This is a genomic window from Pseudomonas sp. P179, from assembly GCF_000478485.2.
Lineage (GTDB): Bacteria > Pseudomonadota > Gammaproteobacteria > Pseudomonadales > Pseudomonadaceae > Pseudomonas > Pseudomonas aeruginosa.
Window position 1 is genome coordinate 1,110,112 of the sequence record NZ_KI517354.1, and the last position, 55,859, is coordinate 1,165,970.

Below are 55,859 nucleotides of genomic sequence, written 5' to 3' on the forward strand. Positions count from 1 at the left end.
GGAGGGGAAGTGAATGGCGCAGCGGACGGGACTCGAACCCGCGACCCCCGGCGTGACAGGCCGGTATTCTAACCGACTGAACTACCGCTGCGCGTAACTTGCGAGATTGGTGGGTGATGACGGGATCGAACCGCCGACCCTCTGCTTGTAAGGCAGATGCTCTCCCAGCTGAGCTAATCACCCTTCACTCTCGAAGTGGGGCGCATTCTACCGACCGAAAAACCTAAGTCAATGCCCTGATTGAATTTTTTTTGAAATTTCGGCGATCGCCTGTCGGCGCGGTCGGCGCCGGGGCCCATGCCGGCCCCAGCCACGGGCCGCTCACTCGACCCGCAGGCTCAGGCGCGCCGAGACCCGGCCGTCGACCTGGCGGTCCAGGCCGGCCTCCGCCACCTGCACGCCCTGCCCGTTCAACTGCTCCAGCCAGGGCAGCAGCTTGGCGAATGGCGCCGGCTGCAGGGCCACCTGCACGGCGCCCTCGCCTTCGTTGTCGAGGCGCTCGACACTCAGTCCGGCCTGGGCCGCCGAAGCCGTGACCATGCCCTGCAGCGCCGCCGGGTCGATCTGCGCCTGCGGCGCCGCGGCATCAGCCTGGCGCACGTTGGGCGCCTGCTGCTGGATGTAGGCATGCAGCGCGCGCTGTTCGGTGAAGTACTGCCGCGCCGACTGCAAATGGCGCTCGGCCGGGCGCCACAGCGCCAGGTAAAGCACCACCAGCAGGAGGAACGCGCCGAGCCAGAGCAGCGCCAGGCGGTCCCGCGCCGGCAGCCCGCGCCAGCGGATCGCCAGCTGCGAGGTTTCCGCCTGGGCCCTGAGGCGCTCGTGGAATTGCGTCATCACCTTCATCTCAACCTCCTATCACCAGGCGCGCGCTGACCGTCGAGCCATCGCGGCTGGCCGAACCCAGCTGCACCGCCAGCCCGGACTCGCTGAGACGCGAACGCAGCCGTTCCAGCACGTCGAAACCGGGAGCCCGCACCTGGAGGGCGACGTCGCCGCGAGCGGCGCTGAAGTCCAGTTGCTCGACGCTCACCGTCGGCTCGCCGCCGATCACCGTGGCGGCCTGGCCAAGCAGGCCGAGCAACTGGCCCTCGCCGCCGCTGCTGGCGCTGTCGGCCAGGTGCTGGTCGAACTGCGCGCGCAGGTTGATCAGCTTGCGGTCCTCGGGAAACAACTGGCGGTAGAGTTCTGCGCTCTGCGCCGCGTAGCGGTCGCCTTCGCGCTGCAACTGCCAGGCCTGGACCAGGGTGAAGCCCCATTGCAATACCAGCCACAGCCCGACCAACCCCAGCAGCGGCCGCCAGCGGCGCCACTGGCTGCTCTGCTGGCGCGCGGCGAACTCGGCCTGGGCCAGGTCGGTGCCCAGCGGCTGCTCGCTCAGCCAGACGTGCGGATTGCCCGCCAGGGCCTGGACTTCCACCCCCTCCAGGGGCGCCACCTCCTGCGCGGCGAAGGCCCGCTGCGGCGGCGGGCAACTGTCGCGCAGTACCGGCCAATCCTCGCTGCCGCAGGCCAGGCGTACGGCGCCGCTGCCGCCGAGCAACCAGCGCTCTTCCAGCCAGAACAGGCAACTGCCCTCGCCCGGCAGGCAATCGGCATCGACATGCAGCGAAGCCGGTGCCTTGCCCGCGCCCTCGGCCAGCGCCAGCCAGGCGGCGAGCCAGGTGCGCTGCACGGCGAATACCCGGTGGCGGCCGTCGGCCAGCGCCGGACCAAGGGCAAGGTGCATCTGCTCGACATCGTCGGCCAGTTGTTCCTCCACCGCAAACGGCAGCGACTGGCGCAACCAGCGCGCCTTCTGTGTAGGCAGGTTCACCGCGCAGGCGGTCACCGCCTCCACCGGCAGGTACAGCCGCCAGGGCGCGCGGATCTCCGCCAGCGCCTGGGCGAACGGCGCGCGCCGGCACTCGCCATCCTGCACCCACCATACCGCCAGTTCCCCATCGGCCCCCGCCGTGCTGGCGGGCGGCAGGAACAGCGCACTCACTCCACTCATCGCTCGTCCTTCTTCCAATCGTCGCCGCCCGTCGACGGGATGGGCAGGCCGCCCTGCCCCATGTCGCGGGCCATCACGCGTATCTTGCCGTCCTTGCCCCGCTGCAAGGTACTCACCAGCACCTGCCGGCGGTCGCCCAGGCTGACCTCGCTGATCACCTGGAAGTAGCGGGTGCCGACGGCATAACTGACGTTTCCGGTCTTCGAACCCAACTGGGTCAGATGCTTGGTGAAATCGTCCTTGCTCTGGAAACCTTCCCGACCGCGGGCGTCCACGATGTTTTCCGCCTGTCCCGGATCGATCTCGAACATGGCGGCCAGCACCGGCACGCTGGCAGTGTTCACGTTCAGCGGCGCATCTTCGGGCAAGGCGCTGACGAACGGCAGCAGGCGTCGATAGTCGGCTTCCGACAATTTCAGCAGGCGCAGCTCGGACACGTCCTTGAAACTGCGGTTGGCGGCGCGGTACGCCGGCGCTTCCAGCAGGTACTGGTTGTCCTCGGCGCCTTGCTCGCCCTGCGGATTCTGGTCGGCGTCGAGCCAGTCGGCCAGCCGGTCCGGCAAGCCCTGGACGATCTCTTCCTTCATCCCCAGGGTGGCCAGCAGGCGACGGAACTGCTTCACCGAGTCCGGCTTGACCTTGCGCTTGCGCACCAGTCCGTTGAGGTTGAAACGCCCGCTGGGGTCCTCGATCCGCACCCGCAGCTCGCCGCCGTCGTCCAGCTTGAACGGCGTCATCGGTCGCGCCCAGGCCTCGCCCAGGTGGTCCACCGGCTCGCGGGTATTCTCGCCGCCCTGGCGCAGGTCGCGGCGCAGCACCGCTTCCGCCAGGCGTTCGCCGCCCAGCGCATAGTGCCAGGCCTGGCGCACGTGCAACTGGTTGGCGCTGCTGCGTATCGCCAACTGCTGGCGGATGATCAGCCCGGCGCAGACGATGGTCACCACCGCCACCACCAGCAGCACGGTGATCAGCGCGACGCCGTTCTGCCCGCGCCTCATTCCGGCGCCCCCGGCATGCCTTCCGGCGGCTGCGGCACTCCGCCCTCGCCATTCTCGCCGCCCGGCTGGCCCTGCGGCTGGTCCTGCTTGAGCGGCGGATCGAGCAGACGCCAGACGCGCACCAGCTTGCCGTAGTGGCGGTGCTCCAGGGTCATCTCCACCGCCAGCGGCAGGCTTTCCAGGCGCTCCTCCTCGCTGCCTTCGTCGGTCGGCCAGTGGCCCTGCCAGTTGTGCTCCTTGTCGAGGAAGCGCCAGCTCAGCGCGGTAACCCCGTCCAGCACCTGCTGCACCCGTGGCTTGCTGTCCTGGGCGCGGTCCAGAACCAGCCAGTAGCGGCGTTCGAGGGTCTCCCCGGACAGCGACCAGCGCACCCGCTGCAGGCGCGAGCGCGCCTGACCGAGCGGGTTGCGCCAGCCGCCACGGGTGAATTCGACGATCTGGTCGTTCTCGCCCTCGCTGAGGAAGGCGCCACGGTTATCGCCCAGTTCGTCGCGTACCGGACGTTCGACCGCCTGGGTCAGGTCGCGCTCCAGCGCGCCCATCGCCCGCACCAGCTCGCGCATGCGCTGCTCCTGCACGCGAGTCGCCTGGTCGGTCTGCATCACGCTGTCGAACATGCGGTAGGTGGCCAGGGCCAGCAGGGCGAAGATGGCGATGGCGATCAGCAGCTCGAGCAGGGTGAAGCCCCGCTGTAGCCTCATGGCTGGCTCCCGAGGAAACCGACGAGGCGCGCCGCGGCGCGTTCCTCGATGCTGCCACGCTCGCGGCCAAGGGGCTTCGCCGCGACCCAGACGATCACCCGCCGCATATCCTGCTCGGCGGTGCTGTCGACCTGGGTGCGCCACTCCCAGCGGCGCCCGGCGAACTCCAGCTCGCCCTGGTTGCGGCCGCTGGAGGGCGGCGTCTGTTCCAGTTGCAATTCGTTGAGACGGTTGTCGGCGATCCACATCGCCAGGGTCTTGTCTTCCAGCCGCGAGGCGTTCTGCAGGCTGCGCGCGCTGGCACTGAGCACGCTGGCCGCGACCATGGCGAAGATCGCCAGGGCCACCAGCACTTCCAGCAGGGTGAAACCACGCGCGCGCTTCATCGCCGCGCCACCTCGACCCGTGGCAGGCGGAAACCGTCGCTGCTCAGCGACAACGCCCGCCCCTCGGGTCCGCGCTCGGCCAGGCGCAGGCGGAACGGACTGAGTTCGCCACTGGAGAGGATCAGCAATTGCGGCTGGTCGGTGCCTTTCTTCTGCTCCTTCTCGCCCTTGCTGCCAGCCAGCACCAGCGGCTGGCCGTCCAGCTCGAAGGTCAGCTCCGCCCACTCCGGCAGGCGGTGGCTGTCGCGCGCCACCGGCAACCAGCGCGCCTTCGCTTCGTCGTAGCGCAGTACCTGGTAGGCATCGCGCTCCAGGCGCAGGCCGTACTCGCGGTTGTCCAGCACGGCCTCGTCGGTCAGCACGCCGATCAGCCCGGCGAGCCGCTCGGCCTCGCTGTCCAGCTCCCGCGAGGTGCTGGCGAAGCCGGTGCTGAGCACCGCCAGGCCGATCAGTACGCTGATGATGACCATCACCACCATCAGCTCGATGAGGGTGAAGCCGCGCGAAGCCCGCATGTCCGGTCAGTTGTCCCAGTTACCGATGTCGGCGTCGTTGTCGCTGCCGCCTTCCTTGCCGTCGGCGCCCAGCGAATACAGGTCGAACGGGCCCTTGGTGCCCGGCGCCAGGTACTGGTAGGGATTGCCCCACGGATCGACCGGCAGCTTCTTCAGGTAGCCGTCCTTGTTCCAGTTCTTCGGCTGCGGATTGCCGGTGGGCTTCTTCACCAGCGCCTCGAGGCCCTGCTGGGTGCTCGGATAGGCGAAGTTGTCCAGCTTGTACATGTCCAGCGCGGCAGCGATGGCCTTGATGTCGCCCTTGGCCACGGTGACCTTGGCCTGGTCGGGACGGCTCATTACCTGCGGCACCACCAGGGCGGCGAGGATGCCGAGGATGACCACCACGACCATGATTTCGATCAGGGTGAAGCCCGACTGTTGGCGACGCTGCAATGGGCGGCTCTGATTCACGCGATTACCCCACGAGTTGGTTGAGAGAAAGGATCGGAAGAAGAATGGCCAGGACGATGACCAGCACCACCGCGCCCATGAATATCAGCATGAACGGTTCGAACAGGCCGACCATCAGGCCGATCTGCGCCGCCAGGTCGTTCTCCTGGTTGCGCGCGGTGCGCGCCAGCATCTGGTCCAGCTCGCCGGAGCGCTCGCCGCTGGCGATCATGTGCAGCATCATCGGCGGAAACTGCCCGGTGGCTTCCAGCGAGCGGGTCAGGCTGGCGCCCTCGCGGACCTTCTGCGCGGCCTTGACCACTTCGTTGCGGATGATCCGGTTGGCGATCACCTCGGCGGCGATCGCCAGCGCCTCCACCAGCGGCACGCCGCTGCGGGTGAGGATCGCCAGGGTCGAGGCGAAGCGCGCGGTGTCGGTGGAACGCACCAGCCGACCGACCAGCGGCACGCGCAGCAGGAAGCCATGCCAGCGCTCGCGAAAGGCATCCTTGCGCAGCGCGTAGCGGAAGCCGATCACCCCGCCGATCGCCGCGACGAAGGCCAGCGCGCCCCAGGCCTTGACCCAGTCGCTGACGCCGATCAGCACGCGGGTCAACAGCGGCAGGGTCTGCCCGCTGTCGATGAACACCCGGACCACGTCGGGCACCACGTAGCCCAGCAGGAAGCCGACGATGGCCAGCGAAGCGCCCATCAGGATCACCGGATAGAGCAGCGCCAGCTGGATCTTCTGCCGCGACTGCTGGCGCTGCTCGGTGTAGTCGGCAAGTTGCTCCAGCACCGGGCCGAGGTGCCCGGCATGCTCGCCGGCAGCCACAGTCGCCCGGTACAGCTCGGGAAAGGCGGTGGGAAACTCGCGCAGGCTGCCGGCCAGGCTATGGCCTTCGAGGACCTTGGCGCGCACCGCGAGAAGCATCGACTGGATGCGCTGCGAGGTGGACTGCGCCGCGGCGGCGCGCAGCGCCTCCTCGATCGGCAACGCGGCCTGGACCAGGGTCGCCAGTTGCCGGGTCACCAATGCCAGGTCGCGCGCGGACAGTCCGCGGGCGAACGTCAGGCGCCCGCCCTGCCCGCTCTGCTCGCGGGTACGGGTGGGCTTCACGTCGAGCGGCGCCAATTGGCGCTCGCGCAGCAACTGGCGGACCTGGCGCGCGCTGTCCGCCTCCAGCACGCCCTTCTGCTGGCGACCGCTGGGGTCGAGGGCGAGGTATTCGAAGGCGGCCATTATTCTTCCCGGGTCACGCGCAGGACTTCCTCGACCGTGGTGACGCCTTCCAGCACCTTGCGCCGACCGTCGTCGCGGATGCTTGGTCCGCTGGTGCGGGCATGCCGGGTCATTTCCTGCTCGGAGGATTCGTTGTGGATCAGCGAGCGCATGTGGTCGTCGAACACCACCAGTTCATAGATACCGGTACGCCCGCGATAGCCATGCTGGTGGCACTCGCCGCAGCCGCGGGCGCGATGCAGGGTCGGCGGCGCGGCGGGATCGACGCCGAGCAGCGCGCACTCGGCCTCGTCGGCGCGGTAGGGCTCCTTGCACGCCGGGCAGAGCACCCGCACCAGGCGCTGGGCCAGCACGCCAAGCATGGAGGAGGACAGCAGGAACGGCTCGATGCCCATGTCCACCAGGCGGGTGATCGCACCGATGGCGCTGTTGGTGTGCAGGGTCGAGAGCACCAGGTGGCCGGTCAGCGAAGCCTGCACCGCGATCTCGGCGGTCTCCCGGTCGCGGATCTCGCCGACCATCACCACGTCCGGGTCCTGCCGGAGGATCGCCCGCAGGCCGCGGGCGAAGGTCATGTCGACCTTGGCGTTGACCTGGGTCTGGCCGATGCCCTCCAGGTGGTATTCGATCGGATCCTCGACGGTGAGAATGTTCCGCGTGCGGTCGTTGAGCGTGGTCAGGCTGGCGTACAGGGTGGTGGTCTTGCCCGAGCCGGTGGGCCCGGTGACCAGCAGGATGCCGTGCGGCTTGCGCACCGTTTCGTCCATCAGCTTGCGGTCGCGCTCGCTCATGCCCAGGTGTTGCAGGTTCAGGCGCCCGGCCTGCTTGTCGAGCAGACGCAGCACCACCCGTTCGCCGTTGGCCGAGGGCAGGGTCGAGACGCGGATGTCCACCTCGCGCCCGCCGACCCGCAGGGAAATCCGCCCATCCTGGGGAATACGCTTCTCGGCGATGTCCAGCCGCGCCATGACCTTGATCCGCGATACCAGCAGGGCCGCCAGCTCGCGCTTGGGCTCCAGCACCTCGCGCAGCACGCCGTCGACGCGGAAGCGCACCACCAGGCGTTTCTCGAAGGTTTCCAGGTGGATGTCCGAGGCGTTCTCGCGGATCGCCTCGCCGAGGATCGCGTTGATCAGGCGTATGATCGGCGCGTCGTCCTCCTGCTCCATCAGGTCCTCGGTTTCCGGGACCTGGTCGGCCAGCGCGGCGAGGTCCAGGCTGCCGCCGAGGTCCTCGGCGAGCTGCATGGCCGCCGAGGAGTCGTGCTGGTAGGAGGCCGCCAGGGCCTGGTTGAAGGCGTCCTCGCCGAGCGCCTTGAGCGGCAGGCGGCGGCCGGCGAAGCGCTGCGCCTCGGCGATCGCCGCCAGCTCCACCTGCGGCCGGCAGGCCAGCCAGTACTGCTCCTCCAGGCACAGGAACAGCAGGCCCTGGCGCTTGGCGAAGCTGAACGGCAGACGCCGTGGCGGTGCGGCCGGCGCGGCGATGTCGGGTAATGGGGCTGTCATCATGGATGCCTTATAGCGGTAACCTTACAGAAGTATCTTGGTCGTATATGACCACTGAACGGTTACCGTCAGTATTGTTAGTTGTTAGTCGTTTTGTGCGGCCGATCCCGAGTTCCTCTTGCAGAAGTATCCTGGCGAGCCGTTATCTTAAGCACAAGCGTGCCTGGCCCGGCCAGTCACACCTATTGATAGAAGTAGGTAGCCTACTGGCAACGAACTGCTATGATCCCTCGGCGATCTTCAGACATAACGATAAAGACCAGGAGTGATGTATTGCCTTTCTCCGGCGCCTCTTCCCGCTGGCTGCAGCGGTACGCCCCGGCCCTTCTGGCTGTTGCCCTGATCATCGCCATGAGCATCAGCCTCGCCTGGCAGGCGGCCGGCTGGTTGCGCCTGCAACGCAGCCCGGTAGCCGTCGCCGCCTCGCCGGTCAGCCACGAGTCGATCCGCAGCGATCCGACCCGCCTGGCGCGCCTCTTCGGCACCAGCGCCCAGGACCCCAACGCCCCGCCACCGGCCACCAACCTCGACCTGGTGCTCAAGGGCAGCTTCGTCCAGAGCGATCCCAAGCTGTCCAGCGCGATCATCCAGCGCCAGGGCGACAAGCCGCACCGCTACGCGGTCGGCGGCGAGATCAGCGACGGCGTGAAGCTGCACGCGGTCTACCGCGACCGCGTCGAACTGCAGCGCGGCGGGCGCCTGGAAAGCCTGCCCTTCCCGCACCGTTCCGGGGGACTGCTGGCCAGCGCGGACGACATTACAAGCGAGAACGACTCGATCGAACAACTGCAAAGCCTGCAGGATGAGAACGCTGCAGCATTGCGCGAGCGCCTGGACGCCTTGCGCCAGCAGATGGAAGCCACGCCCATCGCAGAACCCGCCGAAGAAGACTCGAGCGAGCCCACGACCACGCCTACGGAAAGCGACTGACCCGATGTCCCAGCCTTTGCTCCGCGCCCTGTTTGCCCCTTCCAGTCGTTCGTACGTTCCCGCCGTCCTTCTCAGCCTGGCCCTCGGCATCCAGGCGGCGCACGCCGAAAACAGCGGCGGGAACGCCTTCGTCCCGGCCGGCAACCAGCAGGAGGCGCACTGGACGATCAACCTCAAGGATGCCGACATCCGCGAATTCATCGACCAGATTTCCGAAATCACCGGCGAGACCTTCGTCGTCGACCCGCGGGTCAAGGGCCAGGTCAGCGTGGTCTCCAAGGCCCAGCTCTCGTTGAGCGAGGTCTACCAGTTGTTCCTCTCGGTGATGAGCACCCACGGCTTCACCGTGGTCGCCCAGGGCGACCAGGCGCGCATCGTGCCCAACGCCGAGGCCAAGACCGAGGCCGGCGGCGGCCAGAGCGCGCCGGATCGCCTGGAGACGCGGGTGATCCAGGTGCAGCAGAGCCCGGTATCGGAACTCATCCCGCTGATCCGTCCGCTGGTCCCACAATATGGCCACCTCGCCGCGGTGCCCTCGGCCAACGCGCTGATCATCAGCGACCGCAGCGCCAATATCGCGCGAATCGAAGACGTGATCCGCCAGCTCGACCAGAAGGGCAGCCACGACTACAGCGTGATCAACCTGCGCTACGGCTGGGTGATGGACGCCGCCGAGGTGCTCAACAACGCCATGAGCCGCGGCCAGGCCAAGGGCGCGACGGGCGCCCAGGTGATCGCCGACGCGCGCACCAACCGCCTGATCATCCTCGGCCCGCCGCAGGCGCGCGCCAAGCTGGTGCAACTGGCGCAATCGCTGGACACCCCGACCGCGCGCTCAGCCAACACCCGGGTGATCCGCCTGCGCCACAACGACGCCAAGACCCTCGCGGAAACCCTCGGCCAGATTTCCGAAGGCATGAAGAACAATGGCGGCCAGGGCGGCGAACAGACCGGCGGCGGCCGACCGAGCAACATCCTCATCCGTGCCGACGAAAGCACCAACGCCCTGGTCCTGCTGGCCGACCCGGACACGGTCAACGCTCTCGAAGACATCGTTCGCCAGCTCGACGTGCCGCGTGCCCAGGTATTGGTGGAGGCGGCCATCGTCGAGATCTCCGGCGACATCCAGGATGCCGTCGGCGTGCAATGGGCGATCAACAAGGGCGGCATGGGCGGAACCAAGACCAACTTCGCCAATACCGGACTGTCCATCGGCACCCTGCTGCAATCGCTCGAGAGCAACAAGGCACCGGAATCCATCCCCGACGGCGCCATCGTCGGCATCGGCAGCAGCAGCTTCGGCGCGCTGGTCACCGCGCTCTCGGCCAACACCAAGAGCAACCTGCTGTCGACCCCGAGCCTGTTGACCCTGGACAACCAGAAAGCGGAGATTCTGGTCGGCCAGAACGTACCGTTCCAGACCGGCTCCTACACCACCAACAGCGAAGGTTCGAGCAACCCGTTCACCACCGTGGAGCGCAAGGATATCGGCGTCAGCCTCAAGGTCACTCCGCACATCAACGACGGCGCGGCCCTGCGCCTGGAGATCGAGCAGGAGATCTCGGCCCTGCTGCCCAACGCCCAGCAGCGCAACAATACCGACCTGATCACCAGCAAGCGCTCGATCAAGAGCACCATCCTCGCCGAGAACGGCCAAGTGATCGTGATCGGCGGCCTGATCCAGGACGACGTTTCCCAAGCCGAGTCGAAGGTTCCCCTGCTCGGGGACATCCCATTGCTCGGTCGCCTGTTCCGTTCCACCAAGGACACCCACACCAAGCGCAACCTGATGGTCTTCCTGCGTCCTACGGTGGTCCGCGACAGCGCCGGTCTCGCCGCGCTCTCGGGCAAGAAATACAGCGACATCCGGGTCATCGACGGCACTCGCGGCCCGGAGGGACGACCCAGCATCCTGCCGACCAACGCCAACCAGTTGTTCGATGGACAGGCCGTCGATCTGCGCGAACTGAAGACGGAATAACGGCGCCATACCGGCAAGGCGGCCTCATACGAAAAAAAGGCGCTGCTCCTTTCGGAACAGCGCCTTTTCCGCATCTCCCCACCAACTCAGTCGAGGTAGATCATTTTCCGGGTCATGCCGCCATCGACCAGGAATTCCTGGCCGGTGACGAAACCGGCGTCCTCGGAGAGCAGCCAAGCCACCAGCGACGCGACATCCTCCACCGTTCCGACCCGGCCGACCAGGTGCTGGTCGTGGTCCAGCTCGGTCAGCGGCGCAGCCTCGCGCTCGGCGGCCTCGCGGGTATCGATCCAGCCGGGGCTGAGCGCATTGACACGGATATCCGGGCCCAGGCTGGCGGCCAGGGCATGGGTCAGCGCCAGCAACCCGCCCTTGCTCGCGGCGTAGGCCTCGGAGTCAGGCTCCGACTGGTGGGCACGAGTCGAGGCGATGTTGACGATGGCGCCATTGTGCGCGCGCAGATAAGGCGTGCAGTACTTGGCCAGCAGCATCGGACCGGTCAGGTTGACCGCCAGGGTCCGGGTCCACTCGCCGAGACTCAGCGCCTCCAGCGGCGTATTGCGCGGATTGGCGATGGCGGCGTTGCAGACCAGGCCGTCGAGGCGGCCGAACTGACCGAGCACCTCGGCCACGCTCATCGCCACCTGGCCCTCCTGGGCCACGTCCATGGCCACGAACCAGGCGTGCTCGCCCAGCGCCTCGGCCACCCTGGCCCCGCGTTCACGGTCGTTGTCGGCAAGCACTACCTGCCAGCCCTCGGCGATCAGCCAGGCACTGATGCCCAGGCCAATGCCCCGGGCCGCCCCGGTGACCAGGGCGACCTTGCCGTTGCCTCGCAGGTTGGGTTCGATCACAGCGCGGCCAGCCCCCGAGCCATGTCGGCCTTGAGGTCGTCGAGGTCTTCCAGGCCGACCGCGACCCGGATCAGGCTGTCGCCGATCCCGGCGCGCGCGCGGTCCTCGGGGGACAGTCGACCGTGGGAGGTGGTCGCCGGGTGGGCGATGGTGGTCTTGGTGTCGCCCAGGTTGGTGGTGATCGAGACCATCCGGGTAGCGTCGATGAAGCGCCAGGCGGCATCGCGCCCGCCCTTCACGTCGAAGCTGACGACCGCGCCGAAGCCGCTCTGCTGGCGCCGGGCCAACTCATGCTGAGGATGGCTCGGCAGGCCCGCGTAGTAGACCCGCTCGATGCCCGGCTGGCGCTCCAGCCATTCGGCCAGGGCCAGGGCACTGGCGCTGTGCGCCTGCATGCGGATACGCAGGGTTTCCAGGCCCTTGAGGAACAGCCAGGCGTTGAACGGGCTGAGGGTCGGTCCGGCGGTGCGGAGGAAGCCGACCACTTCCTTCATCTGCTCGCCGCGACCGGCGACCACCCCGCCCATGCCCCGGCCCTGGCCGTCAATGTACTTGGTCGCGGAGTGGATCACCACGTCCGCACCGAGCTTCAGCGGCTGTTGCAGGGCCGGCGTGCAGAAGCAGTTGTCCACCGCCAGCAGCGCACCCTTGGCGTGGGCGATCTCGGCCAGCGCGGCGATATCCACCAGCTCGGCCAGTGGGTTGGATGGCGACTCGACGAAGAACAGCTTGGTATTCGGCTTGCACGCCGCCTCCCAGGCCGCGAGATCGCTCAACGGCGGATAGTCGACCTGGATACCGAAGCGCTTGAAGTACTTGTCGAACAGGCTGATGGTCGAGCCGAACACGCTGCGCGAGACCAGCACGTGGTCGCCGGAGCTGCACAGGCTCATCACCAGGGCGAGGATCGCCGACATGCCCGACGCCGTGGCCACCGCCTGCTCGGCTCCTTCGAGGGCGGCGATGCGCTCCTCGAAGGTGCGTACCGTGGGGTTGGTGTAGCGCGAATAGACGTTGCCCGGCACTTCGCCGGCGAACCGCGCGGCCGCGTCGGCGGCGGTGCGGAAGACGTAGCTGGAAGTGGTGAACAGCGCCTCGCCGTGCTCGCCCTCCGGCGTCCGCCGTTGCCCGGCGCGAACCGCCAGGGTGTCGAAGGCCGCGCCTTCCAGGTCGCTGTCGAGACGCCCGGCATCCCAGTCCTGAGTCATGCCGCTCTCCCCTTTGTCAGTCGTTGTACAGATCGATGATCGCGCTGACCGCCTGGCTCTTGGCCTTGGTCGCATCGTTGCGCGCCTGTTCGATCCGGTTCAGGTAGGCCTCGTTGACGTCGCCGGTCACGTACTCGCCGTCGAACACGGCGCAGTCGAAGTGATCGATCTTGATCTTGCCGCCGCCGACCGCGTCGATCAGGTCGGGCAGGTCCTGGTAGACCAGCCAGTCGGCGCCGATCAGCTTGCTGACGTCCTCGGTGCTGCGATTGTGCGCGATCAGCTCGTGCGCACTCGGCATGTCGATGCCGTAGACGTTGGGGTAGCGCACGGCCGGCGCGGCGGAGCAGAAGTAGACGTTCTTCGCCCCGGCCTCGCGGGCCATCTGGATGATCTGCTTGCAGGTGGTGCCGCGGACGATGGAGTCATCCACCAGCATCACGTTCTTGCCGCGGAACTCCAGCTCGATGGCGTTGAGCTTCTGCCGCACGGATTTCTTCCGCGCCGCCTGGCCGGGCATGATGAAGGTGCGGCCGATGTAGCGGTTCTTGACGAAGCCCTCGCGGAACTTCACGCCGAGCCGGTTGGCCAGTTCCAGCGCCGCGGTGCGGCTGGTGTCGGGGATCGGGATGACCACGTCGATGTCGTGGTCGGGACGCTCGCGGAGGATCTTGTCGGCAAGCTTCTCGCCCATGCGCAGGCGCGCCTTGTACACCGAGATGCCGTCCATGATCGAATCCGGACGCGCCAGGTAGACGTGCTCGAAGATGCACGGCGCGTACTTCGGCGCCTTGGCGCACTGGCGGGTATAGAGCTTGCCTTCCTCGGTGATGTACACCGCCTCGCCCGGCGCCAGGTCGCGGATCAGGGTGAAGCCGAGTACGTCCAGGGCCACGCTCTCGGAGGCGATCATGTATTCGACGCCGTTCTCGGTATGCCGCTGGCCGAAGACGATCGGACGGATCGCATTGGGGTCGCGGAAACCGACGATGCCATGGCCGGTGATCATCGCCACCACCGCGTAGCCGCCGACGCAACGGTCGTGCACGCAGGAAACCGCGGCGAAGATGTCCTCCTCGGTGGGCTGCAGCTTGTTGCGCACCGCCAGCTCGTGGGCGAACACGTTGAGCAGCACTTCCGAATCGGAGTTGGTGTTCACGTGGCGCAGGTCGGATTCGTAGATTTCCTTGGCCAACTGCTCGACATTGGTCAGGTTGCCGTTGTGCGCCAGGGTGATGCCGTAGGGCGAGTTGACGTAGAACGGCTGCGCCTCCGCCGAGCTGGAGCTGCCGGCGGTCGGGTAACGTACATGGCCGATGCCGACGCTGCCGATCAGGCGCTGCATGTGGCGCTGCTGGAAGACGTCGCGGACCAGGCCGTTGTCCTTGCGCAGGTACAGCTTATCGTCATGGCAGGTGACGATACCGGCAGCGTCCTGGCCGCGATGTTGGAGGACGGTGAGCGCGTCATACAGCGCCTGATTGACGTTCGACTTGCCCACGATACCGACGATGCCACACATGTGACGCAACCCCTACTTGGCTCAAGCTGGAAAGATGGGAAGCGCGATCGGTCCGTCCCGGACCATCGAGCTGACCAGGGCCTGTGGGCCGCTGGCTCCCGCGAATCGGCGACCTTCGCCGCCGACTGGCTCGCGGCACGTCCTGTGCCGCCGGCGCCGCGCCATCGACGCGCCGCCCTGGAAAACCGCGGGACCCGGCCTCGGCCAGTGTCCCGCCAAAATCACTGGCTGGGAAGCAGCCCGCCGATGCCGCTCGGCGGCGTTATCGGCGCGGCCGGCAACCACTGGCCGGCGAAACCGAGAATGAAGTTCTTCGACCAGTCGGCAACCATCAGGAAATGCGGCATCAGCACCGACTGCTGCCACCAAGGGTCCTGCTGTACCGGGGCCAGGCTGAGCAGGCCGACCAGCAGCACGACCAGCAGTACGCCGCGCGCACCGCCGAAGACCATGCCGAGGAAGCGGTCGGTGCCGGAGAGGCCGGTGACCCGGATCAGTTCGCCGATGAGGTAGTTGACCAGCGCCCCGAGCAGCAGGGTCGCGATGAACAGCAGCGCGCAGGCTGCGATGATGCGGGCCGAGGGGGTCTGGATGTACTCGCCCAGGTGCTGCGCCAGCGCCCCGCCGAACATCCAGGCCACCGCGCCGGCGACTATCCAGGTAAGCAGGGACAAGGCTTCCTTGACGAAGCCGCGACTCAGACTGATCAGGCTGGAAACGACGATGATGGCGACCATCGTCCAATCGACCCAGGTAAATGCCACTATGCAGCCCACAAGCAGAAAAGGCGCTGCATTTTAGCAGAGCGCGCCCGCGACGGTAAGCCGCGGGTCGCGGTCAACCGCGTTCCGGCTGGAAGCGCACGACGAAGCCGTTGAGCTTCTGCTGCTTGCTCAACTGGTCGCGCAGGCGATCCGCCTCGGCGCGCTGGATCACCGGCCCGACGAAGACCCGGTTCATCCCGTCGAAGCTGCGGATGTAGGCGTTGTAGCCCTGGGAGCGCAGGGTCTTCTGCAATTCCTCGGCGCGCGCCCGGTTGGACAGGCTGGCAAGCTGTACCGACCAGCTCTGCGGCAGGTTGTTGGCGTCCAGGCGCTTCTCCGCGGGCGGCGGGCTCGGCGGCGCAGCGGGCGGTTGCGGCTGGCTTGGCGGCAGGCTGGCGGCCGGCGCCTGGGCCTGGGCGGGCGGCTGGGTGGCCGGCGGGGTCGCCGGCAGGCCGCCGATCGGCTGGCTGGGCTGGCCGGCGGCGGCCGGGGAGCCTTCCTCGACGATCTCGGGAGCGATGCCTTCCTCGCCGGGCTGCAGTTCCGGCACCTCGGTCGGCTGCACCTCGACACTGGGCATGGCCGGCGATTGCGGGCGCGGCGGCGCTTCCACCACGACCTGGCGCGACTCGTCTTCGCGGGTGAACAGCATCGGCAGGAAGATCACCGCCAGGGCGATCAGCACCAACGCCCCGACGATGCGCTGCTTCAGCCCTCTTTCCAGCAAGGCCATGATTTACTCCCCCTTATCCGTTCTACGGGCCAGCCATTCCAGGCCTTCGGCCACGCTATAGAACGATCCGAACAGCAGAATGACATCATCCGCGGTAGCCTTGGCGCACTGCGCGTCCAGGGCGGCGGCGATATCCGCATGGCTGCTCGCCGGAACCTGGCGCAGGATCAGCGCCGCCTCCAGCTCCGCGGCCGGCCGCGAACGCGGGGTCGGCAACGGTGCAACGGCCCAATCCTGCACCAAGCCGGTCAAGGGTTCCAGTACGCCATCCAGGTCTTTGTCCGCCAGCAGGCCGAAGACCGCCAGGTAGCGCCCTCGTGGCGCTGCGGCACGCAGGCGTTGCGCCAGGTACTGGGCGGCCTGGGGATTGTGCCCGACGTCCAGCAGGAGCTGGCGTGGCTGGCCGTTCCAGGACAGGTCGCGGCGATCGAGGCGACCGGTCACCCGGGTCCGCCGCAGCGCCTCGGCCAGGCGCTCCGCCTGCCAGGGCAACTCGAGCAACGCGTAGGCCTGCAGGGCCAGCGCGGCGTTTTCCATGGGCAACCCGAGCAACGGCAGATCGTGCAGCGCCAGCGCCTGGCCGTCCGCGGCCAGCCCGCGCCAGTGCCAGCCATGATCGGCGAGCGCCAGGTCGTAGTCGCGACCGCGCAGGTAAAGCGGTGCCCCCAGCGCAGCCACCTGCTCCAGCAATGGCTGCGGGGGATCGAGATCGCCGCACAGGGCCGGTTTGCCGGCGCGCAGGATACCGGCTTTCTCGAAAGCCACGCTTTCGCGGGTATCGCCCAGCCAGTCCGCATGGTCCAGGCCGATGCTGGTGATCAGCGCCAGGTCGGCGTCGATCAGGTTGACCGCATCCAGGCGCCCGCCAAGGCCGACTTCCAGCACCGCGAAGTCCAGCCCGGCGCGCTCGAACAGCCAGAAGGCGGCCAGCGTGCCCATTTCGAAATAGGTCAGGGAAATCTCGCCACGTGCGGCCTCCACCGCGGAGAAGGCGTCGCACAGTTGCGCATCGCCGGCCTCGATGCCGTCGATCCGCACCCGCTCGTTGTAGCGCAGCAGGTGCGGCGAGCTGTAGACCCCGACCGACAACCCCTGCTCACGCAGCAGTTCGGCGAGCAGGGCGCAGGTGGAGCCCTTGCCGTTGGTCCCGGTAACGGTGACCACGCGTTTCGCCGGCCTTCCCAGGCCGAGCCGGCGCGCTACCTCGCGGGAACGCTCCAGGCCCATGTCGATGGCCGTCGGATGGAGTTGTTCGAGATAGCTCAGCCAATCGGCCAGGGAACGCTGGGTCATGCGGATACGGGGCTCGGCGAATGAGTGAAGGCCGACAGCAGATTGGCCAGGCGCGGCCGCAACTCGGCACGATGCACGATCATGTCGATGGCGCCATGCTCGAGGAGGAACTCGCTACGCTGGAAGCCTTCCGGCAGCTTCTCGCGGACGGTCTGCTCGATCACGCGGGGACCGGCGAAGCCGATCAGCGCCTTGGGTTCGCCGACGATCACGTCGCCGAGCATCGCCAGGCTGGCGGAAACGCCGCCGTAGACCGGGTCGGTCAATACCGAGACGAACGGGATGCCTTCTTCGCGCAGGCGCGCCAGGACCGCCGAGGTCTTGGCCATCTGCATCAGCGAGATCAGCGCCTCCTGCATGCGCGCGCCGCCGGAGGCGGAGAAGCAGATCAGCGGGCAGCGCTTCTCCAGGGCGACGTTGGCTGCGCGAACGAAGCGCTCGCCGACGATGGCGCCCATCGAACCGCCCATGAAGGAGAACTCGAAGGCGCAGGCGACCACCGGCATACCCTGCAGCTTGCCGCTCATGGCGATCAGCGCGTCCTTCTCGCCGGTGTCCTTCTGTGCCGCGGCGAGGCGATCCTTGTACTTCTTGCTGTCGCGGAATTTCAGGCGGTCCACCGGCTCGAGGTCGGCACCCAGCTCCTCGCGACCGTCCTCATCGAGGAAGATGTCCAGGCGGGTACGCGCGTTGATGCGCATGTGGTGATCGCACTTCGGGCAGACATCCAGGGTCTTTTCCAGCTCCGGACGGTACAGCACGGCTTCGCAGGACGGGCATTTGTGCCACAGGCCTTCCGGTACCGAACTCTTCTGGGACTCGGAACGCATGATGGAAGGGATCAGCTTGTCTACCAGCCAGTTGCTCATGCTCTTTGTTCTCCAGTGCAAGGTCGGGATGGCCGCACCGATCCGGTGACGGCGTCCCTGAGCAAATTCATCTTCGTGACCGCCGGCAGCGGTGGGCCCCACGGCTGCGAAACGTTTCGCGGCCTGTCCCATCCCCCGCCTGCGCGGTCACCTGGGCGATACCCGGCGAGCGGCTATCGCGAAATATCTGGCCTCCCTATCGGCGGCCGGGCGTTGTCGCGGAAACGGCGACACGCTAGTGGACGGCGGCGGGCCGCCCGTCGTCACATCATGTCTCGTCGCGGCGCCGCGAACGCACCGCGTCCACGAACGCGCGGACCCTCGCCGCATCCTTGATTCCCTTGCTCGCCTCGACGCCACCGCTGACGTCCACCGCGTAGGGCTTGACCTGCTCGACTGCCCTGCCGACGTTATCCGGCGTCAGACCGCCGGCCAGCACCAGGGGTTTGCCCAGGTCGGTCGGCACCAGCGACCAGTCGAACGCCGCCCCCGTGCCGCCGGGCACGCCTTCCACATAGGTATCCAGGAGAATCCCGGCAGCTCCCGGATATGCCGCCGCGCGCCCGACGATGTCGTCGCCGGGCTTCACCCGCAGGGCCTTCAGGTAGGGTCGCCGATGTCCCTCGCAGTCCTCGGCGCGCTCGTCGCCATGGAATTGCAGCAGGTCCAGCGGCACCGCATCGAGAATCTCGCCCAGTTCGCAGCGGCTGGCGTTGACGAACAGGCCGACGCTGGTCACGAACGGCGGCAGGGCACGAACGATCTCCCGCGCCCGATGGATATCCACCGCCCGCGGGCTCTTCGCATAGAACACCAGGCCGATGGCATCGGCGCCCGCCGCGGCAGCGGCCAGGGCGTCCTCGACTCGGGTGATACCGCAGATCTTGATGCGAACGGCTGGCAACGACGGAGAATCCTCGGCGAGTGAGCGACGAACCGCCGGACGGCCGGTCCGGCGGGAATTCTCGATGGTAGCAAAAGCCCGATTCGACGTCAGCCGACGATATCGGGCAATCCGGAAAGGAAATGCGGCCCCAGGTAGCGCTCGGGCAACTCGAACTCCCCGGGGTACTCCACCCGCACCAGATAGAGTCCGTAGGGGTGAGCGGTGACCCCACCGGCGCGCCGGTCGCGCGCCTCGAGCACCTCCTTCGCCCATTCGATCGGCCGCTCGCCGGCACCGATGGTCATCAGGACGCCAGCGATGTTGCGCACCATATGGTGAAGGAAAGCGTTACCGCGGATGTCCAGCACGATCAACCGACCATGCTCCAGCAAGCGCACGTGATGCATGGTCTTGACCGGCGACTTGGCCTGGCACTGCACCGCCCGGAACGAGGTGAAGTCATGGGTGCCGACCAGTACCTGGGCCGCCTCGCGCATCCGCCCGATATCCAGCGGCCGATGGTTCCAGGTGACCTCCTCGGCCAGGTGCGCCGGGCGGATCGGATCGTTGTAGATGGCGTAGCGATAGCGCCGGGCCATGGCCGAGAAGCGCGCGTGGAAATGCGCCGGCATCACCCTCGCCCAGGTCACACTGATATCCGCGGGCAGGTTGGCGTTGGTGCCCATCACCCATGCTTTCAACGGGCGCTCCACCGCGGTGTCGAAATGCACCACCTGGCCGCTGGCATGAACGGCAGCGTCGGTACGGCCGGCGCAGATCACCCCGACCGGCTCGGCGGCAACCTTCGACAAGGCGCGCTCCAGCGCTTCCTGCACGGAAGGCACGCCGGCTTCCTGGCGCTGCCAGCCACGATAGCGGGAGCCCTTGTACTCGATGCCGAGGGCGATTCTGGAAACGCCAGCGGCAGCCGATTCGGCTGCCGCTGGCGGAACAACATCGTTCATGAGGGTCGCTTCATTTCCGGATCAGGCCAGGCGCTCCAGCAACTCGCGGGCTTCCGCCTGCTGGCTGTCGTTACCTTCGGCCAGGACTTCGTCGAGGATATCGCGCGCGCCTTCGCTATCGCCCATGTCGATGTAGGCGCGAGCCAGATCCAGCTTGGTCGCCGCTTCGTCGGCACCGGAGAGGAAGTCGAAGTCATCGTCGGCGTCTCCGTCCAGGGCGGAGGCGACCGCTGCATCCTCGGCGGAGAAACTCGGCGTCGCGCTCTTCGGCTCGTCAAGGTTGCTGGCCAACTCGTCCAACTGCGCACTCACCTCGTCCAACTGGGCGGCGAAACTGTCCTCGCCCTTCTCCGGAGCGGCCGGCTCCGTCGGCTCGTCGGCCAGCGACAGGTCGAAGTCGTCCGGCAGGGACAACGCCGGCTCTTCGGCAGCCTCGGTATCGAGGGTGAATTCGTTGTCGGCAGGCGCCGCGGCGGGCACTTCGTCGTTCAGCGAAAGCAGGAAGTCGTCGTCCGAAAGCTTGTCTTCCGGCGCGTCGAGATCCAGGGAGAAATCGCCCAGGTCGTCATGCTTGGGTTGGCTCGGAGTCTCTGCCAACTCCGCGAAATCCAGGCCGAAGTCGAGATCGTCGACAGGCTTATCCGCCGGGGTCGAGGCCGCCAGGTCCAGATCGCTGTCCAGGGTCAGGTCGTCCAGCGCCCCGCTGTCGGACTTGAGGTCGGCCTGCACGTCGTCGCCGCCCAGGTCGTCCAGGCTCAGGTCGAAGGCGTCGTCGAGATCCTGTCCTGCCGCATCCGGCTTGGCCGCGTGACCGCTGTCGTCGAGCGACAGGTCGTCAAGGCTGAAGCTATCCAGCTCGTCCTGCGCCAGCTTGGCGCCGGCCAGGCCGGCAACCGCGGCGACCGCGACCATTGCCGGATAGCGCGACTTGAGCTGCTCGACCTGCGGCTGTGCGCCGCCGATTTCGCGCAGCTCGTTTTCCTGGCGAGCGAAACCTTCGCGATCGCCCATCTCGGCATAGACTTCCATCAGCTTGAGGCGCAGGTCGGTGCGCTGCGGCTCGTCGTAGATGGCGTTCTGCAACAGTTCGGCGGCCTGGTTGAAACGCCCGTAGGCGATATAGATGTCGGCCTCGCCCAGCGCATCGGAAGTCTGCGCGGTGGTCTTCTCGACCTGCGGAGCGACGGCTGCGACCTGCGGCTCAGGCTCGTCGAGGGTCAGGTCGTCGAAGCCGTCCTTTCCCAGGTCCAGCGCATCCTCCTGTTCCTCGCCGGTATCCGCGGCGAAAGCCTGGGCTTCTTCCTTCTCTTTCTGCGCATTGCGCCGCGACAGGATCATCAGCAGCACCAGCAACGCCAGCAGTGCGCTACCGCCGATCACCGCCAACCACAGCGGGTTGGCCAGCAGTTCGTCGAGGAAGCTCGGTGCCGGCTGCTCTGCCGCCTGTACCGGAGCGGGCGCCGGAACGGCAGGTGCCGGAGGCTTCTCGGCAGCTGGCGCGGGCGGCGGCGCCACCGGAGGCTGCGCCGGAGCGGCGGGTGCTTCTCCGGCTGGAGCAGGAGTCGGCGCTGCCGCAGCAGGAGTCCCGGGCTGAGCCGGCGCCTGCGCGGCCGCATTGGGCTGGGACGCATCCGGCAGGGCTGCGTTCGGCTGGGCTGCGCCCTGGCCTTCGGCGCCCAACTGCCCTTGCAGCTTGGCCAACTGGGCGTCCTTCAGCTGGATCAACTTCTGCAGCTTGTCCAACTGGCTCTGCAGATCCTGCATGCGACTCTGCAGTTCTTCGTTCTCGCGGCGAGTGCTGTCGAGGCTTTCCTTGGTCACCGCCAGGGTATCGGCGATCGCCTTGCTGTCGCCCTTTCCGCCCTTGTCGGCACCCTTGCTGGCCTTGCCCTCGCCAGACACCAGGCGCAGATTGTCCGTGGCGTCGACCTTGGATGGCGCCGACCCGGCGGCATTGCGCTGGGTCGCATCCAACTGCCTGGCGCCAGCGCTGCCCGCGGCCGGATTGCGGCTGCCGCGCCAGCTCTGGTTCTGCGCCTGCACCTGGGACAGCGCCTCGCGCGGCGAGCGCTCCAGCATCTGCTGTTCGGTGGGAATGCGCAGGACCTGGCCGCTCTTCAGCCGGTTGATGTTGCCATCGACGAAGGCGCCCGGATTCAGCTCCTGGAACGCGAGCATCGCCTGGGGTACGGAAACGCGATCGGTACGGTTGCGCTGGGCGATCTCCCAGAGCGTGTCGTTGGAAACGGTGCGATAGGTGTCGCTGCCTGCCGGCGCGGTGGTACGCACCGGAGCCGGAGCCTGCGGGGCTCGCGGGGCGCCGGTCGCGCGCGGCGCGCTGACCGGCGCTTGCGGAGCGCTTGCCGCGGCCTGCGGGGAGTACAGCGGCGGATCCAGCAGGACGGTGTACTCGCGCAGCAGGCGGCCGTTCGGCCAGAGCACCTGGACCAGGAAGTTCAGGTAGGGCTCCTGCACCGGCTTCGACGAGGTCACGCGAATGACGCTCTTGCCGTTGGGCTTCACCACCGGCGTGAACTTCAGGTCGGTGAGGTAGTACAGGCGATCGACGCCCGCCTTGCTGAACTCTTCCGGCGACGCCAGGCTCGGGATCACCTCGCCCGAACCCAGGTCACGAACTTCGAGCAGCTCGATCTCGGCATCCAACGGTTGGTTCAACGCCGACTTCAGGGTGATTTCCCCCAGTCCCAATCCATGCGCCATGCCGGAAGTCAGGACCGAGGCCGCCGCGATTGCCCGAACCAGTGTACGAAGCCGAACCATAGTGTAATCCCTTGGTTTTAATATCTTTTCTCGTTTCACGAGAGGGAGTGCGTCGGTGCTTGCTGTCCGCTCGCCCAGCCATGCATGGACGGACGCTCCCCGGCAGCAGCGGATCGAACCAGTATTAACAAGCTCGAATAATTCTACAAATCTGTGGGTAAGTATCTTTTACAGATAGTGTTTTATCAACAACTCACCCAGGAGCACGGCATTCAGCGCGGCACCTTTTCGCACATTATCAGACACAATCCACAAATTGACCTGACAGGGATCAGCCTGCCCCGCCCTCACCCGGCCGACATAGGTCTCGTCCTGGCCGAGGGCATCGCCGACCACCGTCGGATAATCGCCCTCGCCGACCCATTCGATACCTTTCGTCGCATCGAGGACCCGCGTCACCGCGGCCAGGTCCACCGGTTCCGCGCACTGCAGGGTCACGCTGAGGCTATCGCCGAAGAATACCGGCGCCTGGATGCAGGTAACGTTCAACGGTCCGATACGCTCGCCAAGCAAGGCCTGCACCTCCGCGAAGATGCGCCGCTCGATCGCGCTGTGTCCCTCGGCATCCACCGCTCCGACCTGCGCGAGCAGGTTGAAGGCGATCTGGCGGTCGAAGAGACGCGGCTCCAGGGGGCGCGCATTGAGCAGTTCGGCGGTCTGCCGGGCGAGTTCCTTGACCCCTTCGCGCCCCAGGCTGGAGACGGAGAGGCAGGCTGTCAGGTTCAGTTGCCGGCAATCCAGCGTGGCCAGGAGTGGCGCCAGCACTTCGCACAGTTCGGCGGCTACGGCGCAAGGACTGGACAAAAGGAACGGCGCCGCTTGCGAGGCCAGGCGTTCGGCATTCACCGAAACCATGACCGGCGGTGCGACGCTCGGTTCCAGGGCGCCGCTCAGGTCGATCACCGAACAACCCGCCGCGCGGGCGCGCTCGGCATGGGCACGCGACACCTCGGCTGCCGCGGCGAAGAAGGCCAGGCCGACACCGGAAAAATCGAAGCTATCGACATCGCCGACGCGCAGGCTGCTTTCGGCGAAACCCATGCGCTGCCCGGCCGACTCGGCGCTGGCCAGCAGGTGCAGACGATGAAGCGGGAAGTCGCGTTCGTCGAGGAGACCGACCAGAGCCTCGCCAACCGATCCGGTGGCGCCTACGACTGCGACATTGAGGGGCTGGGACATGGGAAAAGCCTCGGCGGTCTGCGAAATAGGCGTGGCACTTTACTTGCCCACCTTCGCCCAGGCAATCGAGGCGCCGCCCATTGCGGACGGCGCCGGATCGATCAGCGCTCCAGCAGGATGCGCAACATGCGCCGCAGCGGCTCGGCAGCGCCCCACAGCAACTGGTCGCCGACGGTGAAGGCGCCGAGATACTGGGAGCCCATGTTCAACTTGCGCAGGCGCCCGACCGGAACGCTCAGGGTGCCGGTGACGGCGGCCGGGGTCAGCTCGCGCACGCTTACCTCGCGGTGGTTCGGCACCAGCTTGACCCAGGGATTGTGCTGGCTGATCAGGCCCTCGATGTCGGTCAGCGGCACATCCTTGTTCAACTTGATGGTCAGCGCCTGGCTGTGGCAACGCATGGCGCCGACGCGCACGCAGATACCGTCGACCGGGATCGGGTTCTTGAAGCGGGCGAGGATCTTGTTGGTCTCCGCCTGGGCCTTCCACTCTTCGCGGCTCTGCCCGTTGGGCAGTTCCTTGTCGATCCAGGGGATCAGACTGCCGCCCAGCGGCGCTCCGAAATGCTCGGTGGGGAAGGCTTCGCTGCGCAGGGTCTCCGCCACCTTGCGGTCGATGTCGAGGATCGCGCTGGCCGGGTTGGCCAGGTCATCCGCCACCGATGCATGGGCGGCGCCCATCTGCTTGAGCAGTTCACGCATGTTCTGCGCGCCGGCGCCGGAGGCGGCCTGGTAGGTCATGGCACTCATCCACTCGACCAGGCCGGCGTCGAACAGCCCGCCCAGGGCCATCAGCATCAGGCTGACGGTGCAGTTGCCGCCGATGTAGTTGCGGGTGCCGGCGTCCAGAGCCTGGTCGATGACCTTGCGGTTGACCGGGTCGAGGACGATCACCGCGTCGTCTTCCATGCGCAGACTGGAGGCGGCATCGATCCAGTAGCCCTGCCAGCCGGCCTCGCGCAGCTTGGGGAATACTTCGCTGGTGTAGTCGCCGCCCTGGCAGGTCAGGATCACGTCGAGGGTCTTCAGCTCGTCGATGCTGTAGGCGTCCTTCAGCGGAGCGATGTCCTTGCCCACTTCCGGGCCCTGGCCACCGACGTTCGACGTGGTGAAGAACACCGGCTCGATCAGGTCGAAGTCCCGCTCTTCCAGCATCCGCTGCATGAGTACGGAACCCACCATCCCGCGCCAACCGATCAGACCTACACGCTTCATCGCAACTACACCTATATGAGAGAAGTGAGCTGGCCGGCAGCCATCATGGCGCCGGCCAAGCCCGTCAGATTACAGATTCTTGAGTGCCGCGACTACGGCATCGCCCATTTCCCGGGTGCCGACCTTGCGGCAGCCTTCGGACCAGATGTCGCCGGTGCGCAGCCCCTGATCGAGGACCTTGCTCACCGCCTGCTCGATGGCGTCGGCGGCGGTCGCCTGGCTGAAGCTGTAGCGCAACATCATCGAGACCGAGAGGATGGTCGCCAACGGGTTGGCGATGCCCTGACCGGCGATGTCCGGGGCGGAACCGTGGCAGGGTTCGTACATGCCCTTGTTGTTCGCGTCGAGCGAGGCAGAAGGCAGCATGCCGATGGAACCGGTCAGCATGGAAGCCTCATCCGACAGGATGTCGCCGAACATGTTGTCGGTGACCATCACGTCGAACTGCTTGGGCGCGCGCACCAGTTGCATGGCGGCGTTATCCACGTACATATGGGAAAGCTCGACGTCCGGGTAGTCCTTCGCCACCTCTTCCACCACTTCCCGCCACAGTTGGCTGGAGGCGAGAACGTTGGCCTTGTCCACCGAGCAGAGCCTGTTGTTGCGTACGCGGGCCATGTCGAAACCGACGCGGGCGATACGACGGATTTCGCTCTCGCTGTACGGCAGGGTGTCGTAGGCCTGGCGCTCGCCGTTCTCCAGCACGCGCTGCTCGCGGGGCTGGCCGAAGTAGATGCCGCCGGTCAGTTCGCGGACGATGAGGATGTCCAGCCCGGCGACCACTTCCGGCTTCAGGCTGGAGGCCGCGGCCAGTTGCGGATAGAGGATGGCCGGACGCAGGTTGGCGAACAGGCCCAGTTGCGAGCGAATCTTCAGCAGACCGCGCTCGGGACGGATATCGCGTTCGATCCTGTCCCATTTCGGCCCCCCTACCGCGCCCAGCAGCACCGCATCGGCCTGGCGCGCGCGCTGCAGGGTCTGGTCGGCCAGCGGCACGCCGTGCTTGTCGATGGCCGCGCCACCGATGACGTCCTCGGCCAGTTCGAAGCCGAGCTGGAACCTGTCGTTGGCCAGTTCCAGCACCTTGACCGCTTCCGCCATGATTTCCGGGCCGATACCGTCACCGGGGAGAACCAGGATCTGCTTGCTCATAACACCCTCTTGTCCTTCATTCATTGAACGGCGGGCATGCGCCGCCGCGATCGAACCGTCACTCCCGACGCAGCCACAGCACCAGCACGTCGGTGCTGAACGAGCCGTCGTCGGCAATCTCGAAATACTCCCTGACTTCCTCGCCCACCGCCAGCTGCAGGCTGCGGATCGCCTGGCGGAACACCTCCGGCGTACGCATCCGCTCGACCCACGACTGGAACTCCAGGCGCAGGCGCTGGCGCCGGCTTCCGGTGACCAGCAACCCCGCCTCGCCGCTCAGGCGCGCCCACTCGGCCGGCGAGTAGTTGCGCACATGGCTGGTGTCGCGGAGCATCTCGACGGTCTGCAGGAAGGTATCCGGCAAGGCCTGCCCGGGCGCCGCCACGTCGACGAAGATCGCCACCCCGCCGGGCTTGAGCACCCGCCGCACCTCGCGCAGGGCCAGGCCGACGTCGCGCCAGTGATGGGTGGAATAGCGACTGAAGACGAAATCGAACTCGCCGTCGGCGAAGGGCAGGCTCTCCGCCTTGCCCTGTTCGGTACGGATGTTCGCCATGCCCCGTTCCGCGGCGCTCTGCGCCACCACGGCGAGCATCTCGGCGGAAAGATCGTAGGCCACCACCTCCCCTGCCAGGGCGGCGACCTGGAAGCTCACGTGGCCGGCGCCGCAGCCCAGGTCGAGGACCCGCGCTTCCGGGCGCCCGGCCAGGGCGTCGCGCAGCAAGGCGAATTCCTCGCCCTGGGCATGCACGGCGCTGCTCAGGTAGGCCGAAGCCTGGGCGCCGAACTGGCGCTGGACAACGTCATCGTGGTCGCTCATGAACCTACTCCGGGAGAAAAACCGGGCGCACCCTACCCAGGATGCGCCCGGCAAGGGGACTCGCGTGGCGCTCAGCGGAACAGCCAGGGCTGCTGCTGGCGGTAGCCGTCCTCGAAGGCACGGATCGTATCGGCGTCCTGCAGCGTCAGGCCGATGTCGTCGAGGCCGTTGAGCAGGCAATGCTTGCGGAACGGGTCGACCTCGAAACCCAGCACCTTGCCATCAGGACGGGTAACGGTCTGCGCCGCCAGGTCGATGGACAACTGGTAGCCTTCGTTCGCCTCGACCTGGCGGAACAGTTCGTCCACCTCGGCCTCGGGCAGGATGATCGGCAGCAAGCCGTTCTTGAAACTGTTGTTGAAGAAGATGTCGGCATAGCTCGGTGCGATCACCGTGCGGAAACCGTACTCGTCCAGCGCCCAGGGCGCGTGCTCGCGGGACGAGCCGCAGCCGAAGTTCTCCCGCGCCAGCAGTACGCTGGCGCCCTGGTAGCGCGGCTGGTTGAGGACGAAGTCCGGGTTCAGCGGACGCTTCGAGTTGTCCTGTCCCGGCTGCCCGACATCCAGGTAGCGCCATTCGTCGAACAGGTTGGGGCCGAAGCCGGTGCGCTTGATCGACTTGAGGAATTGCTTGGGAATGATCTGATCGGTATCGACGTTGGCGCGATCCAGCGGAGCGACGAGACCGGTCGTCTGGGTATAGGGTTTCATCTCGGTTCTCCTCAGGCGAGCAATTCGCGGACATCGATGAAGCGGCCGTTGACGGCCGCGGCGGCGGCCATCGCCGGGCTGACCAGGTGGGTACGGCCACCGGCGCCCTGACGGCCCTCGAAGTTGCGGTTGGAGGTCGAGGCGCAGTGTTCGCCGCTCTCCAGCCGGTCCGGGTTCATCGCCAGGCACATGGAACAGCCCGGCTCGCGCCATTCGAAGCCGGCCTCGATGAAGATCCGGTCCAGGCCTTCCTTCTCGGCCTGCTCCTTGACCAACCCGGAACCCGGCACCACCAGCGCCTGCTTGATGGTCGCGGCGACCTTGCGGCCCCTGGCCACTTCGGCGGCAGCGCGCAGGTCCTCGATCCGCGAGTTGGTGCAGGAACCGATGAATACCCGGTCCAGCTGGATGTCGGTGATCGCCTGGTTCGGCCGCAGGCCCATGTATTTCAAGGCGCGCTCGATCGAACCGCGCTTGATCGGGTCGCTCTCGCGGGCCGGGTCCGGCACGTTCTGGTCCACGGCCAGGACCATTTCCGGCGACGTGCCCCAGCTGACCTGCGGCTTGATCTGCGCGGCGTCCAGCTCGACCACGGTATCGAAGCGGGCATCGGCGTCCGACACCAGCCCCTGCCAGCAGGCGACGGCCTGGTCCCATTGCTCGGCGCTCGGCGCGAAGGGCCGGCCCTTCACGTAGTCGATGGTCTTCTGGTCGACGGCGACCAGGCCGACGCGGGCGCCCGCCTCGATCGACATGTTGCAGATGGTCATCCGCCCTTCGATGGACAGGTCGCGGATGGCGCTGCCGGCGAACTCGATGGCGTGGCCGTTGCCGCCGGCGGTGCCGATCCTGCCGATCACCGCGAGGACGATATCCTTCGCCGTGACGCCGGCCGGCAGCCTGCCTTCGACCTTGACCAGCATGTTCTTCATCTTCTTCGCCACCAGGCACTGGGTCGCCAGCACATGCTCTACCTCGGAAGTGCCGATGCCGTGGGCCAGCGCGCCGAAGGCGCCGTGGGTGGAAGTGTGCGAGTCGCCGCAGACCACGGTCATCCCCGGGAGGGTCGCGCCCTGCTCCGGACCGACCACATGGACGATGCCCTGGCGCACGTCGTTCATCTTGAATTCGGTGATGCCGAAGTCGTCGCAGTTCTCGTCGAGGGTCTGCACCTGCAGGCGCGAGACCTCGTCGGCGATGGCGGCGATGCCGCCCTTGCGCTCGGTGCGGGTGGTCGGCACGTTGTGGTCCGGGGTGGCGATGTTGGCGTCGATCCGCCACGGCTTGCGCCCGGCCAGGCGAAGACCCTCGAAGGCCTGCGGCGAGGTCACTTCGTGCAGGATATGGCGGTCGATGTAGATCAGCGCCGAACCGTCGTCGCGCTGCTTGACCAGGTGCATGTCCCAGAGTTTGTCGTAGAGGGTCTTGCCGGCCATCGGGATTTCCTCATCAGCTCATTTCTATGCCCACAGGGCTTGTGAGGATGATCCTATGGCTTGTCTACGAATAACTCAAATTCATATTTTTCATCCAAAGCATTCCCAACAGGAATCCATTGGCGCTAAGCTCCGGGCAGCCGAAACCAGCGGAGGCCCGCAATGGACCTGAACAGCCTCAACACCTTCATCGCCATTGCCGAGACCGGCAGCTTCTCCGAAGCCGGCGAGCGCCTGCACCTGACCCAACCGGCGGTGAGCAAGCGCATCGCCGCCCTCGAACAGCAGCTCAATGCCCGGCTGTTCGACCGGGTCGGCCGCGAGGTCAACCTCACCGAGGCCGGCCGCGCCCTGCTGCCGCGCGCCTACCAGTTGCTCAACGTGCTCGACGACACCCGCCGGGCGCTGAACAACCTCACCGGCGAGGTCAGCGGCCGGCTGGTCCTGGCCACCAGCCACCACATCGGCCTGCATCGCCTGCCGCCGCTGCTGCGCGCCTTCACCCGGGCGCATCCGCAGGTGGCGCTGGATATCCAGTTCCTGGATTCGGAAGTGGCCTACGAGGAGATCCTTCATGGTCGTGCGGAACTGGCGGTGATCACCCTGGCCCCGGAAACCGCCGAACCGGTGCGCGCAGTCCCGGTGTGGGACGACCCGCTGGACTTCGTCGCCGCCCCGGAGCACCCGCTGGCCCGACAGGGCACGGTGTTCCTCGCCGACGTCGCCAAGCACCCCGCGGTATTCCCCGGCGGCAACACCTTCACCCACCACATCGTGCGGCGCATGTTCGAAGCCGAAGGGCTGACGCCGAACATCGCCATGAGCACCAACTACCTGGAGACCATCAAGATGATGGTCTCCATCGGCCTGGCCTGGAGCGTGCTGCCGCGGACCATGCTCGACGACCAGGTGGTGCGCCTGCCGCTGCAGGACATCCAGCTCAGCCGCCAGCTCGGCTATATCCTGCACACCGAGCGGACCCTGTCGAACGCCGCGCGCGCCTTCATGCGCCTGCTCGACGAACAGGCATTCGGCAACGGCACTCCAGCGGCCTGAAGCGATTCAGGTCGGACGCCACGGGTAGGCCCTCCCCTCTTCGCCGTCCGCGGCCAGCGCTCACCCGACCTGCATGCCAATGCCCTCGCGACTCAGCCCTCGCCGACCCACGCCTGCACCTCGACCTCCACGTCGACCCCCAGCGCCAGCCCGGCGGTCACCGTCGAGCGTACCGGCAAGGCCCCCTGCACATGACGCTGGTAGACCTCGTTGAAACCGGCGAAGTGGGCCATGTCCGACAGCCAGACGGTGACCTTCACCAGTTGGTCGAAACGCGCGCCACAGCTCTCCAGGGTCTCGCCGATGCGTGCCATCACCGCTTCGGTCTGGGTCTGGATATCGCCACGTACCACCTCGCCGGTCGGACTCATCGGCACCTGTCCGGAAAGAAACAGGAAGCCGCCGGCCCGCACCGCGCGGGAAAAGGGAAACGGCAGGCTGCTGGGGTAACGCTGGATGTCATCGCTCATCTGGATTGCCTCCTGTGGATGAAGCGCTAGGAAGAAAAGCTTTCGGCCGCGGAATCGGCGTATTCATGTAGCACTGCGATCAACCCTGGCTCATATCGACGCGCTCCGCCAGAAAGTCCAGGAACGCCCGCACGCGCAGCGGCAGATAGCCGCCCTGGCCGACGTAGACGGCGTGGACTTCCTCCAGGTCGCCTGGGTTGTATGCCTCGAGCACGGGAATCAGGCGCCCGGCGGCTATGTCCTCGCGCACCTGGAACGCGGCCAGCCGCGCCAGGCCCAGGCCGGCCACGGCCAGACGGCGCAGCGCCTCGCCATCGCTGGCCTGGGCGTTGCCCGACAACGGCACCACGAGTTCCTCGCCGGCGTCCCGCAGCGGCCAGCCGGAGCGCGTTCGCACATAGTTGGCGCCGAGGCGGTTGTGCCCCAGCAGCGCCTGCGGCGTGGCCGGCATGCCATGCCGGGCCAGATAGGCCGGCGCACCGACGATCAGCATGCGCGTGCTCCCCAGCTTGCGCGCCACCAGGCTCGAGCTTTTCAGCGGCCCCGCGCGCACGGCCACGTCGGTGCGCTGCTCGAGGATGTCGACGACCTCATCGGTCAGCACGATATCCAGCGTCACCTCGGGATGCTGCGCGAGGAACTCGGGCAGCAGCGGCAGCAGGAAGTGATGCCCGAAAGGCACGTTGGCGTTGACTCGCAAGCGCCCGCGCGGCGCCGCGTTTTCGCTCGCACACCGCTCGGCCTCCTCCAGGTCGGCCAGGATACGCACCCCGCGCTCGTAGAACGCGCATCCCTCGGGTGTCAGTTGCAATTTTCGGGTGGAGCGGTTCAGCAAGCGGGTTCCCAGGCGCTGTTCGAGCCGGGTGATCAGCTTGCTGACTGCCGAGGGCGTCATGCCGCAACGTCGAGCGGCGGCGGAAAAGCCCCCCGACTCGACGACCCGGGCAAACACCTCCAGTTCGCCGGAACGGTTGACTTCAAGCCGGGCCATGGCGCCCTGCCTGATGATTTCGCTTCATAAATGATATTCCCCGCTACGGTCTATTTCCCTTAAATCTTTGAATTCATCATCAGCTACAGGATAACCACTGAATTCAACGACATGAAACGACCCATCGAAAGACTTCCCGCCGCGACCTCCAGCGCAACCCGGGCCTTCGCGCTCGCGACGAGCCTGTTGTACGCCTGCGCCGCGCCGGCCGCTTCCTGGACCGCCAGCTGGCAGGCCAGCCCGCAGCCGGTCTGGGCTGAGGACTTCCTGTTTCCCAGCAACGTGCCGGCCGAACTGCACGACCAGACGGTGCGGCAATTGGCGCGAATCAGCCTGGGAGGAACGCGCGTGCGCATCGTCCTGGCAAATACCTATGGAAGGCGCCCGATCCGGATCGGCCGGGCCACCCTGGCCAAACCGGGTTCCGAGCGCGCCGCGGTCGCCACCGGCAGCCTGCATGACGTGACCTTTGACGGACGCCGGACGGCGACCATCGCGCCCGGCGCCACGCTACTCAGCGATCCGGTGGCGATGCCGGTGGCCGCGCTCTCGCAGGTGCTGGTGAGTCTCTACCTGCCGGCCGCCACGCCCATGGAAACCTTCCACTGGGACGGCCGCCAGACGGGCTGGATCGTCGCCGGCGAGCAGACCCAAAGCCACGCATTGCAGCTGGACGCGGCGGACAGCCAGAGCACCACCGCGCGCCTGCTGTTGACAGGTATCCTGGTTGAAACCGAAGCGGCAACGCGGACGCTGGTGACGCTCGGCGACTCGATCACCGACGGAGCCAGCGCCAGCCTCGACCGGAACAGCCGTTGGCCGGACTTCCTCGCCGAACGCCTGGCCCCGCATGGCGTCGCCGTGGTCAATGCGGGGATTTCCGGCGCCCGCCTGCTGAGCGACGGCATGGGCGCGAGCGCGCTGGCACGTCTGGACCGCGACGTACTGGCCCAGCCAGGCGCAAGCAGCATGGTGGTGATGCTCGGCATCAACGACATTGCCTGGCCCGGTACCGCTTTCGCCCGGAATGCCGCACCGCCCACCCTGGAAGCGCTGATCGCCGGCTACCGGCAATTGATCGAACGGGCGCACAACCGGGGTATCCGGGTCGTCGGCGCGACCCTCACGCCGTTCGAGGGCGCACTGCCCGGCACGCCGTTGAGCGATTATTACCATCCCGCCAAGGAAGCCCTGCGCAGGCAGGTTAACGAGTGGATCCGTCATGCCGGCGCCTTCGATGCGGTGATCGACTTCGACGCGGCATTGCGCGATCCGGAGCAGCCGTCGCGGCTCGCCGCGCGCTACGACTCCGGCGACCATCTGCACCCCAGCGACGAAGGCAACCGGGCGATGGCGGCCGCCGTCGACCTCGACGTCCTGCTGGACGAGGTGCCCGACGGCCTACCGGCGGAGCCCCGGGCCGATAGCGTAACGAAATGAAAAAAGGCGCCCGAAGGCGCCTTTTTTCGATCACCGCTGACGGTTACTGGTTGTCCAGTGCCGGGCGCTGGCCATTGATGGCGATACGCTTCGGCTTGGCTTCTTCCGGAACCAGCCGGACCAGGTCGATGTTCAGCAGGCCGTTGGCCAGCGAAGCCGCCTTGACCTCGATATGGTCGGCGAGGCGGAACGACAGCTTGAAGGCGCGCTGGGCGATGCCCTGGTGCAGGTAGGTCACGTTGTCCGTGGACTTCTCGCGCTTGCCGCCACTGACGGTCAGCACGCCGCGCTCGACCTGCAGGTCCAGGTCTTCTTCCTGGAAGCCGGCGGCGGCGATGACAATGCGATACTCGTCGTCACCGTGCTTTTCGACGTTGTAGGGCGGGTAGGTACTCCCGGCCTCATTGCGCAGGGCCGACTCGAACAGATCGTTGAAGCGATCGAAGCCTACGGAATGACGGAACAGCGGGGCGAGGGAAAAAGCGTTGCTCATTGCGAATCTCCTGAATTATCAGCAAGTACTCTGGTGCGGAACCCGTCTTCGGCATCCCGCACGAACTAGATAGGGATCGTCGGAAGTATTTCAAGAGCCTTGAGAACGACCGTTCGTCGTGCTCAGATCGAAACTCATCCTTTCGAGAACCGTCGCCATGGAACGCGCAATCCCGACCTTCCCCTGCCGCGATCTGGACAGCGCCAGCGCCTTCTACCAGTCCCTCGGCTTCCACCTTGGCGCTCGCTATCCGACCTACGCCATCCTCCAGCGCGGCGCCCTGGAGCTGCACCTGTCGCTGTTCGAGGCGCTCGAACCGAAGACCAATTGCAGCGCTGCCTACCTGCGCCTGGAGGACGCCCAGGCGCTGCATCGCCAGGCCACGGCCCTCGGCCTGGGCGGCCAGGGGATTCCACGCATCACGGTCCTGGAAGACCAGCCCTGGGGCATGCGCGAATTCGCCCTGATCGATCCCGATGGCAACCTGCTGCGGGTCGGCCAGGAGCTCGATGCGACGCCAGAGCAGCACCGGGTTCGCCTGGCCAGCGCCGACGACGTCCCCGCAGTGGCCGCGCTCTGGCAAGCCAATGTCCGCGAAGCCGGGGAAACCCTGGATGCCGGCGACCAACAGGCGATCCAGGCACTGCTCCTGGCCGCCTCGCGCAACCGCTTGCTCTGGCTGGCGGAGGCCCAGCAGCATCCCCGCGGTTTCGTCCTCGCCCACTTGTGGCAGATCGAGGACGGTCAGGCACGGGTCGGAGAGATCGCAGAGCTCTACGTATTGCCGCAGGCCCGCCGCCAGGGCCTGGCCCGGGAACTGGTGGGCAGCGCCGAGGAGGCCCTGCGCTCGCGCGGCGCCGGCCTGATCCGCGCGCAATCGGCCCTTGACGCGCCGCTGTCCAACCTGTTCTGGCAGGGCCTGGGCTGGGACGCCGACTACCTGACCTTCACTCGCTACTGACCTGGGGAGCATCATCATGCGCAACGTCATGCTGATCACCGGAGCCAGCCGCGGCATCGGCGCCGCCACCGCTCTGCTCGCCGCCGAACGCGGCTATGCGGTCGTCCTCAACTATCTGCGCAACCGCGAGGCCGCCGAAGCGCTGCGCCAGCGCATCGAGCGCCAGGGCGGCGAAGCCCTGGCGGTGGCGGCCGACGTAGCCGAGGAAGGCGATGTCGAGCGGCTGTTCGCCGCCATCGACGAACGTTTCGGCCGCCTCGACGTGCTGGTGAACAACGCCGGCATGCTGGAAGCGCAGACGCGCCTGGAAAACATCGACGCGGCGCGCCTGCACAGGGTATTCGCGACCAACGTGACCGGCAGCTTCCTCTGCGCCCGCGAGGCGGTGAAGCGCCTGTCGACCCGCCACGGCGGGCGCGGCGGCAGCATCGTCAACGTGTCCTCGATGGCCTCGCGGCTGGGATCGCCCAACGAATACATCGACTATGCCGCCGCCAAGGGCGCCATCGACAGCATGACCATCGGTCTGGCCAGGGAAGTGGCGGCGGAGGGTATCCGGGTCAACGCGGTGCGGCCCGGACTGATCGATACCGAGATCCACGCCAGCGGCGGCGAGCCAGGCCGTATCGAACGCCTGAAGGGCGGCATACCGCTAGGACGCGGCGGTACGGCGGAGGAAGTCGCGCGGGCGATTCTCTGGCTGGCGTCGGACGAAGCCAGCTACAGCACCGGCACCTTCATCGATGTCAGCGGCGGCCGCTAGGCCTGGTACGCAAGCTAGGCCGCCTGGCTGAACGACACCTGCAACAGCCGGTCGATGGTTTCGCAATCGCTTTCCCGGCGTATCCGTGCGAACAGCTCGACGGCTTCGGGATAGGTGCGGGTGAGCATGCCCAGCCACTGCTTGAGACGGCCCGGGGCATAGCGCGGGGCGAGCTTGCGCCGGGCCTGCAGCCAGAAGTCGCGCAGCAGCGGCAACAGATCGCTCCAGGGCATCTCGCGGATTTCGCCGCCATCGCGCCAGGCGGCGATCTGCCGAGCCAGGCCAGGACGCGAGACCAGGCCGCGACCGAGCATGATGTCCTCCACCCCGCTGACCTCGCGACAACGCAGGTAGTCGTCGAGCGTCCACACTTCGCCATTGGCGAACACCGGCACGCGCACCGCCTCGGCCACCCGCGCCACCCACTCCCAGTGCGCCGGCGGCCTGTAGCCATCGACCTTGGTCCGGGCATGCACCACTACATGGGCCGAGCCGCCGTCGGCCAGGGCCCGCGCGCAATCCAGGGCGCCGTCGGGACTGTCGTAGCCCAGGCGCATCTTCGAGGTCACCGCAATCTCGCTCGGCACCGCGCGACGCACGGCGGCGACGATGTCGTGCATCAGCTCCGGCTCCTTGAGCAATACCGCGCCGCCGCGCGAGCGGTTCACGGTCTTGGCCGGACAACCGAAGTTCAGGTCGATCACCGGGGCACCCAGCTCACAGGCGAACGCGGCGTTATCCGCCAGGCACGCAGGATCGGAGCCGAGCAACTGCACACGCATCGGCGTCCCGGCGCGGGTCCGGCTGCCGTCGCGCAGCTCCGGCGCCAGCTTGTGGAACGCCGTGGCCGGCAGTAGGCGATCGGTGATGCGGATGAATTCGGTGACGCACCAATCGATGCCGCCGACGCGGGTCAGCACGTCGCGGAGGATTTCATCCACCAGACCTTCCATCGGCGCCAGGGCGATTTGCACGAACCACTACCTCGAAAATGACAGGCGGCGGATTCTAGAGAATCCGCCGCCCGGAACAAAGTGCGAATGCCTGCCGGTCGACGCGCGACGGGTCAGGCCCCGGCGAGCAGAGCCTGGCCGTAGCCGTCGATGAACTCCGCCGGCATCCGCTTCGGCTTGCCGCTGGACAGTTCGATGCAGACGAAGGTGGTCTGCGCCCGCAGCAGCGTGGCGCCATCCGCCGGGCGTACCAACTGGAAGCGCCGGTTCATCCGCAGGCGCTGGTCGGACTCGACGATCCAGGTCGCCAATTGCAGTTCGTCGCCCTCGTAGGCCGCGGCCAGGTAGTCGATCTCGTGGCGCAGCACCGCCATCGCCCGGTCCAGCCGGCGGTACTCGGCCAGGTCCAGGCCCAGCCGCTGCGAGTGGCGCCAGGCGCAGCGCTCCAGCCAACTGACGTAGACGGCGTTGTTCGCGTGGCCGAGCCCGTCGATGTCCTCGGCGAGGACCCTGAGGTCGATCACGAACGGATCGGCGTAGTCCCAATTCATCAATGCTGCTCCAGGCTGCCGGCCAGTTCGCGCGCTTCCCTGGCCAGTTGTGTGATCTGATCCCAGGCCCGCGCCCGGATCAGGCTCGGCGGCGCCAACCAGGTGCCGCCGACACAGGCGACATTGGGCAGGCGGAGGAAATTCAGCAGGTTGTCCAGGTTCACCCCGCCGGTCGGGCAGAAGCGGATGCCGGTGAACGGCCCCTTCAGGCTTTTCAGCATTTTCACGCTGGCAGTGCCATCGGCCGGGAACAGCTTCAGCGAGCGATAACCGTACTCCAGCGCCAGCAACACTTCCGAAGGCGTCATCACCCCGGGTAGGTATGGCAAGCCGGCATCCTCCGCGGCGGCGGCAAGACGCGGCGTGCATCCGGGGCTGACGGCGAACTGTGCGCCTGCGTCGCGCGCCTCGAGAAACTGCTCGGTGTGGATCAGGGTACCCGCCCCCAGCAGGACCTCGGGCACCTCGCGATGGATGGCGGCGATCGCGTCCAGCGCCTGCGGCGTGCGCAGCGTCACTTCCAGCACCGTGACGCCGCCCGCATACAACGCGCGCGCCAGGTCGGGCGCCAGCGCCACGTCCTCGATCACCAGCACCGGCAATACCGGGCTGGCCTGCTGCAGGACCCGATCCAGCGGCAATGTCATGGGCACTCCTCGATTCGAAACGGTTCGCCCCGCCGGATCGCTCCGCGCGGGCCACAGCGCTTTTTACCGAAGAACCGAGGTCAGGACAACGACAACCCCTCTGCTACGCGCCTCAGGAAGCGCTCGCCGTCTTTTCCACGCGCCGGCAAGCGCGCATCGCCGGGCGCTCCTCGAGCAGCGCCAGCAGCGACTCGCTCAGCCTGCGCTCGCCGAGCAGTCGGTGGTGGCCGCCGCCCGGCAGACGCAGCAAGCGACTGGCCGGCCAGGCGGCATGGATGCGCTCGGCATTTTCCACCGCTACGCGCGTGTCGTCGTCGGCATGCACCACCAGCCCGGGCATTTCCAGACGGTAGCGCGCCACATCCAGGCACGCCGCGGATATGCCAGCCTGACGCTCGACCAGGCGGATGAAATGCGAGCGAGCCAGGGCCGGCAAACCGACGAAACGAGCGAACAGGCGCAACTGTTCGAGAATCCGCGACGGCGCCGAGACCGTCACCAGCGCTTCGCTGCGCAGCCCCATCTGGGCCGCCAGCAACGCCGCCGCGCCACCCAGGGAATGACCGACCACCGCACGCAGCGGCGGCAACTCGCCAGCGGCCTCCAGCAAGGCATGGGCGAACAGCACCACGTTCGCCTCCCTGCCCGGCGAGCGGCCATGGGCCGGCGCATCGAGGGCATACACCGAATAACCCGCGCCGACCAGTTGCTCGATCAGATGGGCGAACTGTGTCGGCCTGCCGGCCCAGCCATGCAGCAGCAGGACTGCCGGCCCCTCGCCCCAGCGCAACACCGACAGCCCGAAGCGCAGAGTGACGCGCTCCGAACTGGCCAGCAGCGGCAGCTCCCAATCCTTCGGCGGCCACTCTCCAGGCACCATGAACGTCCGACGCATACGCTCGGCCGTCCAACGCGGCGCGATGCGGCCGATCGTCCCGTTGAAACCGCGAATCCAGGTCAGGCTGCTCATCTCGCACCTCCTCAGTTCACCGCCTGCTTGGCGGCACGCAGAACCCGGTCGGACAGCTCCCCCGGCCCCAATGCCCGGGCCAGCGCCAAACCGCCAATCATCAACACCAGGTCGGCCAGGGCGACGTCGGTTTCCTCGGGACTTTCCGCCAGGCTGGCGACCATGATCTCGACATGTCTGCTCAAGACCTCGCGAAACCCCTCCGGCAGGCGCGCCACCTCGGCTAGGGTCGCCGGCAGCGGACAACCGGCGTCGACCTGTGCGTCCCGATGCTTGCGCGACAGGTAGAAGGAGGCCGCCAAGGCACGACGCTCCTTTCCCGACAATCCGGGATCGAGTTCGCCGAGCAGTTCGCGGCGCTTGCCGAGCAATTGCTCGAACGCCTCGAGCATCAGCGCATCCTTGCTCTGGAAGTGGGCATAGAAGCCGCCGACGGTGAGCCCCGCCGCGCCCATCACTTCCCCGACGCTAGGTTCGACGGCGCCCCGCTCGAGCAGGGCCTGGGTGGCGGCACCGAGGATGCGGGCACGGGTCTGGGTTTTCTTGTCGCTCATGACGATCTCCGAAAATATTATGGATGAAATATTATATGCATAATAAAAATCGGCAAGCGTACGGCCGGGCCGTCTGTCAGGAAATTCGAAAAGGGAAAAAACAAAAGGGCCATTCCAATTCGGAATGGCCCTATAGAGCCCCGCAGAGCGGGAAAAAGTGGCGTCCCCTAGGGGACTCGAACCCCTGTTACCGCCGTGAAAGGGCGGTGTCCTAGGCCACTAGACGAAGGGGACAATGAAACCTTCGAAAAGTAAGGCCAGCGATGCTGGCCTTGGAATGTGGTGGAGCTAGACGGGATCGAACCGTCGACCTCTTGCATGCCATGCAAGCGCTCTCCCAGCTGAGCTATAGCCCCGAATTCGCCATCAGGCGGGCGATCTTCCGATCGCTTCGACAACCTTCCGGTCGTCGACACGTTCATCCATTGCTGGGACGGATGAACATGAAGTGGCGTCCCCTAGGGGACTCGAACCCCTGTTACCGCCGTGAAAGGGCGGTGTCCTAGGCCACTAGACGAAGGGGACGAAACCTTCGTAGGAATCCGCAAAACCAACCGCGTATTCCCGGCAATTTGGTGGAGCTAGACGGGATCGAACCGTCGACCTCTTGCATGCCATGCAAGCGCTCTCCCAGCTGAGCTATAGCCCCAAAGTACCGCTGGATCGCTGGATCGCTTCACTTCGTTGAGTTCGTCGTGAAGACGGGGCGCATACTAAGGGCGAGGCTTGAGGCTGTCAACATTATTTTTCATCGAAACCTAAAAAATTTTACCGGAAGAACAATCACTTACCTCCCCTCCCCCAAAAACGAGGCCCGCAACTGGGCGGGCCTCGTCATCGACTGTGGGAGAAAGCCGGTCAGCCGGGAATGGCGTCGCGGATCTTCTCCCACTCCTTGGTTTCCTTTTTCGACGCCCCGCCCAGCAGCTCCAGGGCCTGGCGCAAGCGATAACGCGACAGGTCGGCGCCAAGGATCTCCATGGCGTCCAGCACCGAAACCGAGCTGGCATGCCCGGTGATGGCCGGGAACATCAGCGGCATCACGTCGCGCAGCTTGAGCTGGAGGTGTTCGGCGACAGCCTGGATGCAGCCGGTGATGCGTTCCTTCTCCCACTGGCGCAGGGATTCGAGTTTCCACAGCACCAGTTGCAGGACCTGGCGGACCTGGGTCGGATCGAGCTTCTTGTGTTCGAACAGCGAAGCGTCCAGCGGCACCCCGCCGCTGAAGAAGAATCCGGCCAGCGGCGCGATCTGGCTGAAGTTCTCCACCCGTCCCTGCACGTGCGGAGCGATCTTCATCAGGTATTCGGGATTCAACGCCCACTTCTGCACCTCACGGGCGAACTCCTCCACGGACTGCTCGCGGATCCACTGCCCGTTCAGCCAGGAGAGCTTCTCCAGGTCGAAGATCGGTCCGCCCAGGGAGACGCGCGACAGGTCGAAATGCTCGATCATCTCGGCGAGGGTGAATTTCTCGCGCTCGTCCGGCATCGACCAGCCCATCCGCCCGAGGTAGTTGAGCAGCGCCTGCGGCAGGTAGCCCATGCGCTCGTAGAAGGTGATAGAGGTCGGGTTCTTGCGCTTGGACAGCTTGCTCTTGTCCGGGTTGCGCAGCAGTGGCATGTAGCACAGCTGCGGCTGCTCCCAGCCGAAATACTCGTAGAGCTTGATCAGCTTGGGCGCCGACGGCAGCCACTCTTCGCCGCGCAGGACGTGGGTGATGCCCATCAGGTGGTCGTCGACCACGTTGGCGAGGAAGTAGGTGGGCAGGCCGTCGGCCTTCATCAGCACCTGCATGTCCATGCGATCCCACGGAATCTCGACATCGCCGCGGAGCATGTCCGGCACCACGCAGACGCCCTCGGTCGGCACCTTCATGCGGGTGACGTGGGACTCGCCGGCGGCGAGGCGGCGCTGCACCTCATCCTTCGGCAGGTGCATGCAGTGGCCGTCGTAGCGCGGGGTTTCCTTACGCGCCATCTGCTCGGCGCGAACCGCATCGAGGCGCTCGGGCGTGCAGAAGCAGGTGAAGGCATGGCCCTTCTCGACCAGTTCGTCCGAATACTTCTTGTAGATATGCCCGCGCTCGCTCTGCCGGTACGGGCCATGCGGGCCGCCGACGTCCGGGCCCTCGTCCCATTCGATGCCGAGCCAGCGCAGGGCGTCGTAGATCTGCTGCTCGGACTCCCGCGTCGAACGCAGCTGGTCGGTGTCCTCGATGCGCAGGATGAACTGACCGCCGTGCTGACGCGCGAAGCACAGGTTGAACAGCGCGATGTATGCGGTACCGACGTGCGGGTCGCCCGTCGGCGACGGGGCGATGCGAGTACGAACAGTGGTCATGGAGACTCTCTTGCCAAGCGGAAGTTAAAACGGAAATTCAGGGGCGCGATGTTATCAGGCGGGCCGCCTCCGGCTCCAGTAAACGACCGGTGTCGGCCGGCAGGCGGCTGATCAGGAAATCGAGGAAGGCCTTGACCTTCATCGCCTGGAAACGCCGCGAAGGATAGACCGCATACAGTTCGCCGACCGGCAACGGCACGTCCGCCAGCAAACGCACCAGACGCCCGCTGTGCACGCTCTCCGCACAGATCAGCGCCGGCAGCGCGGCAATGCCGGCACCGGCGACCACCGCCTCGCGGGCGAAGGTGATGTTGTTGCAGGACAGCACCCGCTGGCAGGGCAGGCTGTCTCCGGAAAGCGGCCAGTAGCGCTGGGAGTCGGTGGACAGAAGGACCGCGCGATGCCCGGCAAGCTCGGCCACCGATGTCGGCGTGCCGTGCGCCGCCAGGTAGTCGGGGCTGGCGCAGAGCCAGCGGCTGGTAGAGAGCAGGCGACGGGCCACCAGGGTGGAATCCTCCGGCTGGCCGACCATGATCACGATGTCGACGCCCTCCTGCAGCGGATCGACGCTGCGCGAGGCCAGCTCGACCTCGGCGGTGATCTGCGGGTACTGGCGCATGAAGTCGCCCAGCAGGCTGGCGAGGAACATCTGGCCGAACTCTATCGGCGAGGTAATCCGCAGCAATCCCGACGGCGCCTGCTGCAACTGCATGACCGCCTGCTCGGCCTCGGCGAAATCGTGCATGATCTGCCGGCAGCGCTCGTAGTAGGCCTGCCCTACTTCGGTCAGGCGCAACTTGCGGGTAGTGCGATTGAGCAGGCGCACGCCCAGGCGCTCCTCCAGCAGGGCGATGCGCCGGCTCACCGTGGACTTCTGCATGCCCAGGCTCTGCGCGGCCTGGGTGAAGCTGTGGTACTCCACCACGCGGGTGAAGATCAGCGCATCATCAAGCCCCATTATTGTTCCCTATAAGCAACAAAGAGTCCGAAGTGTAGCGCCTATAACGTCCGGCGGAACACTGCTAGATTGGCCGAATTTTGCCGACGGAACACTCCACCCATGCCCGCCCAACTCAAACGTCGCCTGACCGTCTTCCTGGTGGCCGTCGGCCTGATCGCCCTGGCCTTCTTCCTGCACTGGTGGTTCATCGGCCGCCACGTGGAAAGCACCGACAACGCCTACGTCCAGGGCGAGATCACGCGGGTGGCCAGCCAGTTGGGCGCGCGGGTCGAGGAAGTCCTGGTGCGCGACAACCAGCACGTGGACAAGGGGCAGCTACTGGTACGCCTGGAAGACGCCGACTTCAAGCTCGCCGTCGAGCGCGCCCAGGCCGCGCTGGCCACCCGCGAGGCGGAACTGGCCCAGGCGCGCAGCAAGCTGGTGCAGCAGGGCAGCCTGATCGCCGCCAGCGCCGCCGACGTCAACGCCAGCCAGGCAACCCTCGGTCGCGCACAGATCGACCTGAACCGCGCCGAAGCCTTGCGCAAGCCCGGCTACGTTTCCGAGGAACGGGTCACCACCCTCACCGCCGACAACCATGTGGCTCGCTCGCAACTGGCCAAGGCCCGCGCCGACCTCGAGGCACAACGCGTCCAGCGCGACACCCTGGGCGCCGAGATCAAGCGCCTGGAAGCGCAGATCGCCAGCGCCCGCACCGAACTGGCGCAAGCCGAAATCAACCTGTCACGCACCCTGATCCATTCGCCGATCAGCGGCCTGGTCGGCCAGCGCAGCGCACGCAACGGCCAGTACGTGCAGGTCGGCACCCATTTGCTGTCGCTGGTGCCGGACGAAGACATCTGGGTCCAGGCCAACTTCAAGGAGACCCAGGTGGGCCGCATGCGCGACGGGCAGAAGGCGCGCCTGACCTTCGACGCCTTCCCCGACACGCCTATCGACGGCCGCATCGATAGCCTGTTCGCCGCTTCCGGCGCGCAGTTCAGCCTGCTGCCACCGGACAACGCCACCGGAAACTTCACCAAGGTGGTGCAACGCATCCCGGTGAAGATCGTGTTCGAGGCCGACAACCCGCTGCATGGCCGCATCCGCCCCGGCATGTCCGTCGAAGCCGAGGTCGAGCTCCGTGACCGCTGAGGCGCTGGCCCGGCCGCTTGGCGAACCGACCCGGCGCGACTGGATCGCGGTGCTCAGCGCCATGCTCGGCGCATTCATGGCGGTGCTCGACATCCAGATCACCAACTCCTCGCTGAAGGACATCCAGGGCGCGCTGGCGGCGACCCTCGAGGAAGGCTCGTGGATCTCCACCTCCTACCTGGTGGCGGAGATCATCATGATCCCGATGACCGCCTGGCTGGTGCAGCTGCTCTCGGCACGCCGCCTGGCGGTGATGATCTCGGTGGGCTTCCTGGTGTCCTCGCTGCTCTGCTCGTTCGCCTGGAACCTGGAAAGCATGATCGTGTTCCGCGCCATGCAGGGTTTCACCGGCGGCGCGCTGATTCCGCTGGCGTTCACCCTGGCCCTGGTCAAGTTGCCGGAACACCACCGTCCGAAGGGCATGGCGCTGTTCGCCATCACCGCCACCTTCGCGCCCTCCATCGGACCGACCCTGGGAGGCTGGCTGACGGAAAACTTCGGCTGGGAATACATCTTCTATATCAACGTGCCGCCGGGCCTGTTGATGATCGCCGGGCTGCTCTACGGCCTGGAGAAAAAGGCGCCGCATTGGGAACTGCTGAAGAGTACCGACTACGCCGGCATCGTCACCCTCGGCATCGGCCTGGGCTGCCTGCAGGTTTTCCTCGAGGAAGGTCACCGCAAGGACTGGCTGGAGTCGCAACTGATCGTCAGCCTCGGCAGCGTCGCCCTGTTCAGCCTGGTCCTGTTCGTCATCCTGCAACTGTCGCGGCCAAACCCGCTGATCGACCTGGGCATCCTGCGCAACCGCAACTTCGGCCTCGCGAGCATTTCCAGCATCGGTCTGGGCATGGGCCTGTACGGCTCGATCTACGTACTGCCGCTGTACCTGGCACAAATCCAGGGCTACAACGCCATGCAGATCGGCGAGGTGATCATGTGGATGGGCATTCCCCAGCTGTTCCTGATCCCGCTGGTCCCGAAGTTGATGAAGCTGGTCTCGCCGCGCCTGCTCTGCGCCGCCGGCTTCGGCCTGTTCGGCCTTGCCAGCTTCTTCTCCGGGGTGCTCAACCCGGACTTCGCCGGACCGCAGTTCAACCAGATCCAGCTACTGCGCGCCCTCGGCCAGCCGATGATCATGGTGACCATTTCGCTGATCGCCACCGCCTACCTGCAGCCACAGGATGCCGGCTCGGCCTCGAGCCTGTTCAACATCCTGCGCAACCTCGGCGGCGCCATCGGCATCGCCCTGCTCGCGACCCTGCTCGACAGTCGCGCCAAGGTGTACTTCGACTATCTGCGCGAAGCCCTGGTGCCGACCAACCCGCAGGTCGACGAACGCCTCGCGCAACTCGCCGCGCAACTGGGCAGCCAGCAGGCGGCGCTGGGCAAACTCAGCGAGATCACCCACCAGCAGGCGATGATCATGGCCTACAACGATGCTTTCCATGTCATCGGCATGGTGCTCGCAGTGAGCATGCTCGCGGTGCTGCTGACCCGCTCGCTGCCGGCCGGCATCGGCGCCCGCGCCGACGCCGGGGCTCACTGAGGTTCAGACGTTGACCAGGCGCTCGCGCAGCGTCTGGATCTCGTCGCGCAGTTGCGCCGCCGCCTCGAACTCCAGGTCGCGGGCCAACTGGTACATCTTTTCCTCCAGTTGGCGGATGCGCTTGCTGATCTCGCTCGGCGAGCGCAGTTCGTTCTCGTAGCGCCCGCTCTCCTCCGCCACCTTGGCCACGCCCTTGCGCTTGCCGCGCGCGCCGGGCACCACGGCGCCTTCGAGAATGTCCTTGATGTCCTTGCGCACCCCCTTGGGCACGATGCCATGGGCTTCGTTGAAGGCGATCTGCTTGGCCCGACGCCGCTCGGTCTCGTCGATCGCACGCTGCATCGAGCCGGTGACGTTGTCGGCGTAGAGGATCGCCTTGCCGTGCAGGTTGCGCGCGGCACGACCGATGGTCTGGATCAGCGAGCGCTCCGAGCGCAGGAAGCCTTCCTTGTCCGCGTCGAGGATCGCCACCAGCGACACCTCGGGCATGTCCAGGCCTTCGCGCAGCAGGTTGATCCCCACCAGCACGTCGAACGCACCGGCGCGCAGGTCGCGGATGATCTCCACTCGCTCGACGGTATCGATGTCCGAGTGCAAGTAGCGCACCCGCACGTCGTGATCGCCGAGATAATCGGTGAGGTCCTCGGCCATGCGCTTGGTCAGGGTAGTCACCAGCACCCGCTCGTCCTTGGCCACACGCTGGCGGATCTGCGAGAGCAGGTCGTCCACCTGGGTCATCGCCGGACGTACCTCGATCTCCGGATCGACCAGCCCGGTGGGACGCACCACCTGCTCGATGACCCGCCCGGCATGCTCCGCCTCGTAGGGGCCCGGGGTGGCGGAGACGAAGATGGTCTGCGGACTCACCGCCTCCCACTCTTCGAAGCGCAGCGGCCGGTTGTCCAGCGCCGAAGGCAGGCGGAAACCGTATTCCACCAGGGTCTCCTTGCGCGAGCGGTCGCCCTTGAACATCGCACCGACCTGCGGAACGCTGACGTGCGATTCGTCGATAACCAGCAGCGAGTTGGCCGGCAGGTAGTCGTAGAGCGTCGGCGGCGGCTCGCCGGGGGCCCGCCCGGAAAGATAGCGCGAGTAGTTCTCGATGCCGTTGCAGTAGCCCAGCTCGAGGATCATCTCCAGGTCGAAACGGGTGCGCTGCTCCAGGCGCTGCGCTTCCACCAGCTTGTTGTTGTTGCGCAGGTAGTCCAGGCGTTCCTTGAGTTCGGCCTTGATCTGGTCGACCGCCTCCAGCAGCGTCTCGCGCGGGGTCACGTAGTGGCTCTTGGGGTAGAAGGTGAAGCGCGGCAGCTTGCGGATCACCTCGCCGGTGAGCGGATCGAAGGCCGAGAGGCTTTCCACCTCGTCGTCGAACAACTCGACACGAATCGCCTCGAGATCGGATTCGGCCGGGAAGATGTCGATCACATCGCCACGCACACGGAAAGTCGCACGGGCGAAATCCATGTCGTTGCGGGTGTACTGCAGGCTGGTCAGTCGCCGCAGCAGTTCGCGCTGGTCGATGCGGTCGCCGCGGTCCAGGTGCAGGACCATCTTCAGGTAGGACGCGGGATCACCGAGGCCGTAGATGGACGACACGGTGGCGACGATGATCGCATCCGGACGCTCGAGCAGCGCCTTGGTCGCTGACAGGCGCATCTGCTCGATATGGTCGTTGATCGAGGAGTCCTTCTCGATATAGGTATCGGAAGACGGGACGTAGGCCTCCGGCTGGTAGTAGTCGTAGTAGGAAACGAAGTACTCCACGGAATTGTGCGGGAAGAACGTCTTGAACTCCCCGTAGAGCTGGGCCGCCAGGGTCTTGTTCGGCGCCAGGACCAGGGTCGGGCGCTGCACCTGGGCAATCACGTTGGCGATGCTGAAAGTCTTGCCAGAGCCCGTCACCCCCAGCAGGGTCTGGTGCGAAAGCCCCGCCTCCAGCCCCTCGACCATCTGCCGGATGGCTTCCGGCTGGTCGCCGGCGGGCTTGAAGCGCGAGTCGAGTTGGAACGTATCCATGAAAAACCTCGCAGGGAGCTGTGACGCCAAGGAAAATCCGGCGTCAGAAATAGCTGAAAGCATGCACCTAAATGTCGCCGCATGCATCAAGGGGTGTCTATAATAACCCCCCGTTTGCGCAACCCTTTGCGCCCCCGCATAACGGGTTGCGTTGCCCTCCTCTCTTCACACTCCGAGCAGCCGCAAAATGAGTCTGTTTTCTGCCGTCGAAATGGCACCGCGTGATCCCATCCTTGGCCTGAACGAAGCCTTCAACGCCGATACCCGTCCGGGCAAGATCAACCTGGGCGTGGGCGTGTACTACAACGAGGAGGGGCGCATTCCGCTGTTGCGTGCCGTGCAGGCTGCCGAGAAGGCCCGCATCGAGGCCCACGCGCCGCGCGGCTACCTGCCGATCGAAGGGATCGCCGCCTACGACCAGGGCGTACAGAAACTGCTGTTCGGTAACGAGTCCGAGCTGCTGGCCGCCGGCCGTGTGGTCACGACCCAGGCCGTCGGCGGCACCGGCGCGCTCAAGCTCGGCGCCGACTTCCTCAAGCGCCTGCTGCCCGACGCCACCGTGGCCATCAGCGACCCGAGCTGGGAAAACCACCGCGCACTGTTCGAAGCCGCCGGCTTCCCGGTGCAGAACTACCGCTATTACGACGCCGCCAGCAATGGCGTGAACCGCGCCGGCCTGCTGGAAGACCTGAATGCCCTGCCGGCCCGCTCGATCGTGGTTCTGCACGCCTGCTGCCATAATCCGACCGGCGTCGATCTCGAGCTGGACGACTGGAAACAGGTGCTGGACGTGCTCAAGGCCAAGGGCCACGTGCCGTTCCTCGACATCGCCTACCAGGGCTTCGGCAACGGCATCGAGGAAGACGCCGCCGCGGTGCGCCTGTTCGCCCAGTCGGGCCTGAGCTTCTTCGTTTCCAGCTCGTTCTCCAAATCCTTCTCGCTCTATGGCGAACGCGTCGGCGCCCTCTCGATCGTGACCGAAAGCCGCGATGAATCGGCCCGCGTGCTGTCCCAGGTGAAGCGGGTGATCCGCACCAACTATTCGAACCCACCGACCCACGGCGCCAGCGTCGTCTCCTCCGTGCTCAACAGCCCGGAACTGCGGGCCCTCTGGGAGCAGGAACTGGGCGAGATGCGCGACCGCATCCGCGACATGCGCCTGGCGATGGTCGAGCAACTGGCAGCCCACGGCGCCAAGCGCGACTTCAGCTTCGTCGGTCGCCAACGTGGCATGTTCTCCTATTCCGGCCTGACCGCCGACCAGGTCGAGCGCCTGAAGACCGAGTTCGGTATCTACGCCGTCAGCACCGGCCGTATCTGCGTCGCCGCGCTGAACAAATCGAACCTGGAGACCATCACCAAGGCCATCGTCCAGGTCCTGTAGGGAAAATGGGGAAGTCATCGGGAGAGGCTTGACTTCCCCTTTTTAATCAGTAACATACGCCTCGCTGTTCCGCGATAGCTCAGTCGGTAGAGCAAATGACTGTTAATCATTGGGTCCCTGGTTCGAGTCCAGGTCGCGGAGCCAAATTCAAAGCCCTCGGCACATGCCGGGGGCTTTTTCGTTATCGGGACGAAAGTTCGCCCCTTCAGTCGCACCTCACTCGATGACGATCCGCGCCCGGTTCTTCTCCAGCAACGCCGGGCCTACCCCTTTCACTTCCAGCAGTTGATCCACCGAGACGAACGGACCATGGGCCGCACGATACTCGAGGATCGCCCTGGCCTTGGCCTCGCCGACACCGTTGAGCCCCCGTATCAGGGCGGCCTCGTCGACCGTATTGATATTGACCTGCTCCCCCGGCGACACGGTCGTCGCAGGTGTCGTTGCGGCCAGCGGATTCTTGGCGACGGCGACCGGTGCGGCGGAAGCCGAAAACGGAAGACAGGCGAACAGGATGAGAAGCAGAGCGGATTTGATTAGGTGCATGGGTGCACTCCTTCAGAGATGAATGACCACGTAGAGGGCTTCATGCCCATCCACGAAACCACCTTATCGCCGTGGAACGCACCTGGATCGACAGCCCCAGCAAAGCAGTCGCTTCCTGGTCCGGCACCGGAAACATCGTACGGAGAAAACAAAAAAGGCCGCTAGGCGGCCTTTTCCGGAGAACGATGACTCAGGGTTCTCGCCGCCTCTGGCGATAGATCCAGTCGACGATTTCACCGTCAGGCGCATAGCCGCTGACGGTTTCCCGCAGCAACTGGCGAACCCGCGAGTAGTCGTCCTTCTCCACGGCGGCCAGCAACTGCTCCAGCACGACCTTGAAGGCCTCCCAGCTCAGGTGTTCCTCGTTGGCCCGCATGATCATCGGATGGTCGGTGGGATTCACGTTGTCACCGATCAGCAGCTCTTCGTAGAGCTTCTCGCCAGGACGCAGGCCACTGAACTCGATGGCGATGTCACCATGGGGCGAACGCTCGGAACGCACGCTCAGGCCGGACAGGTGGATCATCTTCTCGGCGAGCTCCAGGATCTTCACCGGCGGCCCCATGTCCAGCACGAATACATCTCCGCCCTGCCCCATCGAACCGGCCTGGATGACCAACTGCGCTGCCTCGGGAATGGTCATGAAGTAACGGGTGATGCTCGGGTGGGTGACCGTCACCGGGCCGCCGCGCTTGATCTGCTCGCGGAACAGCGGAATGACCGAACCGGACGAACCGAGGACGTTGCCGAAGCGGACCATGGTGAAACGGGTCTTGTTGACGTGATGCACGTCCTTCCGATCGCCGAACAGCACCGGTGCCGATTCGTTGCTGAGCGCCTGAAGGACCATCTCCGCCAGGCGCTTGGTGCTGCCCATCACATTGGTCGGTCGCACCGCCTTGTCGGTGGAAATCAGCACGAAGTTCTGCACGCCGACCTGCACCGCGGCCTGCACCGCATGCAAGGTGCCTATCACGTTGTTGAGAACGCCCTCGGCGATGTTGTGCTCGACGATCGGCACATGCTTGTAGGCCGCCGCATGGTAGACGGTATTGACCTTCCAGGTACGCATCACGTCCACCAGGCGCTCGGGATTGCGCACCGAACCGAGGATCGGCAACAGGTTCACCGAAAGCGACTCGCGCTTGATCCGACGCTCCAGTTCCTGATGGATGCTATAGAGGTTGTATTCGCTGTGCTCGAACAGGATCAGCACGCTAGGCGAACAACTCATGATCTGCCGACAGAGTTCCGAACCGATAGAGCCGCCCGCCCCGGTCACCATCACCACCTGACCGCGGATGCACCGTTCCAGCAGCTCCTTGCGCGGTGCGACGCTGTCGCGCCCCAGCAGGTCAGCGATGTCCACCTCCTGCAGGTCGTCCACCTTGACCCGGCCGCTGGCCAGGTCCATGAAGCCGGGCATGCTGCGCACGTGCAGCGGGAACGGCTCCAGGGACTCGAGAATCTCTCGGCGCCGGGCCCGAGTGGCGGAAGGAATCGCCAGGAGAACCTCCTGCGCGCCCGTCTCGTCGATCATCTGGCGGATATGCTTGGCGGTATAGACCCGCAGACCGGCGATGACCCGGTTGGCGATCTGCTTGTCATCATCGATGAACGCCACCGGACGCATCGCCCGACCGAGACGCAATGCCGCAACCAACTGGTTGCCGGCCGCCCCCGCGCCATAGATAGCCACCCTGGGCAGGCCATCCTGGCGGTTGAGAAATGGTACCGACTGCACAGCAGAGTACCAGTCTCCCATGAAATACTGGCGCATGGCCAGACGCAAGCCGCCGATCAGCAGCATGCTCAACCACCAGTAGTTGAACACCAGGGAACGCGGCACCACCGCCGGCGGGGAGCGGTACCAGTAGACCAGCAACGACAGGACCAGCGCGGAAATGGTGACGGCCTTGGCGATCGCGATAAGGGCGTCGTTGCCCAGGTAGCGCATCACCGCCCGGTACATGCCGAAGCGGATGAACAGGGGAATGGCCACCAACGGGGCGGCGATGAACAGCCAGGCATGGCCGCTAACCCGGATTTCTCATGACCGCATAAACAAAAACGGCTGAAAGCCTTATGATTCTTGTCGCCAAACAAAGCCCCATAAGTCTTCAGCCGCGCACAAAATGCTACCAGAAAAACTCCACTTTTCACCCCTCTCTCGCCGCCTCGTCGAGGCCTCTTTCACCGGTGGTCACATCACCTCGGATGCGGGCTTGTTGCTGCTGCGCGAGGTCGACCGGCAACATGGCTTGACCCGCCGCCTGGCCAAAATCGTTCCCGATCGGCGTGATCCTGGGCGTGTCCAGCATGGACTGCAGACACTGCTCGCCCAGCGTATCTATGCACTGGCCGCCGGCTACGAGGATCTCAACGATCATGACGGCCTGCGCCATGACTACGCGCTGCAGACTGCGGTCAACCGCCTGCAACCGCTGGCCGGCAAATCCACTCTGGGGCGCCTGGAACAGCAAGCCGATCGCGAAACGGTGGTGCAAGCCCATCGCCTGCTGTGGGAGCACTTCATCGCCCAGCATGACCAGGCGCCGGCTGAGATCGTGCTCGACTTCGATGCGACCGATGTGCCGGTGCATGGTGATCAGGAAGGGCGCTTCTTCCATGGCTATTACGACCATTACTGCTTCCTGCCGCTCTATGTGTTCTGTGGTCGCCATCTGCTGGTGAGCTATTTGCGCCCGAGCAACATCGATGGCGCCCGACACAGTTGGGCCATCCTGGCACTGCTGGTCAAGTTCATTCGCCGCTTCTGGCCAGAGACCCGCATCGTGTTCCGCGGTGACGGCGGTTTTTGCCGACATCGCATGCTCGACTGGTGTGACCGCAAGCAGGTGGATTATGTGGTGGGTCTGGCCCGCAACACCCGCCTGCAGCGGATGGCGGCGCCGGCCATGCAAGCTGTCGCCGAGGCCTACCAAGAAACCGGGCAGAAGATGTCCGGCGTGTATCGCTTCCTCTATCAGGCCGGTAGTTGGCGTAGGCGCCGCCTGGTCGTGTCGCGCCTGGAACATGGCGAGCAGGGTGCCAATCCACGCTTCATCGTCGTGTCCCGCTTTGCCGAGGATGCTGCCCAGCAGTACTACGAAGACTACTGCGGCCGTGGCGACATGGAGAATCGGATCAAGGACCAACAGTTGGATCTGTTCGCCGACCGCACCTCCAGCCCACGCTGGTGGACCAACCAGTGGCGGCTGATGCTGTCGGCCTTTGCCTATGTGCTGTTCGAACGGCTACGCGATCATCTCCAGGGCACCGCATTGGCGCGCATGAGCATCCATAACCTGCGCTTGAAACTGCTCAAGATCGGTGCGGTGATCATTCGCAACAGCCGGCGCATCCGCGTGCTGATCAGCGAGGCCTATCCGCATCAGGAACTCTTTGCGGGGCTGGTTGCCCGCCTCAAGCCGACCTGAACAGGCGGGCGCCCCCGGCCCGGCTCAATGGGGGAAAGGGGGCAGTGCGCCCCATACGCGGGAATTGAATAAAAAACGATCAATTTTTAGCGGTGGAAGGCAGGTTGTTGATACACCGAGGCTTCACCGGCCACGCCTGCCGGCCTCATGAGAAATCCGGGCTAAACGGGCTGATCATGTCTTCTGTGCCCAACCTGACCAAGAAAGCCAGCCAGAGGGATAGCCACACAAGAGTCACATCGGCAGCGACTTGCAGCATTCGCTTATAGCGGCGCGGCAATCCCAGGAGCTTTATCCTCAAATTATCCAACATCCTATTTATCAGCCCCGTTCAATACATCCATACCAACCAGACAGATCAGACAGATAACCATGGCAACAATATGGCAAGGCCCACGCTACGTCTCAGGACATCCCCTCCCAAGACTCGTCGCCATCCAAGCCATAGGAGCATACGCGATAAGCCCCCAAGTACTCCGTCGATAATGCTTAGTACTACCAGCAATGCTAGGGTAATAACCAGAAGAAACTGATCACAGCCACAAAGGATAACCGGCAAATGCCACTTCAGCACGACACCAACGTGCCATCATGCGTGACTCGATAGCTCTGCCGAATTTTATCGCCTCATAACAAACGATGCAGCAGCAAAGTAAAAGTGACATCGAACACGAGCACGTCGAGTGGAATCAGCCAGCGTCCGAGCAGGATGCAAAAACCCGCCCCCCCATGGCAATGCTCAAAAAATCACTGCCAGGCCCCTGAAAACACACGCAGGGAAAATCCCAGATCAGCTCCACATGCACGGATCGCCACAGCACCGTCGATACCTATCACAAGGATCGTAGATGACCTGCCCCCAGTTTTAGTACGCTGCCTAGGTAGTAGGCCCTGGGGTTGACATCAATTTTCCTGCTTCAGTTGCTGCTGGCGAGTTCGCCAACTTGCAGCAAACTCTAGCGAGGTGAGATTGCCAATGGCGCTGGACGGTCGGTGCTCGTTGTAATCGTGCCGCCAGGCCACGATGCGGATTCTGGCTTCGACCAGCGAGCAGCAGCAGTGCTCATTGCGGAACTTGCCGTTGAATGACGATGAAGGCGTTCTGCGTGGGCTTGCCGGACTGAGTCAGCTTCAACTTAATATCACGCCGATAGGCCCACTGATCAAGCGCCTTGCCGGTGAACTCGGGGGTGCGGATCGCCTTCGGGTAGCCGCGCAACCGTGCCATCTCGTCCAGCGCCCGTGTGACACGAAAACCGCTGATACCGTGCTCCACCAGGATGCCAACCGACTCCTTGGTGAAGTCATCGACCACCGTCAGGCATTTGATCCGTCGCCCAGTGCTGAGCGCGTCGAAGACGAAATCCATCGACAAGACCTAGTTCGGTGCGCTCGGCAGGCTCAGGCATTCGCACGCCACCGCGCCCCTGTGGCGGCGCCTCCGCCGCTTCACCATCAAGCCGACGGCTCAGTATAGCCGGTAAGTCCGCTTGTAGTTGATCTGCACACCAGCACGCCGCAGCAGAATGTGCAGGCGGTGATAGCCAAAGTGCCGAAGCCCTTGCCAGTTCCACCAGTTGGGCTTGCAGCTCGGTGTTTTGCACACTAGTTCGCGGCTGGTGGCACAACACAGAGCGGGACAGCCTGAACAACTGACAGGCACGACGCTCGGAGATGTCGGTTTGCGCCTGCATCTCCTGCCCCCCCGCCCCGCTGCCGGGCTCCCCCTTTCCCCGGGTGACCACTTTCAGCGCCCCGATGTCGAGGAGGGACTCGGCGAGCAACTTCTTCAGCCGGCTGTTTTCCAGTTCGAGATCCTTCAGGCGCTTGGCATCCGGCACGGTCATGCCGACGAACTTGGCCCGCTAGGTGTAGAACGTGGCATCACTGAAGCTGTGTCGGCGACACAGCTCCTTCACCGGCACACCGGCTTCTGCCTGCTTCAGAAAGTCTAGAATCTGTTCTTCAGTAAAACGCTTTTTCACTGCCGTCTCCTGCTCGGAAAACAGACTCTACTAAGTTCGGCGTGGTACTGAAATCGGGGAGCAGGTCAATCCACGGCTTAGGATTTTTCCAAGGAACCCGCCTTGTATCCTACCGCCAAGAGGCAAAGAGGAGCATAAGCAACCAGGATACCGATGAAGCCGCTGATCCAACCCAATGCAACCATCAGTGCCAACGGCAACAACCAAAGAGTGTTGATAGCCAGAACACCCAAGGTAACCCGCAGATGGCTAGCATAACGACGCGAGGCAAACTGATAAGCGTGGCTGCGATGCGCCTCATAGAATTTCTCCCCTCTGGCGATCCGGCGGATCAGAGTATAGGTTGCATCAACGATGAACACTCCCAGCAATATCAACCAGCACCAGAACAGCGAGGGGGCGGTCCATGCAGCCTGAATAGCTAGTGCACCAATAACCATACCAAGAAAACCACTCCCCGCATCACCCATGAAGATTCGAGCTGGAGGGAAGTTCCAGATCAGGAAGCCGGCGACCGCGCACGCCAGCAACAGAGGGATACCAACCATCGCGACATGCCCTGTAAGCCAGTAGATCAGGGCCCCTCCTACACAGACACCAATGGCCTCGACACTGGCAATACCATCAATGCCATCCATGAAGTTATAAAGGTTCAGCACCCATACCAAATAGAAAACTGCCAATACGTGGCCCAGCCATCCTAAGTCGACAGCATGCCCAACCACATCCAGCGGCGGGAAACCACCCGTCCACAGCAAGATCCATATCGCTGCTGAGAAATGGCCGAGCAGCCGCCAACGCGCAGCAATGTGCCCATGGTCATCCAGGAACCCTAACAGTGCCACGCCAGAACCTGCACCCAGCATCGCCCCCCCCCAGCCGCCGGAGATACTGCCTGCACTCAGCATCCACACCAACGCTGCAAGGAAGACCAGAACGATTGCAACACCTCCCCCCCTAGGCGTCGGTTGACTGTGGGAGCTACGGGCATTCGGAACATCCATCAGTTTCGTCGCTAATGCATAGCGACGCAGCCCCCAGGTAGCGACAAATGAAAACAGCAAGACAACTAGACACGCGATCATCCAGATCATCATTGGAAAGAGAACCTTATTAAAGTTCAGCGTAATTGCCGACCAGGGGTTTGGATGTGTCCGTCATTTTCGGCGCTCCCTCTGGCGAAGAATGTACTCTCGACCTGCTGCTTGCAGACCGGCACCAATAGTCTCGACGGGAACCCAGCCGAGCAGCCGGCGGGCCTTGGAAGCATCGACCTGTAACGAGCCACAGAGCTGTTCATGCATGGAAGCCTTACCCAGCAAGCACATTACAAGCTTCAGCAGCACCGCTGGAAACGTGAAAAGAGCTGGACGCCTGCCCATTCCCCGACTCAGGGCCTCGATCATTTGCGCAATGGAAACATCCTCGCCATCCGCCACCAGAAACAGTTCGCCCGCAGCATCGGGGTGTTCGGCACAAAGACTCAGGAAACCCACGATGTTTCTCCTAGAAACCAGGCTGCGCGCATTACGGACACCGTCAAGCGGAAGCGGCAGACCACTAGCGACGAGCTTGAGCA

At 65.6% G+C, this 55,859-nt stretch carries 50 protein-coding genes, 7 tRNA genes and 2 pseudogenes (1 of these 59 running past the window's edge); 11 read left to right on the plus strand and 48 right to left on the minus strand.

All coding sequences use genetic code 11. From position 1 onward, the window contains the following. Positions 1-14: 14 nt before the first annotated feature. From HMPREF1224_RS17780 to xcpR, 11 genes are all read right to left on the minus strand, one after another. Positions 15-91 (minus strand) — tRNA-Asp (locus tag HMPREF1224_RS17780). A gap of 16 nt (positions 92-107) precedes the next feature. Further along, positions 108-183 (minus strand) — tRNA-Val (locus HMPREF1224_RS17785). Positions 184-321: 138 nt separating this feature from the next. Next, positions 322-846 carry a GspM family type II secretion system protein XcpZ gene (gene xcpZ / locus HMPREF1224_RS17790; RefSeq protein ID WP_003091369.1) on the minus strand — a complete coding sequence of 175 codons (525 nt, stop codon included), beginning with the start codon at positions 844-846 and terminating at the stop codon, positions 322-324. 1 nt (position 847) lies between these two features. After that, on the minus strand, positions 848-1,996 hold the full coding sequence (gene xcpY / locus HMPREF1224_RS17795) for a GspL family type II secretion system protein XcpY (protein WP_003103522.1): 1,149 nt from the start codon (positions 1,994-1,996) through the stop codon (positions 848-850). Next, on the minus strand, positions 1,993-2,994 hold the full coding sequence (xcpX, locus tag HMPREF1224_RS17800; RefSeq protein ID WP_003103524.1) for a GspK family T2SS minor pseudopilin variant XcpX: 1,002 nt from the start codon (positions 2,992-2,994) through the stop codon (positions 1,993-1,995). The genes xcpY and xcpX overlap by 4 nt, the downstream gene beginning before the upstream one ends. Continuing rightward, positions 2,991-3,695, minus strand: coding sequence for a GspJ family T2SS minor pseudopilin variant XcpW (gene xcpW, locus HMPREF1224_RS17805; protein WP_003091372.1), 705 nt, complete (start codon positions 3,693-3,695; stop codon positions 2,991-2,993). Before xcpW ends, xcpX begins: the two co-directional genes overlap by 4 nt. After that, positions 3,692-4,081, minus strand: a complete 390-nt coding sequence (xcpV, locus tag HMPREF1224_RS17810) for a GspI family T2SS minor pseudopilin variant XcpV (RefSeq protein WP_003103528.1) — start codon at positions 4,079-4,081, stop codon at positions 3,692-3,694. Before xcpV ends, xcpW begins: the two co-directional genes overlap by 4 nt. Beyond that, a complete protein-coding gene (xcpU, locus tag HMPREF1224_RS17815; protein ID WP_003103530.1) occupies positions 4,078-4,596 on the minus strand; it encodes a GspH family T2SS minor pseudopilin variant XcpU in 519 nt (172 codons plus the stop codon). Before xcpU ends, xcpV begins: the two co-directional genes overlap by 4 nt. A 6-nt stretch (positions 4,597-4,602) precedes the next feature. Beyond that, entirely contained in the window at positions 4,603-5,049 is a 447-nt protein-coding gene (xcpT, locus tag HMPREF1224_RS17820; protein ID WP_003119751.1) for a GspG family T2SS major pseudopilin variant XcpT, read from the minus strand. A 4-nt stretch (positions 5,050-5,053) separates the two neighbouring features. Continuing rightward, positions 5,054-6,271: a GspF family T2SS innner membrane protein variant XcpS gene (gene xcpS / locus HMPREF1224_RS17825; RefSeq protein WP_010793224.1), complete on the minus strand. Its 1,218-nt coding sequence runs from the start codon at positions 6,269-6,271 to the stop codon at positions 5,054-5,056. Next, entirely contained in the window at positions 6,271-7,779 is a 1,509-nt protein-coding gene (gene xcpR, locus HMPREF1224_RS17830; RefSeq protein WP_003091377.1) for a GspE family T2SS ATPase variant XcpR, read from the minus strand. The genes xcpS and xcpR overlap by 1 nt, the downstream gene beginning before the upstream one ends. A 219-nt stretch (positions 7,780-7,998) precedes the next feature. On the opposite strand from xcpR, the gene xcpP reads away from it, so the two are divergent. Both xcpP and xcpQ read left to right on the plus strand, forming a co-directional pair. Then, on the plus strand, positions 7,999-8,706 hold the full coding sequence (xcpP, locus tag HMPREF1224_RS17835) for a type II secretion system protein N (protein WP_003119750.1): 708 nt from the start codon (positions 7,999-8,001) through the stop codon (positions 8,704-8,706). A 4-nt stretch (positions 8,707-8,710) separates the two neighbouring features. Beyond that, positions 8,711-10,687, plus strand: coding sequence for a GspD family T2SS secretin variant XcpQ (gene xcpQ / locus HMPREF1224_RS17840; protein ID WP_003122269.1), 1,977 nt, complete (start codon positions 8,711-8,713; stop codon positions 10,685-10,687). Positions 10,688-10,773: 86 nt separating this feature from the next. Here the strand turns inward: xcpQ and HMPREF1224_RS17845 are convergent, their stop codons facing one another. From HMPREF1224_RS17845 to leuC, 16 genes are all read right to left on the minus strand, one after another. Beyond that, the gene (locus tag HMPREF1224_RS17845; RefSeq protein WP_003103539.1) at positions 10,774-11,541 is read right to left on the minus strand and encodes an SDR family oxidoreductase; all 768 of its coding nucleotides are present in this window, start codon (positions 11,539-11,541) and stop codon (positions 10,774-10,776) included. After that, positions 11,538-12,749 (minus strand): O-succinylhomoserine sulfhydrylase, encoded by a 1,212-nt coding sequence (locus tag HMPREF1224_RS17850; protein ID WP_003113933.1) that lies wholly within the window; start codon positions 12,747-12,749, stop codon positions 11,538-11,540. Before HMPREF1224_RS17850 ends, HMPREF1224_RS17845 begins: the two co-directional genes overlap by 4 nt. 16 nt (positions 12,750-12,765) lie before the next feature. Further along, positions 12,766-14,271: an amidophosphoribosyltransferase gene (gene purF / locus HMPREF1224_RS17855; RefSeq protein ID WP_003091383.1), complete on the minus strand. Its 1,506-nt coding sequence runs from the start codon at positions 14,269-14,271 to the stop codon at positions 12,766-12,768. A gap of 221 nt (positions 14,272-14,492) precedes the next feature. Beyond that, entirely contained in the window at positions 14,493-15,035 is a 543-nt protein-coding gene (locus tag HMPREF1224_RS17860; protein WP_003113932.1) for a CvpA family protein, read from the minus strand. A gap of 73 nt (positions 15,036-15,108) precedes the next feature. Then, on the minus strand, positions 15,109-15,768 hold the full coding sequence (locus HMPREF1224_RS17865; RefSeq protein ID WP_003147893.1) for an SPOR domain-containing protein: 660 nt from the start codon (positions 15,766-15,768) through the stop codon (positions 15,109-15,111). A gap of 3 nt (positions 15,769-15,771) precedes the next feature. Further along, entirely contained in the window at positions 15,772-17,061 is a 1,290-nt protein-coding gene (gene folC, locus HMPREF1224_RS17870) for a bifunctional tetrahydrofolate synthase/dihydrofolate synthase (RefSeq protein WP_003115014.1), read from the minus strand. Then, positions 17,058-17,930, minus strand: coding sequence for an acetyl-CoA carboxylase, carboxyltransferase subunit beta (gene accD / locus HMPREF1224_RS17875; RefSeq protein WP_003104199.1), 873 nt, complete (start codon positions 17,928-17,930; stop codon positions 17,058-17,060). Before accD ends, folC begins: the two co-directional genes overlap by 4 nt. A gap of 268 nt (positions 17,931-18,198) precedes the next feature. Next, positions 18,199-18,834, minus strand: coding sequence for a phosphoribosylanthranilate isomerase (locus tag HMPREF1224_RS17880; RefSeq protein ID WP_003116445.1), 636 nt, complete (start codon positions 18,832-18,834; stop codon positions 18,199-18,201). An 89-nt stretch (positions 18,835-18,923) separates the two neighbouring features. Then, positions 18,924-19,781 carry a tRNA pseudouridine(38-40) synthase TruA gene (truA, locus tag HMPREF1224_RS17885; protein ID WP_003091390.1) on the minus strand — a complete coding sequence of 286 codons (858 nt, stop codon included), beginning with the start codon at positions 19,779-19,781 and terminating at the stop codon, positions 18,924-18,926. Between the two features lie 21 nt (positions 19,782-19,802). After that, positions 19,803-22,562 carry a motility hub landmark protein FimV gene (gene fimV, locus HMPREF1224_RS17890; protein ID WP_003163304.1) on the minus strand — a complete coding sequence of 920 codons (2,760 nt, stop codon included), beginning with the start codon at positions 22,560-22,562 and terminating at the stop codon, positions 19,803-19,805. Between the two features lie 168 nt (positions 22,563-22,730). After that, positions 22,731-23,741 (minus strand): aspartate-semialdehyde dehydrogenase, encoded by a 1,011-nt coding sequence (locus HMPREF1224_RS17895; RefSeq protein ID WP_010793225.1) that lies wholly within the window; start codon positions 23,739-23,741, stop codon positions 22,731-22,733. Between the two features lie 101 nt (positions 23,742-23,842). Then, positions 23,843-24,955: an aspartate-semialdehyde dehydrogenase gene (asd, locus tag HMPREF1224_RS17900; RefSeq protein ID WP_003111187.1), complete on the minus strand. Its 1,113-nt coding sequence runs from the start codon at positions 24,953-24,955 to the stop codon at positions 23,843-23,845. Positions 24,956-25,024: 69 nt separating this feature from the next. Continuing rightward, positions 25,025-26,107, minus strand: a complete 1,083-nt coding sequence (gene leuB / locus HMPREF1224_RS17905; RefSeq protein ID WP_003091395.1) for a 3-isopropylmalate dehydrogenase — start codon at positions 26,105-26,107, stop codon at positions 25,025-25,027. Positions 26,108-26,165: 58 nt separating this feature from the next. Continuing rightward, positions 26,166-26,927 carry a class I SAM-dependent methyltransferase gene (locus HMPREF1224_RS17910; protein WP_010793226.1) on the minus strand — a complete coding sequence of 254 codons (762 nt, stop codon included), beginning with the start codon at positions 26,925-26,927 and terminating at the stop codon, positions 26,166-26,168. Between the two features lie 71 nt (positions 26,928-26,998). Further along, on the minus strand, positions 26,999-27,637 hold the full coding sequence (gene leuD / locus HMPREF1224_RS17915) for a 3-isopropylmalate dehydratase small subunit (RefSeq protein WP_010793227.1): 639 nt from the start codon (positions 27,635-27,637) through the stop codon (positions 26,999-27,001). 11 nt (positions 27,638-27,648) lie between these two features. Beyond that, entirely contained in the window at positions 27,649-29,073 is a 1,425-nt protein-coding gene (leuC, locus tag HMPREF1224_RS17920) for a 3-isopropylmalate dehydratase large subunit (protein ID WP_003091399.1), read from the minus strand. Positions 29,074-29,235: 162 nt separating this feature from the next. On the opposite strand from leuC, the gene HMPREF1224_RS17925 reads away from it, so the two are divergent. After that, the gene (locus HMPREF1224_RS17925) at positions 29,236-30,129 is read left to right on the plus strand and encodes a LysR family transcriptional regulator (protein WP_003091401.1); all 894 of its coding nucleotides are present in this window, start codon (positions 29,236-29,238) and stop codon (positions 30,127-30,129) included. A 92-nt stretch (positions 30,130-30,221) separates the two neighbouring features. Here HMPREF1224_RS17925 and HMPREF1224_RS17930 read toward each other — a convergent pair whose 3' ends face one another. Next, positions 30,222-30,599: a RidA family protein gene (locus HMPREF1224_RS17930; RefSeq protein ID WP_003091402.1), complete on the minus strand. Its 378-nt coding sequence runs from the start codon at positions 30,597-30,599 to the stop codon at positions 30,222-30,224. A gap of 79 nt (positions 30,600-30,678) precedes the next feature. Continuing rightward, positions 30,679-31,590 carry a LysR family transcriptional regulator gene (locus HMPREF1224_RS17935; protein WP_010793228.1) on the minus strand — a complete coding sequence of 304 codons (912 nt, stop codon included), beginning with the start codon at positions 31,588-31,590 and terminating at the stop codon, positions 30,679-30,681. Between the two features lie 111 nt (positions 31,591-31,701). Between HMPREF1224_RS17935 and HMPREF1224_RS17940 the strand changes: the two genes are divergently transcribed. After that, positions 31,702-33,030, plus strand: coding sequence for an SGNH/GDSL hydrolase family protein (locus HMPREF1224_RS17940; protein WP_010793229.1), 1,329 nt, complete (start codon positions 31,702-31,704; stop codon positions 33,028-33,030). Between the two features lie 43 nt (positions 33,031-33,073). On the opposite strand, the gene HMPREF1224_RS17945 is transcribed toward HMPREF1224_RS17940, so the two are convergent. Further along, positions 33,074-33,523 (minus strand): Hsp20 family protein, encoded by a 450-nt coding sequence (locus HMPREF1224_RS17945; RefSeq protein ID WP_003091405.1) that lies wholly within the window; start codon positions 33,521-33,523, stop codon positions 33,074-33,076. A gap of 157 nt (positions 33,524-33,680) precedes the next feature. Here HMPREF1224_RS17945 and HMPREF1224_RS17950 point away from each other — a divergent pair, with 157 nt between their 5' ends. Next, on the plus strand, positions 33,681-34,484 hold the full coding sequence (locus tag HMPREF1224_RS17950; protein ID WP_003160691.1) for a glyoxalase/bleomycin resistance/extradiol dioxygenase family protein: 804 nt from the start codon (positions 33,681-33,683) through the stop codon (positions 34,482-34,484). Between the two features lie 16 nt (positions 34,485-34,500). Beyond that, positions 34,501-35,247: an SDR family oxidoreductase gene (locus HMPREF1224_RS17955; RefSeq protein WP_003104218.1), complete on the plus strand. Its 747-nt coding sequence runs from the start codon at positions 34,501-34,503 to the stop codon at positions 35,245-35,247. A 14-nt stretch (positions 35,248-35,261) separates the two neighbouring features. Here the strand turns inward: HMPREF1224_RS17955 and HMPREF1224_RS17960 are convergent, their stop codons facing one another. From HMPREF1224_RS17960 to HMPREF1224_RS18010, 11 genes are all read right to left on the minus strand, one after another. Next, positions 35,262-36,221 (minus strand): tRNA dihydrouridine synthase, encoded by a 960-nt coding sequence (locus tag HMPREF1224_RS17960; RefSeq protein ID WP_010793230.1) that lies wholly within the window; start codon positions 36,219-36,221, stop codon positions 35,262-35,264. Between the two features lie 92 nt (positions 36,222-36,313). Then, complete coding sequence (locus tag HMPREF1224_RS17965) at positions 36,314-36,751, minus strand: acyl-CoA thioesterase (RefSeq protein ID WP_003107647.1); 438 nt, start codon at positions 36,749-36,751, stop codon at positions 36,314-36,316. Next, on the minus strand, positions 36,751-37,398 hold the full coding sequence (locus HMPREF1224_RS17970) for a bifunctional 4-hydroxy-2-oxoglutarate aldolase/2-dehydro-3-deoxy-phosphogluconate aldolase (protein WP_003115023.1): 648 nt from the start codon (positions 37,396-37,398) through the stop codon (positions 36,751-36,753). Before HMPREF1224_RS17970 ends, HMPREF1224_RS17965 begins: the two co-directional genes overlap by 1 nt. Before the next feature lie 112 nt (positions 37,399-37,510). Beyond that, positions 37,511-38,368: an alpha/beta fold hydrolase gene (locus HMPREF1224_RS17975; RefSeq protein ID WP_003115024.1), complete on the minus strand. Its 858-nt coding sequence runs from the start codon at positions 38,366-38,368 to the stop codon at positions 37,511-37,513. A gap of 11 nt (positions 38,369-38,379) precedes the next feature. Next, positions 38,380-38,922 (minus strand): TetR/AcrR family transcriptional regulator, encoded by a 543-nt coding sequence (locus HMPREF1224_RS17980; protein ID WP_010793231.1) that lies wholly within the window; start codon positions 38,920-38,922, stop codon positions 38,380-38,382. A gap of 158 nt (positions 38,923-39,080) precedes the next feature. Beyond that, a tRNA-Glu gene (locus HMPREF1224_RS17985) sits at positions 39,081-39,156 on the minus strand. Positions 39,157-39,202: 46 nt separating this feature from the next. Next, positions 39,203-39,278 (minus strand) — tRNA-Ala (locus tag HMPREF1224_RS17990). Between the two features lie 93 nt (positions 39,279-39,371). Then, positions 39,372-39,447 (minus strand) — tRNA-Glu (locus HMPREF1224_RS17995). 48 nt (positions 39,448-39,495) lie between these two features. Then, positions 39,496-39,571: transfer RNA gene (locus HMPREF1224_RS18000), tRNA-Ala, on the minus strand. 209 nt (positions 39,572-39,780) lie between these two features. Beyond that, a complete protein-coding gene (gene gltX, locus HMPREF1224_RS18005; RefSeq protein ID WP_003104596.1) occupies positions 39,781-41,265 on the minus strand; it encodes a glutamate--tRNA ligase in 1,485 nt (494 codons plus the stop codon). 37 nt (positions 41,266-41,302) lie between these two features. After that, positions 41,303-42,223 (minus strand): LysR family transcriptional regulator, encoded by a 921-nt coding sequence (locus HMPREF1224_RS18010; RefSeq protein ID WP_003091419.1) that lies wholly within the window; start codon positions 42,221-42,223, stop codon positions 41,303-41,305. 102 nt (positions 42,224-42,325) lie between these two features. On the opposite strand from HMPREF1224_RS18010, the gene HMPREF1224_RS18015 reads away from it, so the two are divergent. Together HMPREF1224_RS18015 and HMPREF1224_RS18020 are read left to right on the plus strand one after the other, a co-directional pair. Continuing rightward, on the plus strand, positions 42,326-43,360 hold the full coding sequence (locus tag HMPREF1224_RS18015) for an HlyD family secretion protein (RefSeq protein ID WP_003104593.1): 1,035 nt from the start codon (positions 42,326-42,328) through the stop codon (positions 43,358-43,360). 49 nt (positions 43,361-43,409) lie between these two features. Further along, complete coding sequence (locus tag HMPREF1224_RS18020) at positions 43,410-44,909, plus strand: MDR family MFS transporter (RefSeq protein WP_003130539.1); 1,500 nt, start codon at positions 43,410-43,412, stop codon at positions 44,907-44,909. Positions 44,910-44,912: 3 nt separating this feature from the next. Here the strand turns inward: HMPREF1224_RS18020 and uvrB are convergent, their stop codons facing one another. Beyond that, positions 44,913-46,925 (minus strand): excinuclease ABC subunit UvrB, encoded by a 2,013-nt coding sequence (gene uvrB, locus HMPREF1224_RS18025; RefSeq protein WP_003104590.1) that lies wholly within the window; start codon positions 46,923-46,925, stop codon positions 44,913-44,915. Between the two features lie 187 nt (positions 46,926-47,112). Between uvrB and HMPREF1224_RS18030 the strand changes: the two genes are divergently transcribed. Together HMPREF1224_RS18030 and HMPREF1224_RS18035 are read left to right on the plus strand one after the other, a co-directional pair. Next, complete coding sequence (locus HMPREF1224_RS18030; RefSeq protein WP_003104588.1) at positions 47,113-48,309, plus strand: amino acid aminotransferase; 1,197 nt, start codon at positions 47,113-47,115, stop codon at positions 48,307-48,309. A gap of 68 nt (positions 48,310-48,377) precedes the next feature. Then, positions 48,378-48,453, plus strand: a tRNA-Asn gene (locus HMPREF1224_RS18035). 72 nt (positions 48,454-48,525) lie between these two features. On the opposite strand, the gene HMPREF1224_RS18040 is transcribed toward HMPREF1224_RS18035, so the two are convergent. Beyond that, a complete protein-coding gene (locus HMPREF1224_RS18040; protein ID WP_003104586.1) occupies positions 48,526-48,855 on the minus strand; it encodes a ComEA family DNA-binding protein in 330 nt (109 codons plus the stop codon). A 190-nt stretch (positions 48,856-49,045) separates the two neighbouring features. Next, positions 49,046-50,902 carry a polysaccharide biosynthesis protein gene (locus HMPREF1224_RS18045; RefSeq protein ID WP_031628338.1) on the minus strand — a complete coding sequence of 619 codons (1,857 nt, stop codon included), beginning with the start codon at positions 50,900-50,902 and terminating at the stop codon, positions 49,046-49,048. An 88-nt stretch (positions 50,903-50,990) separates the two neighbouring features. Between HMPREF1224_RS18045 and HMPREF1224_RS18050 the strand changes: the two genes are divergently transcribed. Continuing rightward, entirely contained in the window at positions 50,991-52,295 is a 1,305-nt protein-coding gene (locus tag HMPREF1224_RS18050) for an IS1380-like element ISPa33 family transposase (RefSeq protein WP_010793081.1), read from the plus strand. A gap of 160 nt (positions 52,296-52,455) precedes the next feature. On the opposite strand, the pseudogene HMPREF1224_RS46175 reads toward HMPREF1224_RS18050, so the two are convergent. The 4 genes and pseudogenes from HMPREF1224_RS46175 to HMPREF1224_RS18065 form a co-directional block, all read right to left on the minus strand. Next, positions 52,456-52,608, minus strand: a pseudogene (locus HMPREF1224_RS46175) (hypothetical protein); the annotation flags it as partial. Between the two features lie 564 nt (positions 52,609-53,172). Continuing rightward, positions 53,173-54,280 (minus strand): annotated as a pseudogene (locus HMPREF1224_RS44090) (IS3 family transposase). A 77-nt stretch (positions 54,281-54,357) separates the two neighbouring features. Next, a complete protein-coding gene (locus HMPREF1224_RS18060) occupies positions 54,358-55,377 on the minus strand; it encodes an MraY family glycosyltransferase (RefSeq protein WP_003113413.1) in 1,020 nt (339 codons plus the stop codon). Positions 55,378-55,437: 60 nt separating this feature from the next. Continuing rightward, positions 55,438-55,859 carry the end of an NAD-dependent epimerase/dehydratase family protein gene (locus HMPREF1224_RS18065; RefSeq protein WP_003124383.1) on the minus strand. Its footprint extends 529 nt past the window's final position, so only the last 422 of its 951 coding nucleotides appear in the window; its start codon lies off the right edge, out of view; it ends in the stop codon at positions 55,438-55,440.

What these genes read in the sequence shown, in the direction of transcription:
- xcpZ (WP_003091369.1), bottom strand. Translation starts at nt 846, where the DNA reads ATGAAGGTGATGACGCAATTCCACGAGCGCCTCAGGGCCCAGGCGGAA.
- xcpY (WP_003103522.1), bottom strand. Translation starts at nt 1,996, where the DNA reads ATGAGTGGAGTGAGTGCGCTGTTCCTGCCGCCCGCCAGCACGGCGGGG.
- xcpX (WP_003103524.1), bottom strand. Translation starts at nt 2,994, where the DNA reads ATGAGGCGCGGGCAGAACGGCGTCGCGCTGATCACCGTGCTGCTGGTG.
- xcpW (WP_003091372.1), bottom strand. Translation starts at nt 3,695, where the DNA reads ATGAGGCTACAGCGGGGCTTCACCCTGCTCGAGCTGCTGATCGCCATC.
- xcpV (WP_003103528.1), bottom strand. Translation starts at nt 4,081, where the DNA reads ATGAAGCGCGCGCGTGGTTTCACCCTGCTGGAAGTGCTGGTGGCCCTG.
- xcpU (WP_003103530.1), bottom strand. Translation starts at nt 4,596, where the DNA reads ATGCGGGCTTCGCGCGGCTTCACCCTCATCGAGCTGATGGTGGTGATG.
- xcpS (WP_010793224.1), bottom strand. Translation starts at nt 6,271, where the DNA reads ATGGCCGCCTTCGAATACCTCGCCCTCGACCCCAGCGGTCGCCAGCAG.
- xcpR (WP_003091377.1), bottom strand. Translation starts at nt 7,779, where the DNA reads ATGATGACAGCCCCATTACCCGACATCGCCGCGCCGGCCGCACCGCCA.
- xcpP (WP_003119750.1), top strand. Translation starts at nt 7,999, where the DNA reads ATGATCCCTCGGCGATCTTCAGACATAACGATAAAGACCAGGAGTGAT.
- xcpQ (WP_003122269.1), top strand. Translation starts at nt 8,711, where the DNA reads ATGTCCCAGCCTTTGCTCCGCGCCCTGTTTGCCCCTTCCAGTCGTTCG.
- HMPREF1224_RS17850 (WP_003113933.1), bottom strand. Translation starts at nt 12,749, where the DNA reads ATGACTCAGGACTGGGATGCCGGGCGTCTCGACAGCGACCTGGAAGGC.
- purF (WP_003091383.1), bottom strand. Translation starts at nt 14,271, where the DNA reads ATGTGTGGCATCGTCGGTATCGTGGGCAAGTCGAACGTCAATCAGGCG.
- HMPREF1224_RS17865 (WP_003147893.1), bottom strand. Translation starts at nt 15,768, where the DNA reads ATGGCCTTGCTGGAAAGAGGGCTGAAGCAGCGCATCGTCGGGGCGTTG.
- folC (WP_003115014.1), bottom strand. Translation starts at nt 17,061, where the DNA reads ATGACCCAGCGTTCCCTGGCCGATTGGCTGAGCTATCTCGAACAACTC.
- accD (WP_003104199.1), bottom strand. Translation starts at nt 17,930, where the DNA reads ATGAGCAACTGGCTGGTAGACAAGCTGATCCCTTCCATCATGCGTTCC.
- truA (WP_003091390.1), bottom strand. Translation starts at nt 19,781, where the DNA reads ATGAACGATGTTGTTCCGCCAGCGGCAGCCGAATCGGCTGCCGCTGGC.
- fimV (WP_003163304.1), bottom strand. Translation starts at nt 22,562, where the DNA reads ATGGTTCGGCTTCGTACACTGGTTCGGGCAATCGCGGCGGCCTCGGTC.
- HMPREF1224_RS17895 (WP_010793225.1), bottom strand. Translation starts at nt 23,741, where the DNA reads ATGTCCCAGCCCCTCAATGTCGCAGTCGTAGGCGCCACCGGATCGGTT.
- asd (WP_003111187.1), bottom strand. Translation starts at nt 24,955, where the DNA reads ATGAAGCGTGTAGGTCTGATCGGTTGGCGCGGGATGGTGGGTTCCGTA.
- leuB (WP_003091395.1), bottom strand. Translation starts at nt 26,107, where the DNA reads ATGAGCAAGCAGATCCTGGTTCTCCCCGGTGACGGTATCGGCCCGGAA.
- HMPREF1224_RS17910 (WP_010793226.1), bottom strand. Translation starts at nt 26,927, where the DNA reads ATGAGCGACCACGATGACGTTGTCCAGCGCCAGTTCGGCGCCCAGGCT.
- leuD (WP_010793227.1), bottom strand. Translation starts at nt 27,637, where the DNA reads ATGAAACCCTATACCCAGACGACCGGTCTCGTCGCTCCGCTGGATCGC.
- leuC (WP_003091399.1), bottom strand. Translation starts at nt 29,073, where the DNA reads ATGGCCGGCAAGACCCTCTACGACAAACTCTGGGACATGCACCTGGTC.
- HMPREF1224_RS17925 (WP_003091401.1), top strand. Translation starts at nt 29,236, where the DNA reads ATGGACCTGAACAGCCTCAACACCTTCATCGCCATTGCCGAGACCGGC.
- HMPREF1224_RS17930 (WP_003091402.1), bottom strand. Translation starts at nt 30,599, where the DNA reads ATGAGCGATGACATCCAGCGTTACCCCAGCAGCCTGCCGTTTCCCTTT.
- HMPREF1224_RS17935 (WP_010793228.1), bottom strand. Translation starts at nt 31,590, where the DNA reads ATGGCCCGGCTTGAAGTCAACCGTTCCGGCGAACTGGAGGTGTTTGCC.
- HMPREF1224_RS17940 (WP_010793229.1), top strand. Translation starts at nt 31,702, where the DNA reads ATGAAACGACCCATCGAAAGACTTCCCGCCGCGACCTCCAGCGCAACC.
- HMPREF1224_RS17945 (WP_003091405.1), bottom strand. Translation starts at nt 33,523, where the DNA reads ATGAGCAACGCTTTTTCCCTCGCCCCGCTGTTCCGTCATTCCGTAGGC.
- HMPREF1224_RS17950 (WP_003160691.1), top strand. Translation starts at nt 33,681, where the DNA reads ATGGAACGCGCAATCCCGACCTTCCCCTGCCGCGATCTGGACAGCGCC.
- HMPREF1224_RS17955 (WP_003104218.1), top strand. Translation starts at nt 34,501, where the DNA reads ATGCGCAACGTCATGCTGATCACCGGAGCCAGCCGCGGCATCGGCGCC.
- HMPREF1224_RS17965 (WP_003107647.1), bottom strand. Translation starts at nt 36,751, where the DNA reads ATGAATTGGGACTACGCCGATCCGTTCGTGATCGACCTCAGGGTCCTC.
- HMPREF1224_RS17970 (WP_003115023.1), bottom strand. Translation starts at nt 37,398, where the DNA reads ATGACATTGCCGCTGGATCGGGTCCTGCAGCAGGCCAGCCCGGTATTG.
- HMPREF1224_RS17975 (WP_003115024.1), bottom strand. Translation starts at nt 38,368, where the DNA reads ATGAGCAGCCTGACCTGGATTCGCGGTTTCAACGGGACGATCGGCCGC.
- HMPREF1224_RS17980 (WP_010793231.1), bottom strand. Translation starts at nt 38,922, where the DNA reads ATGAGCGACAAGAAAACCCAGACCCGTGCCCGCATCCTCGGTGCCGCC.
- gltX (WP_003104596.1), bottom strand. Translation starts at nt 41,265, where the DNA reads ATGACCACTGTTCGTACTCGCATCGCCCCGTCGCCGACGGGCGACCCG.
- HMPREF1224_RS18010 (WP_003091419.1), bottom strand. Translation starts at nt 42,223, where the DNA reads ATGGGGCTTGATGATGCGCTGATCTTCACCCGCGTGGTGGAGTACCAC.
- HMPREF1224_RS18015 (WP_003104593.1), top strand. Translation starts at nt 42,326, where the DNA reads ATGCCCGCCCAACTCAAACGTCGCCTGACCGTCTTCCTGGTGGCCGTC.
- uvrB (WP_003104590.1), bottom strand. Translation starts at nt 46,925, where the DNA reads ATGGATACGTTCCAACTCGACTCGCGCTTCAAGCCCGCCGGCGACCAG.
- HMPREF1224_RS18030 (WP_003104588.1), top strand. Translation starts at nt 47,113, where the DNA reads ATGAGTCTGTTTTCTGCCGTCGAAATGGCACCGCGTGATCCCATCCTT.
- HMPREF1224_RS18040 (WP_003104586.1), bottom strand. Translation starts at nt 48,855, where the DNA reads ATGCACCTAATCAAATCCGCTCTGCTTCTCATCCTGTTCGCCTGTCTT.
- HMPREF1224_RS18050 (WP_010793081.1), top strand. Translation starts at nt 50,991, where the DNA reads ATGCTACCAGAAAAACTCCACTTTTCACCCCTCTCTCGCCGCCTCGTC.
- HMPREF1224_RS18060 (WP_003113413.1), bottom strand. Translation starts at nt 55,377, where the DNA reads ATGATGATCTGGATGATCGCGTGTCTAGTTGTCTTGCTGTTTTCATTT.